Origin of the sequence: Streptomyces malaysiensis subsp. malaysiensis (genome assembly GCF_040653035.1) — a bacterium.
GTDB lineage: Bacteria > Actinomycetota > Actinomycetes > Streptomycetales > Streptomycetaceae > Streptomyces > Streptomyces malaysiensis.
The window spans coordinates 288,358-345,094 of the sequence record NZ_JBEZNG010000007.1; the positions used below are offsets into that span (position 1 = coordinate 288,358).

Here is a 56,737-nt window from a genome sequence, read left to right on the forward strand (position 1 = left end):
AGCAGCCCCGCCTCGGCCTCGGCGCAGGCGATACCGGTGCTGCCCGAACCGTCGGACAGATGCACGAGCGGGACGGTGTTCAGCCGCGCGTCGCGCCAGCCAGGCGGCCCGGACAGCGCCACATGGATCTGCATCGCGGCACGGCCGTAGCGGAATCGCCGCGCCTCGTCCCGCACTTCGGGGTCGACCGAACCCTCCGGGAGGAGGGTGCCGTACAGGGCGGTGGGAGTCACCGAGGCGAGGACCGCGCGACGGGCGCGGAAGACCCGGCCGCCGGCCGCCACTCCTACGGCACGCCCCCGCTCGACGAGGATGCGGTCGACCCGGGTGCCGGTCTCCACCCGTACGCCCGTCGCCGTCAGCAGCGACCTGAAGGCGTCGAGGAACCGGCCCGCTCCCCCGGCCACCACCGGAACCCCGGCTCCATGCAGGGTGGCGGCGAGCAGCGGCAGCAGGAACCCGCCCGACGCATGGTCCGGCGCCAGCCCCGCGTGCAGCAGCCACGGGGCGAAGAGATGGTCCACCTCGTCCCCGCGGAACCCCGCGCGGGTGTATCCACGACCGCTGGTGGCCACCGAGCGCACCCACCCCTCGACGCCCTGCCGCCCGCCGCCGCGCAGCAGGGCCACCGCGGGGCGGAAGAGGGCCGGCGAACGGAGCTCACCGCCCATCAGGCCGCCGATCGCCGCCATGTTGCCGCCCAGCCGGCCGAGCGCGGCCAGATACGCACCCCTGTCCGCTTCATGCGCGAAACCCGCGGCGGTGCGCTCCGGATCGCGGTGCGCCAGCGTGACCCGGCCGTCGTCGGCCACGCTGGCGGTGACCCACTCATCGGTGTTGCGGTACTCCAGCCCATGCCGGCGCAACAGCTCCCCCAGCCGGGCGAACGCCGGGCCCGAGACGAACAACGGATGCCATGAGGAGTAGGTGTCATGGAGATAGCCGGGCAGGGTGCGCTCCTCGGTCGCGATGAACCCGCCGATGTCCTGTTCGCGCTCCACCAAGACGACGGACCATCCGGCCAGACCCAGTTCGGCCGCGGCGACGAGGCCGTTGACACCGGACCCGACGACGACGGCATCCGCCTCGGCCATCCGGCACCCCTCCTACTCTCGCGAGATGAGCGATTTCGCCCATTTTCATCTGAGTGCAGATCATATGCGAAGGATGTGTTCCAGGGCAGTTGTTGACGGGATGGCCGGGGACCGCCTGTATCCTGCTGATCATGCCGCCCGTCCCGTCCTCGCAGCCGGGCCGCGTGCCATCCGTCGGCCAGAGCGGTCTCCTCACCGAGCGCATCGCGCGTCAGCTGGAGCACGACATCCGCTCGGGTGCGCTCGCGGTCGGGACCAAGCTGCCGTCCGAGCGCGAGCTGGCCGCTCAGTTCGGATCCAGCCGGAATGTGGTGCGGGAGGCGTTGCGGCGGCTGGAGGCACAGCGGCTGATCGAGGTCGCGCCCGGCCGCGGTTCGTTCGTGCGCGAGCAGACGTCGGGGCAGGTCCGCGGGTACGACGCGCTGTACCGGGCGGGACGTCCCACCGTGCGGCAGCTCATCGAGGCGCGGGTGCCGCTGGAGGTGGAGACGGTCCGGCTGGCGACGACGCGGGCGACGGAGGACGACCTCGCGGCGATGCGGGCGGCGAACGTCGCGCTGGAGTCCTCCTCGGACGTCGTCGCCAAGGCACGGGCCGACCTGGCCTTCCACGACGCCATCGCGACGGCGAGCGGCAACCCCGTGCTGCGCATCATGCTCTCGTCCATCAGCGGGATGATGTTCGAGATGATGCTGCGGTCGAACTCCGACCCCACCATCGGCGAACCCGGGGTGCCGCACCATCCGGAGATCCTGGAGGCCATCGAGGCGCGCGATGTCGAGCTGGCCCGCCGGCGGATGCGAGAACACCTGACGCTGGCCCTGCGCACCTACGGCAAGGACCTCGACGTACAGGTGGACGTCATGGCGCGGCACCACATCGAAGCCCTTCTCGCCGGTCCCGAGGGCCGAGCGCAGGGCTGAGCGCCCCGCCGGAGGTGCCCTGACCCGCCGTCGATCGTCCGCGGCGCCGTCGTGGCCGGTCGCGCCCGCGCGGCGGAGCCGCACATCGACCGCGGCCCCGCACCCCTTCGGGGCGCGACCTCAGCCGCGCACCGCCGCCAGGCACTCGTCGTACAGATCCATGATGTCGCCCTTGCCGTCGCCCGCGACCCATGTCATCGACGCGGCATCCAGGCATGCGAACGCCGTCGCGAGCACCGCGCGGGCCCTCGGATCCGCGCCGCCGCCGGCGGTGCCCATACGCGCCTCGACGAGCGGCAGCAGGTCCTCCTGGAACCGCAGCCGCTTCTCGAGCCAACCGGCGCGCAGCGAGGCGGTGTTGTGCAGAAGACGGAACCGCTCCAGGGCCTGTGCGCGACTGTCGTGCAGGGCCTGTACGGCGGCGATCCCCGCGCGCAGGGCCTCCCAGACATCGACGTCGGCGGGCTGTTCGCCGACCGTGTCCGTCAGGACTTGACCGAACCGGTCCTGATCGCCGCCGAGAAGGTCCTCCTTGGTGCCGAAGTAGCGGAAGAGGGTGCGCTGGGAGACACCGGCCTCCCGGGCGATCTGGGCGATGGTCGTCTCGTCGTAGCCCTGCTCGGTGAACAGACGCAGAGCCGTCGCGAGGATCTCCTGGGAGGCCAGCTGACGCGTCCGGTCCCACAGCGTGGCCGGTGCGCCCGCCGCCGTCTTGGCTTCCTGCTTCATAGCACCAGGTTAGCCCAGCACTGCCAGACCGGCACTCACAGCACGGTTGGCAGTCGCTGCCAGACTGTCGTACGCTGCCAAAAGGTGCTCGGCGCGGCACAGCCCGCCGCCCCACGGCCCGGAACCGCTCACCGATCACCCCCACCTCCCGGATCCACGCCAAGGAGCGCATCATGTCCGCACCCACAGCCTTGATCACCGGTGGAACCAGCGGCATCGGCAAGGCGACCGCCGAACTGCTCCACTCCCGCGGCCACCGCGTCATGGTCACCGGCGTCAGCGGCCTCTCGGACACCGGACTCCCCGAGGACGTCACGGTCGTCCGGGCCGACGCACGGTCCCTGCCGGACATCGACCGTGCGGTGGAGCAGGCACGCCGCCAGTTCGGCTCCCTCGACCTGCTCTTCCTCAACGCGGGCATCTCCCGCCCCGGCCCGATCGAGTCAACCGACGAAGCCGCCTTCGACGCCCTCTTCGACATCAACGTCAAGGGCACCTTCTTCACCCTGCAAAAGGCGCTCCCGCTCCTCGGCGAGGGCGCCTCCGTCGTGTTCACCGTGGGCGCCGGCGAAGGGATCGGAGCCGCCATGACGGCCGCCAAGGGCGCGCTGTTGCCGCTCATGCGGTCCCTCGCGCTCGAACTCGCCCCCCGCCGTATCCGTGTCAACGCCGTCAGCCCGGGAATGATCGACACCCCCGTCTACCGCAGGATGGGCGTCTCCCGGGACATGCTCGAATCCTGGGCTCGGGACGTCCCGCTCGGCCGCGTCGGCGCTCCCGCCGATATCGCCGAAGCCGTGGCCTTCCTCGCCTCGGACGCGGCCGGCTACATCACCGGCGACAACCTCGTCGTCTCCGGAGGCATCGGCGTCCACTCCCGCCCCTGACACGCGGTTCCGCGCTCGGCCCCGGCCGGGAGACATTCACCGGGTCCGGCCTGTGGCCTTCGTGAGGCGTCGCCGATACGCCCACACAGCGGTGGGGGCCCCGCGCATTCGGCCGATCACGGCCGTGTCGGGGCCGCAGTTCCCGCGCTCGGGACGGGATGTGTGCGCAGATGGGCCCTGGTGTCCGGCGATGACCGAGGTGGGCTGTGGTGAGTGCGTCGACGCTTCCTTCGGCCGAGGGAGCCGTGATCGGCACGGACGGGTTGGCCGCTCTGGTCGACGTTCTGCGGGCCCGCGGCTACACGGTGGTCGGCCCCACTGTGCGGGACGGCGCCATCGTCCTGACGGAGCTGGAATCCGCGGCTCAACTGCCGTACGGATGGGGTGTGGACCTCGATGCCGGGCAGTACCGGCTGCGGTCGCGTACGGATGGCGCGGCCTTCGCCAACGCGGCCGGTCCGCAATCGTGGAAGACGTTTCTGCACCCCGCCCGGGTCCGCCAGTGGACGGCCGAACGCACGGGCGGAGAGCTGGTCATCGAGGCGGACGACACCACGCCTCCCCGCTTCGCCTTCCTCGGTGTCCGCTCCTGCGATCTGCGGGCCATCGCGGTCCAGGACCGCGTGCTCACCGCGGGGCCGCACCGCGACCCGGTCTACGGGGGCAGGAGGTCCGGGGCGTTTCTGGTGGCGGTCGAGTGCACCGAACCCGGTGGGACCTGTTTCTGCGTCTCGATGGGCACGGGACCGGCGGCCGGACCCGGCTATGACCTGGTGCTGACCGAGCTGGTCGACGACGAGGGGCACCGGTTCTGGATCCGCGGTGGCAGCGCGGAGGGGGCCGAGATCCTGGCGGAGCTGTCCGGGGAACCGGCCTCCGAGGCCGTCTGCCAGGCCGCCACGGGCGCCGTCGCGGCCGCCGCCGAGCGGATGGGCCGCACGATGCCGGACACCGATCTGCGGCGGCTGATGGCCCGGACGCTTGAGGCGCCCCGCTGGGACGACGTCGCCTCCCGATGCCTGACCTGCGGCAACTGCACGATGGTGTGTCCCACCTGCTTCTGCACCACGACCGAGGATGTCACCGATCTGACCGGGGACCACGCCGAGCGCTGGCGGGTCTGGGACGTCTGCTTCGACCTGGACTTCTCCTATCTGCCGGGCGGCCCGGTCCGCGCCTCGCCGCGCAGCCGCTACCGGCAGTGGCTCACCCACAAACTGGGCACCTGGTACGACCAGTTCGGGTCGTCGGGGTGTGCGGGATGCGGCCGGTGCGTCGTCTGGTGTCCGGTCGCCATCGACATCACCGAGGAGGCCGCGGCCTTGTACGACTGGACCCGGCGTGCGGAGGAGGAGCCACGATGACCGGGTGGCCACTGCTGCTGGACACCCTTCCGCAGGTCCAGCGGGACCGGCTGTTCGCGCTCGCCGACGAGCGGGACTTCCACGCGGGCAGCACCCTGTTCGACGAGGGCGGCGTGGCCGACCGGTTCTGGCTGATCCGCTCCGGCGAGGTCGCCCTGGATGTGTACGTTCCCGGGCGCCGGGCCCAGGTGGTGGAGACCCTCGGGCCGCGGCAGCAGCTCGGCTGGTCGTGGATCTTCCCACCGTACCGCTGGCATCTGGGCGCTCGGGCGTTGGGAGCGGTGCGGACCTGGGAGTTTCCCGCGGCCGAGGTGCGTGAGCTGTGCATGGCCGACACGGAGCTCGGCTACGAGCTGATGCTGCGGTGTGCGGCGCTGATCGCCGACCGGCTCCAGGCCACCCGATTGCGGTTGCTGGACCTGTACACGCCGCATGGAAGCGTCCCGTCGTGACCACCGTGCCCCTGCCCTACCGGGTGGCCGCCGTCTCGGCGGAGACCGCGGACTGTGTGTCGCTCGAGGTGGCGCCGGTGGGGCGGGCACTGCCGGAGTTCTCTCCGGGTCGGTTCGCCATGGTGTACGCCTTCGGCGCCGGTGAGGTGCCGATCTCGGTCAGCGCGATCGGTGACGGCCACCGTCTGACGCACACCGTGCGCGCGGTCGGCGCGGTCACCGGCGCGCTGTGCCGGCTCAGGGCGGGGGACGCGGTCGGCCTGCGGGGCCCCTACGGCGTCGGCTGGGATCTCGGCGCGGCGGCCGGGTCCGACGTCCTGGTGGTCGCCGGCGGCATCGGGCTGGCCCCGCTGCGCCCGGTGGTGCGCCATGTGCTCGACCACCCAGGGCACTACGGCCGGCTCAACGTGCTGATCGGGGCCCGCACGCCCCAGGATCTGCTCTACGGGGAGGAGCTGGAGCGCTGGCGGCGCGCCTCGGCGCGGGTGGAGGTGACCGTCGACCGGCCCGGTCCCGGCCGGCGTGGCAGCGTGGGCGTGGTCACCACTCTGCTGGACCGGGTCGACTGGCGCCCGGATCGGACCGAGGCGCTGCTCTGCGGCCCCGAGGTGATGATCCGGCACACCGCCGGGGCGCTGCTCGACCGCGGCCTCCCCGCGCAGCGGGTCCAGGTGTCGCTGGAGCGGAACATGCGCTGCGGCACCGGCCACTGCGGTCACTGTCAGCTCGGGCCGCTGCTGCTGTGCCGGGACGGCCCGGTGGTCGGCTACGACCGCACCCGGCCCCTGCTCGCCGTGCGGGAGCTGTGAGATGGACTCCGACGACCGCCCCACCCTCGCCGTGTGGAAGTTCGCCTCGTGCGACGGCTGCCAGCTGACCCTGCTCGACTGCGAGGACGAACTGCTGCCGCTCACCGGCCGGCTGCGCATCGCGCACTTCCTGGAGATGTCCACCGCGGAGGACGCGCGGGAGCCGGCCACGCTCGCGGGGACCGGACCGTACGACCTCTCCCTGGTGGAGGGGTCCGTCACCACGGCCGAGGATGTGCGGCGCGTCCACCACATCCGGCGGATCTCCCGCCGCCTGGTCACCATCGGGGCCTGTGCCACCGCGGGCGGCGTCCAGGGCCTGCGCAACTTCGCGGACGTCGAGGAGTTCCGCGCCGCGGTGTACGCCAGCCCGGAGTACATCGCCACGCTGGCCACCTCCACCCCTATCTCGGCGCATGTGCCGGTCGACTTCGAGCTGCGCGGCTGCCCGATCGACCGCGGTCAGCTGCTGGAGGTGATCACCGCCTTTCTGGCCGGGCGGAAGCCGAACATCCCCGGCCACAGCGTCTGCTTCGAGTGCAAGCGGCGCGGCACGACCTGTATCACCGTCGCGCGGGGCGTCCCCTGTCTGGGGCCGGTCACCCACGCCGGATGCGGTGCCCTCTGTCCCGCCTACGGACGCGGCTGCTACGGCTGCTTCGGGCCGGTCGCCCACCCCAACCTGGAGTCCATGGTGCGCCAGCTGCGGCACGACGGCATGGCCGGGCGGGACATCGTGCGGGTCTTCCGCACCTTCAACGCGGCCTCGCCCGAATACGGTCCCGTCCCCGGGCTCGCCGCCCAGGAGTCCACCGAGCCCCCGGCGGAGGAAGAACGCCGATGAGCCACCGCGGATCCCGCGTCCTGCGGCTGGACGCACTCGCCCGGGTGGAGGGCGAGGCCGCCCTCCATCTGACCGTGCACGACCGGACGGTGGCCGAGGCGCAGTTGCGCATCTATGAGCCGCCACGCTTCTTCGAGGCGTTCCTCGTCGGTCGCGGCCATGGCGAGCCACCCGACATCACCTCGCGGATCTGCGGAATCTGCCCGGTCGCGTACCAGATGACCGCATGCCAGGCCATCGAGCGGGCCTGCGGGGTGACGGTCGACGGACCGCTCGCCGAACTGCGGCGGCTGCTCTACTGCGGCGAATGGATCGAGAGCCAGTCCCTGCACATCCATCTGCTGCACGCCCCCGACTTCTTCGGCCACCCCAGCGCCGTGGAACTCGCCCGCGAGCACCGTGGGGCCGTGGAACGCGGCCTGCGGATCAAACAAGCGGGCAACGCCATCATGGAGCAGCTCGGCGGCCGCGCCATCCACCCGATCAACGTCCGCCTCGGCGGCTTCTACCGCGTACCCGCCCCGGCCGAACTCGCCCCGCTGGCCGAGCGGCTTCGCCGGGCCCATGACGACGCGCTGGAGACCGTGCGCTGGGTGGCCGGCTTCGACTTCCCCGATGCCGACTACGACGGCCCGCTGCTGGCGATGCGCGACCCCGGCCGGTACGCCATCGACTCCGGAACCCCGGCCGTCATGGCCGCGGGGGCCGGCTCGGACGGCGCCCCCGTGCGGGGGTTTCCGGTGGCGGAGTTCGAGCGGCATGTGGTGGAACGGCAGGTCCCCCACTCGACCGCCCTGGTGTCCGAGCTGGACGGCCACCACTATCTGACCGGCTCACTGGCCAGGTACGCGGTCAGCGGACGGTGGCTCCACCCCTCGGCCCTCGACGCCGCGCGGGCGGCGGGGCTCGGCGATCCGGCCACCGGAGCGGTGTGCCGCAACCCGTTCCGGAGCATCGTCGTCCGTGCCGTCGAGGTGGCCCACGCCGTGGCCGAGGCGCTGCGGATCATCAACGCCTACGAGCCGCCCTCCCGGCCGTACGTCGCGGTGCCACCGCGCCCGGCGACCGGATGCGCGGCCACCGAGGCGCCGCGCGGGCTGCTCTACCACCGCTACGCCATGGCCGCCGACGGCACCCTCACCCTCGCCCGTATCGTGCCGCCCACCGCCCAGAACCAGGCCGCCATCGAGTACGACCTCCGCCGCCAAGTGCAGTCCCGTCTGGACGCACCCGGCGAGCCGGCCGGCGACGAGGAGCTGACCGCGCTGTGCGAGCGGGCCGTCCGCAACCATGACCCGTGCATCTCCTGTTCCGCGCACTTCCTGGATCTGACGGTGGAGCGCGGATGACGGGCCGGGTGGTGGTCATCGGCGTGGGCAATCCGTTCCGCCGGGACGACGGAGCCGGCCCGGCCATCCTCGAGGCGCTGCGCGCCGACCCGCCGAAGGACACGCTGCTGGCCGACAGCGACGGTGAGCCCGGGCGGATGCTCGGCCTGTGGCGCCCTCAGGACGCCGTGGTCGTGGTCGAGGTGGTGCACGCGCATCCCGGCCGGCCGGGGCGGCTGCACACCCTGACGGCGGAGCGGGCCGCGCGCTGCGCCGCACGCTCCGCCAGTACCCACGCCCTCGGGCTCGGTGAGACGTTCGCCCTGGCCGCGGCGCTCGACCGGATGCCCCGGGAGCTCACCGTGCACGCCGTCGAAGGGGCCGATTTCCGCCTCGGGTGCGGGCTCAGCCCACCCGTGGCCGACGCGCTCCCCCACTTGCTCCGCCAGGTGACCGGGGCCATCGCCGACGCTCACGACCTCCTCCGGCACACGGGTGGCCGGCCGACCGCCCATCAGGACACCGCATAGCCGGACGGCCGCCACGGCGTCGCGCCCGGCTTGAGCCGTTCGGGGCGTTGGAGGCCGCCGCCCGCGCGTGGTCTCCCACGGTGGCCGACCCGGTTCCTAGCATGGCCGATGCCCCGGCCAGGTGGCTTCCGCCGCACGGCCGGGCCCGGACTCTCCGCACAGGCTCATGACCACACCGGATGGAAGTGCCGCGTCCATGGATCAGCCGGTCCCCGCTCGCCGCTCCGCCACGGCGGGGCCGGCGTGACCGCTGTCGGCCAACAGCGGCCGGTCCGCCGTCTGGTGTCGGTCAGTGGTGTGGTGCAGGGAGTCGGCTTCCGGCCCTTCGTCCACGCCCTGGCCACCGAACTGGGCCTGTCCGGTCAGGTGGCCAACGGACCGGCCGGGGCGCGGATCGAGATCGAGGGCGGCCCCGAGGCGGTGGCCGCCTTCTGCCACCGGCTGACGGCGGACGCGCCCCCACTGGCGGACATCGTCTCGGCGGCCACCTCCGAACTGCGCCCGACCGGCGGCGCCGGTTTCGCGATCGTGCCCTCCGTGACGGGGCACGGCCGCACCCTGGTCCCGCCCGACGCCGCCACCTGCGACACCTGCCTGACCGAACTGGCCGATCCGGCCGACCGCCGCCATCGGCACCCGTTCATCACCTGCACCGACTGCGGTCCGCGCTTCACCATCACCACCGCCCTGCCGTACGACCGGGCCACGACCACCATGGCGGCGTTCCCGATGTGCCCGGATTGCTCGGCGGAGTACACGGACCCGTCCGACCGCCGGTTCCACGCCCAGCCCATCGCCTGCTGGGCCTGCGGGCCACGCCTGAGGCTCACCGGCGCCGTACGACGGGAGGGTGGCGCCGCGCTGGCCGAGGCCCGGCGGATGCTGGCGGCCGGGGCGATCCTGGCGGTCAAGGGTCTCGGCGGCTATCACCTGGTCTGCGACGCCACCGCGCCGAGGGCCGTGGGCGAACTGCGACGCCGCAAGGCCCGTGGCGACAAGCCGTTCGCCGTGATGACCCCCGACCCCGACTCCGCCGCCCGGCTCGGCCACCTCGGCCCGGCGGAGCGCCGTGTTCTGGTGGACCGGTCGCGCCCCATCGTGCTGCTGCGCCGCCGATCCCCGACCCCGCTCGCGCCGCGGGTGTGTCCGGGGAGCCCGGACATCGGGGTGATGCTGCCCTACACCCCACCGCACCGGCTTCTGTTCGGCCTTCCGGGCGACCCGCCCGGTCCGGACATCCTGGTGGTGACCAGCGGAAACCTCTCCGGCGAGCCGCTGGTGACCGACGACCGGGAGGCGATGGCCCGCCTGGACGGGCTGGCCGACGCCTGGCTCTGGCACGACCGGCCCATCGTGGTGGCCTGCGACGACTCGGTGGTGCGGGTCCGCGCGGACGGTTCGCCACTGCCGATCCGCCGCTCGCGCGGCTTCGCCCCGGCGCGCATCCGCCTTCCGGTGGCCGTCCATCCGGTCCTCGCGGTCGGCGGGGACCTGAAGAACACCCTGTGCCTGGCGGCGGGCGACAGCGCCTGGCTGTCCGCCCACATCGGGGACATGGACAGCCCGTCCGCCCAGCGCGCCTTCGACCGTGCCGAGAGCCATCTGCGGGCGCTCACCCGCGTCGAGCCGGTCCGCGTCGCCGCCGACCGCCACCCCGGCTACCGGTCCGCGCGATGGGCGCGGCGTACCGGACGGCCGCTCACCCTGGTCCAGCACCACCACGCCCATATCGCTTCCGCCATGGCGGAGCACGGGCTGGACGAGCCGGTGCTCGGTGTCGCCTTCGACGGCACCGGCTACGGCGACGACGGTGCCGTATGGGGCGGCGAGGTGCTGCTGGTCGACTACGCGGGCTACCGCCGCCTGACGCATCTGGCGTATGTGCCCCTGCCCGGCGGTGACGCGGCGGTGCGCCGTCCCTATCGGATGGCACTGGCCCATCTGCGTGCGGCGGGCCTCGTCCGGTCCCCCGACCTGCCGTGCGTCGCCGCCTGCCCGCCGGAGGAACTCCGCCTGCTGGAAGGCCAGTTGGCGCGGGGCATCGGGTGTGTGCCGACATCCAGTATGGGGCGGTTATTCGACGCCGTGTCCTCGCTGGTGGGCATCTGCCACCGGGCGGGGTACGAGGCTCAGGCCGCCGTGGAACTGGAGGCCGCGGCCGTGACCGCCGACGGGGTGCGGGACGGTTACGCCTTCGCGCTCGAGGAGCCCGCACCGCTGCTGGCGGCGATCGTGGCCGATCTCCGCGCGGGTGTGGCCGTTCCGCTGATCGCCGCCCGCTTCCATCTGGCCATCGCCGGTGCGGTCCGCACGGCCTGCCGGAAGGCACGGCGGAGCACGGGAGTGCGGACGGTCGTCCTGACCGGCGGGGTGTTCGCCAACGCGCTCCTGGACGGGATGTGCGCCGCCGGGCTGGCCGAGGACGGCTTCACCGTCCTCGGACACACGGTGGTCCCGCCCGGCGACGGCGGTCTGGCCCTGGGACAGGCGGTCGTCGCCGCCCGTATGGCCGACACCTGAGGAAGCGAGGAGGAGCGCATGTGCCTGGCGGTACCCGGCCGTGTGGTCGGCATCGAGGAGCGGGACGGTGCGCCGATGGCGCGGGTCGATTTCGGCGGGGTGGTCAAGGACGTCTGCCTCGCCTATCTGCCGGAGATCGAGGTCGGTGAGTACGCGATCGTCCACGTCGGCTTCGCCATCCAGCGGCTCGACGAGGAATCCGCCCTGGCCACGCTCCGGCTCTTCGAGCGGATCGGGGCGCTGGACGAGGAGTTCGGCGATGTGTGGGCGCGTGCGGCGGCCGAGGTGGAAAGGGCGCCCGAGGAGGAGAACCGGTGAAGTACATCGACGAATTCCAGGACCCCGGCCTCGCCCGGCGGCTCCTGGACGACATCGCCCGGACGGTCACCCGGCCATGGGCCATGATGGAGGTCTGCGGCGGTCAGACCCACTCGATCATCCGGCATGGCATCGACCAACTGCTGCCCGGGAACATCGAGTTGATCCATGGGCCGGGGTGTCCGGTCTGTGTCACCCCGCTGGAGATGATCGACAAGGCGCTGGAGATCGCCTCCCGGCCGGGCGTGGTCTTCTGCTCGTTCGGCGACATGCTCCGGGTGCCGGGAAGCGACCGTGATCTGTTCCGGGTCAAGAGCGACGGCGGTGATGTCCGAGTCGTCTACTCACCGCTGGACGCGTTGCGGATCGCCCAGCGGACCCCGGACCGACAGGTGGTGTTCTTCGGTGTCGGCTTCGAGACCACGGCGCCCGCCATCGCCATGGCGGCCCACCAGGCCAAACGGCTCGGCGTCCGGAACTTCAGCCTGCTGGTGTCCCATGTCCGGGTGCCACCGGCCATCGAGGCGATCATGCGATCGCCGAACTGCCGCGTCCAGGCGTTCCTCGCCGCGGGGCATGTGTGCAGTGTGATGGGCACCCTGGAGTACCCCGCCCTCGCCGACACCCATCACGTGCCCATCGTGGTCACCGGATTCGAGCCGCTGGACATCCTGGAAGGCATCCGGCGGGCGGTCCGCCAACTCGAGCGCGGGGAACACCGCGTCGAGAACGCCTACCCACGCGCCGTGCGCCCGCACGGCAACCCGGTCGCTCTGAAGGTGCTGAGGGAGGTCTTCACCACCACCGACCGCGCCTGGCGCGGCATCGGCACCATTCCGGACAGCGGCTGGCGGCTCTCGGACGCCTACCGGGACCACGACGCCGAGCACCGGTTCGAAGTCACCGGCCCGGCCACCGACGAGCCCGCGGTGTGCCGCGCCGGAGAGGTGCTCCAGGGGCTGATCAAACCCCATGAGTGCACGGCCTTCGGCACCGTCTGCACTCCGCGCACACCACTCGGCGCGACCATGGTCTCCAGTGAGGGCGCGTGCGCCGCCTACTACCTGTACCGGCGTCTCGCCACGCCCCGCGCGGAGGAGACGGCTTCCGTTGACTGACATCACCGCCGACACCGCCGGCTGGTCCTGCCCTGCGCCACTGCGCGACCACCCGGTGGTGGTGATGGCCCACGGTGGCGGAGGAGCGCTCTCCGCGGAGCTGACCCGGCACCTCTTCCTCCCGGCCTACGGTGGCGAGGCCCTGGAAGGACTCACCGACTCGGCCGCTGTCACGCTCGGCGGTGCCCGGCTGGCCTTCTCGACCGACTCCTACGTCGTCCGCCCGCTGTTCTTCCCCGGCGGGAGCATCGGGGATCTGGCCGTCAACGGCACCGTCAACGACCTGGCCATGAGCGGAGCCGTTCCCGCGTACCTGTCCTGCGCGTTCATCCTGGAGGAGGGCACGGAGCTGAGCACCGTCGGCCGGGTGGCCCAGGCGCTCGGCGCGGCCGCTCGCGCGGCGGACGTCACCGTGGTCACCGGCGACACCAAGGTGGTCGACTCCGGCCACGGCGACGGGGTGTATGTGAACACGGCGGGGATCGGCCTGATCCCCGAGGGGGTGGACATCCGTCCGCGGCGTGCCAGGCCCGGTGACGCGGTCATCGTCAGCGGGCCGATCGGACAGCATGGCATCGCCGTCCTCAGCGTCCGCGAAGGGCTGACGTTCGGCACCGAACTGGTCAGTGACACCGCGCCGCTGGCCGGACTGGTCCGGGCGATGCTCGCCGTCACGCCCGATATCCACGTTCTGCGCGACCCCACGAGGGGCGGCCTGGCCGCCGCGCTCAACGAGATCGCGACGGCCTCCGGCACCGGTGTCGCCCTGGACGAGGCGGCGGTGCCCGTCCCGGACGCGGTCGCCACCGCCTGTGCCCTGCTCGGCCTCGACCCGATGTACATGGCCAACGAGGGCCGCCTGGTGGCCTTCGTGCCCAGGCCCCACGCCGAGATGGTCCTGGAGGCGATGCGCGCGCATCCGCTGGGACATGAGGCGGCCGTGATCGGCGTGTGCGTGGCCGAACACCCCGGCATGGTCGTGGCCCGTACCGGACTCGGCGGAACCCGGATCGTGGATCCGCCGCTCGGCGAGCAACTGCCCCGGATCTGCTGAACGCCGCGGTCCCCGAGTGGCCGGGGGGCACCGGCGGGCCGGACACTGGGAGGGGAGAAGCCGCCGGAACGCCGCGCGGAGGGAGGTATCACCATGTCCGAGACTCCACACATCGTGGGTGATGTGATGACGCGGACGGTGGTCGCCGTCGGGCGTGACGCGCCGTTCAAGGAACTGGTGCAGACGCTGGGCCAGTGGCGGGTGAGCGCCATGCCGGTGCTGGAGGGCGAGGGGCGTGTCATCGGCGTCGTCTCGGAGGCGGATCTGCTGCCCAAGGAGGAATTCCGGGACACCGATCCGGACCGCCTCCAGCAGCTCCGGCGCCTCCCCGACCTCGCGAAGGCGGGGGCGCTGACGGCGGAGGAGCTGATGAGCTCCCCGGCGGTCACCGTGCACCCGGACGCCACGCTGTCCGAGGCGGCCCGGATCATGGCCGTCAGAGGGGTCAAACGGCTTCCCGTCGTCGACACCGAGGGCAAGCTGCTGGGAATCGTCAGCCGGGGCGATCTGCTGAAGGTCTTCCTCCGCTCGGACCAGGACATCGAGGAAGAGGTCCGGCGCACGGTGGTGTCCTATCTCTTCCCCGGTGACGGCGGCATCCACGTCCGGGTCGACGAGGGGATCGTCACCCTCAGCGGGCGGCTCCGCGACACCGCGCGCATCCCCGTGGCCGCGCGCCTCACCCGGGCCGTCGAGGGCGTCGTGGACGTGGAATGCCACTTCCGGGGCGTCGGCCCGGACGACGCGGAGCGCACGGCCTGAGACCGATGGCGCGCCATACCCCACCAGCCGAAACCGGACCGGGACGACTGCCGTCCGCCCCGTACGAGAGGGAACTGCGCCGTCTTCAGATCGAACTGGTGAAGCTCCAGGAGTGGGTGCGGGCCGAGGGACGGCGTCTGGTGGTGGTCTTCGAGGGGCGGGACGCGGCCGGGAAGGGCGGCGCGATCAAACGGGTCACCGCGCGCCTCAACCCGCGCGTCGTACGTACCGTCGCCCTGCCCGTGCCCACCGACCGCGAACGCGGCCAGTGGTACTTCCAGCGCTATGTCGAGCAGCTTCCCGCCGCGGGGGAGATCGTGCTCTTCGACCGCAGCTGGTACAACCGGGCCGGTGTCGAACGCGTCATGGGTTTCTGCACCGAGGAGGAGCACCGGCGCTTCCTGCGCCAGTGCCCGGTCTTCGAGCGGATGCTGGTCGAGGACGGGATCCTGCTGCGCAAGTACTGGTTCTCGGTGAGCGACGCCGAACAGGAACGGCGATTCCGCCACCGTCTGAGCGATCCCACCCGGCGCTGGAAGATCTCCGCCATGGACGTGGAGTCCGTCACCCGCTGGGAGGCGTACTCCCGCGCCAAGGACGAGATGTTCGCGTACACCGACACCCCCGAGGCCCCGTGGTACGTCGTCGAGAGCGACGACAAGCGCGCGGCCCGGATCAACATGATCGCCCATCTGCTGTCGACCGTTCCGTACGGCGATGTCCGGCTCCCGGAATTGCGGCTGCCGCCCCGCCCCGCGCCCACCGGCTACCAGCGGCCGCCCAAGCACCTCCAGACCTTCGTGCCCGACCACGCGGCCACGCTCCGGTCAGCGGGCCGTACACCGGCGCCCGACGCGGACACGCCCGAGGGAGAGGGACACGGATGACGGCGGCGGACCGTATCCGCGCACCGGGACACCGCGTCGGGAAATCCGCGGTCCGGTGGCTCACCGGGGCCCGCCCGTGCCGCGCTCACACCTGCTGGGGCACGATCACGACCGGGCATGCGGAGCGGTGGAGTGCGGCGTGGCTGACCCGGCCGAGTTGCAACCCGGTGTAGTCACGGCGCCGGAGAGCGCCGACGACCAGCAGATCGGCCTGTTCCGACACATCCAGCAGGACCCGGTGCGCCGGCCCTTCGATGACTTCGCGGTGGACCGCGATGTCGTCCTCCTTGCGCTCGACCTGGTCCAGCACCTCGCTGAGGACGCTCGCCGCCTGCTCCTCGTAGATCAGGCCGCTCGTCTCATGCTCCAGCGGCGACTGGCCCATACGGGGGCGCGCGGGGCGCCGCCAGGAGCGTACGGCGTGCAGTGCTGCGTCCCGCGCCCGTGCCTCGCGGAAGGCGAACCGGACGGCGGCCGACCCTTCGACCAGGTCGCCGACCGCGAGGACCACGCGCCGCAGGGCGCCCGCGCGGTTCTTCTCCCCGCCCCGGATAACGGCCACCGGGGAGACGGCACGCGCCGCCACCGCCAGGCTGACCGACCCCAGCACCGTCTCCGCGACCGCGCCTCTGCCACGGGACCCCGTGACCACGGCGAACGCCTCACGGCCCTGCTCCAACAGCGCCGTCACGGTGTCCTCGGCCACGACCTCGGCGGACACCTTCACCTCGGGGTCGCGCAGCGTCGCGCGTTCCGCGCAGGAGCCGACGATGTACTCGGCCGTCAGCTCCCCCGCGGGACGGTCGGTACCGAACGAGGGGAGACACTCCTCGTACCGTTCCCATCGGGAGGCGTGGACCAGGTGCAGGGGGAGCCCATGGCGTGCCGCCTCGTCCACGGCCCAGTCCACGGCCTGCAAGCTGGGCTCCGATCCATCGACACCCACGACCAGCGGGAGCGCCATCGTCCCCACCGCCTTTCCTCCGGTCGGCTCGTCCGCTTCGGGTACCCCGTGGCCACGCGCACACCGCCCCGGCTCGGACCCGCCGCCGGTCCCGCACCGGATGCGAGCCGGGGAGATCGGCCACACGATGAAGGCATGCCGGCCCCCCGCCCCACCGGGCACTTCGGCTCCTCGCGGGCCCCGGCCGCCCGGCGAGGACGGCCGGGGCGGCCCGTAGCGGAGGACGGCCCCCGGTGACCGCGGGGCTGTCGCGGGAGGAGGCGGCGCGGCGGCTGGAGGAGTACGGGGCCAATGTCGTCGCCCGGGAACGGCGTACTCCGGTGTGGCGCCGTGTGCTGCAACAGTTGCGCGATCCGCTGATCGTGGTGCTGCTCGTGGCCGCCGTGCTGACCCTGACCACCGGAGATCTCCCCGATGCCGCGGTGATCCTGCTCGTCATCGTGGTGAACACCGTGGCCGGTGTCGTCCAGGAGGTACGGGCGGAGCGGGCGGTGGCCGCCCTGACGGCCCTCAGCGCGCCCACGGCCCGGGTGGTGCGCGACGGCGAGGAGCGTTCCGTACCGGCCGCCCATGTGGTGCCGGGAGACCTGGTCCTGCTGGGCGAGGGGGACATCGTGCCCGCCGACGGTGAGGTCACGGGCGCGGCCCTGCTCCTGATCGACGAGTCGGCGCTGACGGGCGAGTCCGTCCCGGTGGAGAAGGCCGCCGACGCGGACCGGCCGCTGTCCACGGTGTCGGCGGGCACGGTGGTCGTCCGCGGCCGCGGTCGGGTCCGGATCACCGGCACCGGCCCGGACAGCGCGCTCGGCCGGATCGCCGCCCTGATGGGAACCGCGCCCGGACTGACCCCGCTCCAGCGGCGGCTGGCCCGGTTCGGCAGGGTGCTGGCGGCCGTCACCGTCGCGCTGTGCGCGGTGGTGCTCGCCCTGGGTCTGGTGCGCGGGCAGCCGGTCGAGCTGATGGTCGTGGCCGCGATCAGCCTGGCCGTCGCGGCCGTACCGGAGTCGCTGCCCGCCGTGGTCACCCTCGCCCTGGCCCTGGGGGCACGGCGGATGGCGGAGCGGCACGCCATCGTCCGGCGGCTGCCCGCGGTGGAGACCCTGGGCTCGGTCACGGTGCTCGCCACCGACAAGACCGGCACCCTGACCGAGGGCCGGATGGCCGCGGAGAGGCTGTGGACACCGCAGGGCGAGGCCACCGTCAGCGGTAGCGGTTACGGCCCCGAAGGCCGCGTCGCACGCGACGGCCACCCGGTGGCCGTGAGCGACGCGCCGGACCTGGCCGCGCTGCTCCGGGCCTCGATGCTGTGCAACGACGCCGCGCTGGAGCCCCCTTCGGACGGCGATGGACGGTGGCGTGCGATGGGTGACCCCACCGAGGCGGCCCTGCTCGCGGCGGGCGCCAGACTCGGCCTGGACCGGGCCGCGCTGGAACGCGGACTGCCACGGGTCGACGAGATCCCCTTCGACAGCGCACGCAAGCGCATGACGACGGTGCACCGCGCGCCCGGCGGCGGACTGCGGGTCGTGTGCAAGGGAGCCCCCGAGGTGATGCTCCGGCCGCCGGTCCTCACCGATCCCCCGGACACCCGGAGCCGGGCCGCCGATCAGGCCGAGACCCTGGCCCGCGACGGATACCGGGTCCTGGCCGTGGCCTCGGCCGACCACGACGAGACACAGCTGAGGAGCCCGGACACCTGGGAATCGGGGCTTTCGCTGCTCGGCCTGGTCGGCATCCTCGACCCGCCCCGCGACACCTCACGAACCACCATCACGGAGTGCCGACAGGCCGGTATCACCCCGGTCCTCATCACCGGCGACCACCCCCTCACCGCACGGGCGGTGGCCGCGCGCGCGGGCATCGTGGCCCGGGAGGACGAGGTCACCACGGGCGACCGGATCCGTAAGGGCACCGCGGGCCCGCTGACCGCCTTGCGCGTCTACGCCCGGACCACGCCCGATCAGAAGCTGGACATCGTCCAGGCGTGGCGCGCCTCGGGGCAGGTGGTGGCGATGACCGGCGACGGAGTCAACGACGGCCCCGCGCTGCGCCGCGCGGACATCGGCGTGGCCATGGGACAGCGCGGCACCGAGGTGGCCCGTCAGGCGGCCGACCTCGTGCTCGCCGACGACAACCTGGCCACCGTCGTCTCCGCCGTGGAGGAGGGCCGCCGTGTCTACGCCAACGTGCGCCGGTTCCTGCTCTACGCCCTCGCCGGGGGAACGGCGGAGATCCTGGTCATGCTCCTCGGCCCGTTCTTCGGCATGCCCCTGCCCCTGCTCCCCGCGCAGATCTTGTGGATCAACCTGCTCACCCATGGGCTGCCCGGGGTGGCGATGGGGGCCGAACCCGTGGAGCCGGGGGTGATGCGCCACTCGCCGCGCCCGCCCGCGGAGAGCGTCCTGGGCGCCGGGCTCTGGCCCCGGCTCCTGGCCATGGGGGTCTTCGTCGCCGCCGTCACGCTGGTCGCCGGAGTCTGGGCGCGGGAGACCGGCCGACCGTGGCAGTCCATGATGTTCCTGATCCTGGGCGCCACCCAGCTCGGCGTCGCGCTGGGCTCCCGGGCCCGCCCGGGCAGCCTCGCCAATCCGTTCCTGCTGCTCGCCGTGGGCACGGCGCTGCTCCTGCAAGCGGCGGGCGTCTATCTGCCGCCGCTGCGCGCGCTGTTGGGCACGGAGCCCTTGCCACCCGCCGACCTCGTGATCGCCGGTGTGCTCTCCGGCCTGGGGCATGTCGTGATGCACGTGCAGAGACGGCTCTTCCCTGCGCGTCCGCCGCCCACCCGCACGGTGCCCGGCCCGGCCCATGGCTGACCGGGTGGCGGCGCGGCCTCAGGGCCCCGCCCAGGCGGCCGCGGGAAAGCCCGGGGTGCGCCAGATCTCACCCGCCGCCGTGATCCCCAGCGCCTCGTGGCCCTCCAGCGCCTCGACCCAGTCACGGGCCCCGGCACCCATGGCGAACGCGGCCGTGGCGTAGGCGTCGGTCCGGGTGAGGTGACGGCCGGTCATGGTGAGCGAGAGCAGGCCGGTGGCGGGCCGGCCGGTGTGCGGGTCCAGCACATGCGCGCCGCGCTCGCCCGTCCCCGAGGTGGCGACGGCCAGCTCACCTCCGGTGACCACGGCGGCGAGCTTCCCCGGGCGGGCGGGGTGGGCGATGCCGATCCGCCAGGGTGTGCCGGGGGCGGCCTCCCCGCGCGCCTGGATGTCCCCGCCGCCGTTGACGCAGGTGTTGTGGGCGCCCGCCGCGTACAGCGTCCGCGAGACCCGCTCGACCGCCCAGCCCTTGACCATCCCGGAGGGGTCGAGCCGGCCGCCGGGGGTGCGGGTGAACCAGCCGCCGGTGGCGTGCGCCACCTCCTCGCACAGCGCGAACACCTCGGCCACCTCCGGTCCGTACCCCTCCGGGACCGGCTCGCCACGGCCCAGGCGGCTGATCACGCTGCCGGGGCGGTAGGTCGAGAAGACCTCGTCCACCTGGTGCAGCCAGGCCACGGACTCCTCCAGGGCCCGGCGGACGGGCGGGGTGACCGGGTCGCGGAGGTCGAAGGAGAACACCGTGCCCATGGTGTGCTCGACATGGCGCAGTCCGCGCGCGGGGGCGGGCGCTTCAGACACCGGCCCGGTCCAGTGCGCTCTGGAGCGACCGGGCATACCCCTCGCTGGTGTAGGTGGCGCCGGAGACCGCGTCGATATGGGCACTCTGAGCGCTCAGCGCCTCCTGGGTCAGCCGCGGTACGGCGTCGGCGGCGATCTGCCGGGAGCGGGGCCGGTCGTACGGTGTCCGGAGCGCCTTGACGGCGGTGATCCGGCCGTGCGAGAGCGTGACCGCCACCTGGACCGGTCCGTACGCGGTGTCGCTCACACCACCGGTGTAGCTGCCCGAGACGCCGCCCGAGCGCTGGCGCCCGGTCGGTGCGGGGGACGAGGCGCCCGACTTGCCGGTGCCGGGCGAGGCGGAGGACGACGCGCCCGGCGGCGCGGAGGACGGCGGCGATGCCGCCATGGCCGGGGCCGGGTCCTGATGCGGTTTGAGCGAGAGCAGCAGGACGATGCCCGCCACGGTCGAGACGGTGGCGACGGCGGCCTTGCGCACGGTGGGTCTCCTTCGGGTGCGGGTGGAATGGATCGGGCACTCGGATGCGGCGCGCACCGGACTCAGAGCGCGAATGACTCGTGGTGGATACGGCGGCGCGGCACCCCCGCGTCGCGCAGGGCGCGCAGCGCGGCCTGCGCCATGCCCGGCGGGCCGCACAGGTAGACATCGCGTTCGGCGAGGTCGGGCACCAGATCGCGCAGTGCCCCGGCGGTCAGCGGGGAGGACCAGGCCGTCGGCTCGTCGACGACGTAGTGGACGGCCGCCCCGCGCGCGGCGGCCACGCCGTCCAGCTCCGCGCGGAGCGCCAGGTCCTCGGGGCGCCGGGCCCGGTAGACGAGGATCACCTCACCGGGCAACGTCTCGAAGAGGGTCCGCAGCGGGGTGATCCCGACGCCGCCGCCCAGCAGGAGCGTCTTGCGCGCACGGCGGTGGCGTGCGGTGAAGGCCCCGTACGGACCCTCGGCGAGCACCCGGGTGCCGGGCCGGAGACGGGCGAGGGCCGCGCTGTGGCAGCCGGACGCCTTGACGGTGATCCGCAGATACGCGGGGTGCGGTGCGGCCGACAGGGAGTAGGGGTTGGCGGCCCACCACAGGCCGCGGGTCAGGAACCGCCAGCGGAAGAACTGCCCGGGTTCGGCACGCAGCTCCGCCAGCCTGCTGCCCGACAGATACACCGATACGACGCCCGGGGCCTCGGGCCGGACCTCGGTGACATACAGCCGGTGGCGCAGCGCCCGGTGTACCGGGACGGTGAACCGGTACCAGGCCAGCAGCGCCGCCACCCCGATGTAGAGGGTGTACCAGACCATCCGGGCGGGCGGGTTTCCGGTGAAGTCGGCCCCGTTGGAGAGCTGGTGCCCGAAGGCCAGGAAGACCGCGAGATAGGTCGCGAAGTGCAGCAGGTGCCAGGTCTCGTAGGGGATGCGACGGCGCACGGCGCGCGCGGACACGGCCGCGGTGACGAGGAACAGCAGGAAGCCGATCGTCCCCTTGAGCAGGTCCGGGTAGTGGAGGACCAGGGTGGTGGTCTGGTTCACCGGGCCGGTGTGCGACTCCAGCGCGTACCCCCAGATGATCAGCAGCACATGGGCGCAGACCAGCGAGATCGTGTAGCGGCCGCCGAGGGCGTGCCAGCGGGCCAGCCGGTCGGTGCCGATGGCGCGGTCCAGCAGCGGTACGCGCGCCATCAGCAGCAGGAGGATCGCGCATGCGTAACCGGCGAGCAGCCCGGTGATCCGCCCCGCTCCGGTCAGCCAGCCGGCGGCCCCGACGACCGAGGGGGTGTCGCGCCACCACAGGGCCAGGACGGCGGCGCCCCCGCCCCAGATGATCAGGCGCGCGAGCAGCGGGACGGGGCTGGGCCGGCGCGGTGCCGACCGGGACGGGCGGGTCATGGCCGGGGCCGGTGGCGTCGTGCTGGTCATGGCTGTCCTCTCGGCGGCGTGCCCGGTCAGCGTCACGGGCGAAGCTCTGAGGACCCTCTGAACCCGGGCGGACACCTTCGGATTCAGAGAAAACTCAGAGGAAAATCAGAGGAAAATCAGAGGAAGGGCGGCCCGCGGCACCGCGGGCCGGAGGGATGCTGGATCCATCATGGATACGCACTCCACCGGCCGTTTTCTGCTGCGGCCCGACGGCGCCCGGGTCCGCGTGCTCGTCGTCGACGACGAGCCCGATCTGACCGAGGTGCTGTCGGGGGCGCTGCGCTACGAGGGCTGGGAGGTCCGTACCACCGCCGACGGCGCGTCCGCGCTGGACGCCGCGCGGGCGTTCCGCCCGGACGCGGTGGTGCTCGACTGGATGCTGCCGGACACCGACGGGCTCACGGTGCTGCGCGCGGTCCGGGCGGAGCTGCCGGATGTGTGCGTGCTCTTCCTGACCGCGCGTGACGCGGTGGAGGACCGGATCGCGGGCATCACGGCCGGCGGTGACGACTATGTGACCAAGCCGTTCAGCCTGGAGGAGGTGCTGGCCCGGCTGCGCGGGCTGCTGCGCCGGGCCGGGATGGCGCGGGAGCCGGGCGACGACCGGCTGATGGTCGGGGATCTGGTGATGGACGAGCAGGCGCGCGAGGTGACCCGCGGGGGTGTGGCCGTGGAGCTGTCCCGCACCGAGTTCGAGCTGCTGCGGTTCCTGATGCGCAACCCCCGGCGGGTACTGTCCAAGGCGCAGATCCTGGACCGGGTGTGGAGCTATGACTTCGGCGGCCAGGCCCATGTGGTCGAGCTGTACATCAGCTATCTGCGGAAGAAGATCGACGCGGGGCGGGCGCCGCTGATCCACACGGTGCGCGGGGTCGGCTATGTGCTGAAGGCGGAGGCTTCGTGACACGGCCGCGCACAAGGCTCACCGGGTGGCTGTCCGGGTGGCTGCCCCGTACGCTGCGCGCCCGGCTGACCGCCGGTCTTGTGGTGCTGCTGGCGGTGGCGAGTCTGACGGTGGGGCTGACCACGGTGTTCGCGCTTGAGGGGTTTCTGGTGCGCCGGGTGGACCAGCAGCTCACGGCGGCCGGTGGCCGGTTCCCGGCCAGTCTGGAACACGGTGAGCGGCGCCCCGACGCCGACAACGCGCCCGACACCCGTGGCCAGTCGGACCGCACCTTCGGCGCCCGGCTGCTGCGCGGTACGACGACGGACGCCGCGGTGGTGCACGACCAGACGGACGCCGCCGTACCGCTGACCGGCACCGACCGGCGGGTCCTGGCGAAGGTGCCGGTGAACGGCGGCGGCCACGACGTGCGGCTGTCCGCGCTCGGCGGCTACCGCGTGGTCGCCGTCCGCGGGGACGACGGCGATGTCCTGATCACCGGGCTGCCGCTGCGCCCGGTGGAGGAGACGGTGCACCGGCTGGAGATCGTGGAGGCCATGGTGTTCGGCAGCGCGCTGCTGGTCACCGGGGTGGCCGGGGCGCTGTGGGTACGGCTGTCGCTGCGGCCGCTGCGGCGGGTGACCACGACCGCGGCCGGGGTGGCCGAGCTGCCGCTGGCCAGCGGTGAGGTGGCCATGCCGCCGCCGGTGCCGGACACCGATCCGCGCACCGAGGTGGGTCAGGTGGGCACCGCGCTCAACCGGATGCTCGGCCACGTCGGGGACGCGCTGGCCCGCCGTCAGGCGAGCGAGGAGCGGCTGCGGCACTTCGCCGCCGACGCCAGCCATGAGCTGCGCACGCCGGTGGCCTCCGTCCGGGGCCACGCCGAACTGGCGCTGCGCCATCCGGGGCCGGTGCCGGAGGAGGTGCGGCACGCGCTGGATCGGATCCAGGCCGAGTCGGAGCGGATGTCCACCCTGGTGGACGATCTGCTGCTGCTCGCCCGGCTCGACGCGGGACGGCCGCTGGCCCGCAGACCGGTCGATCTGACCCGGCTGGTGCTCGACGCGACCGGCGACGCGAGGGCGGCGGGGCCTGGCCATCGCTGGCGGCTGGAGCTGGCCGAGGAGCCGGTGACGGTGCTCGGCGACGAGCACCGCCTCCAGCAGGTGGTGGGCAATCTGCTGGCCAACGCCCGCACCCACACCCCGGCCGGAACGCGGATCACGGTCCGGCTGGCACCGGCCGGTGAGGACTGGGTGGAGTTCAGCGTGGCGGACGACGGGCCGGGGGTGCCCGAATCGCTCCAGGACGAGGTGTTCGAGCGGTTCGCCCGCGCCGACCCGGGACGGGCGCGGACCGCGGGCGGCACCGGACTGGGCCTGGCGATCGTCCGTGCCGTCACCGCGGCGCACGGCGGCACGGTCACACTGAGCAGCAGACCGGGGGCCACCGTCTTCCGGGCCCGGCTCCCCCGTCGCACCACAGCGCCCGATCCGGGCTGACTGTCCAGCGGCAGTGGGCGCCATGTCCCCGGCCATGCTGCCCGAAAGCCATCGTTCGCCAAAACCATTTGTCATCAAGGGAAATATCGGCCCGACTCCGGGAACTTTTACCTCGTCGCCCACGACCTTTCAGGTATGTGGCCTCTCTTGCCTCATCAGGTGTGACTCGGCGCCATCCCGCGGGCCCGCTGAGGAAGTCGTCGTGGAATGCGGGGTGGTTCCGTCGCGAGGGGCGGGAATTCCGCATGCCGTGGTGGCTATACCGTGGTCCGTCCCGGGGGCGTTTCGCATATCGAAGTGATCTGGCATGTGCGAATTCCCCGGCGATTTCCATTCCGCCCACAGTTGGAGCGACGATGACCTCCTCCACGGCCGGTCAGGTCCGGCCCGTACCTCTCCCCGCCGGCGAACGACCGCGGCCCGCATGGCCGGTCGCGGGCTTCGTCGTGCTGCTGGGCCTGCTGTTCACACTGGCGTACGCGGTGGGCGGGTTCGCGGGACCGGTGGCACCCGGGATGCGTCCCTCGGACGGCGGTGGAGGGGGCCGGAGCGGGCCCGCCGAACCCGGTGGCATGGGCGGCATGCACGGTATGGGCGGTATAGGTGATCCTGTCGAGGGTGCCGAGCGGGGCGGGAGCCGGTGATGGCGGATCGGCCGTCACCCACCGCTTCCCCCGTCCCCTCGGACGATCCGGTCTCCACCGTCCTGGTGGTGGGCGGCATGACGTGTGCCGCGTGCGTGGGCCGGGTCGAGAAGAAGCTCGGCCGCCTCGAAGGGGTGAGCGCCACGGTGAATCTCGCCACCGGCCGGGCCAAGGTCTCCCATCCGGCCTCGGTGTCCGTCGCCGGACTCGTGGCCGTGGTCGAATCGGCCGGCTACACGGCACGGCCCGCCGAACCCCCCGCCGGGCCGCCGGACCCCACGCGGCCGGATGAGCACCGGCGGCCGCCCGACGGGCCGCCCGGGAGCGGCGGCGCGGAAGAACGGCGGGAACGTGACCGGCTCCTGGTCACCACGCTGCTGGCCGCCCCGGTGCTGGTGCTGTCGATGGTGCCCGCATGGCAGTTCCGCAACTGGCAGTGGCTGTGCTTCGTACTGGCCGCGCCGGTCGCCGTCTGGGGAGCGTGGCCCTTTCACCACCGCGCGCTGCGCGGGTTGCGCCACGGCACGGCGACGATGGACACCCTGGTGTCCCTCGGTGTCGCGGCGTCCTTCGCCTGGTCCTCGTACGCGCTGTTCCTGGGCGGGGCGGGTGAGCCGGGGATGACCATGCCGCTGAGCCTGGTGCCCTCCGCGAGCGACGGCGTGGCCCATGTGTACCTGGAAGCGGCCGTCGGCGTACCGCTGTTCATCCTGGCGGGACGGTGGCTGGAGGGCAGGGCGCGCCGGGGTACCGGGTCGGCGCTGCGCTCCCTGGCGGAACTCGCGGCGAAGGACGTGGCGGTGCGGCGCGGCGGTGTGGAGCGCCGCATTCCGGCGGCTGATCTGGCGGTCGGCGATGTGTTCCTGGTCCGGCCCGGGGAACGGGTGGCCACCGACGGCACCGTCGTCGAGGGCAGCTCGGCCCTGGACCTCTCCCTGGTCACCGGGGAGAGCCACCCCATCGAGGCCGGGCCCGGTTCACCGGTGATCGGCGGCGCGGTGAACTCCGGTGGCCTGCTGGAGGTACGGGCGGACGCCGTGGGCGCCGACACCCAACTCGCCCGGATCACCCGGCTGGTGGAGGACGCCCAGACCGGCAAGGCGGCCGTCCAGCGGCTCGCCGACTCCGTCGCGGCCGTCTTCGTGCCCGCCGTGATGTCCGTCTCCGTGACGGTGCTCGGCTTCTGGCTCGGTGCCGGAGCCGACCGGCAGGCCGCGATCACCGCGGCGGTCGCCGTCCTGGTCGTCGCCTGCCCGTGTGCGCTGGGCCTGGCCACCCCCACCGCGCTGCTGGCCGCGACGGGGCGCGGGGCGCGGCTGGGCATCCTGGTCAGCGGGGTTCAGGCGCTGGAGCGTCTGAAACACATCGACACCGTGGTCCTGGACAAGACCGGAACCCTCACCAGCGGCCGGATGAGCGTCATCGCCGTCACCGTGCCCGCCGACGCCGACGCCGATGCCGACGCGGGCGAGGTGCTGCGCCTGGCGGCCGCGGTCGAGCAGGGGTCCGATCATCCGCTGGCGCACGCCATCGTCGCCCATGCCCACCGTCAGGGGGACGGACGCCCACTGCCACGGCCGGTCGGTTTCGCCGCCGCGCCCGGCTCCGGGGTGAGCGCCATGGTGGACGGCGCGGAGGTGGCCGTGGTGCGGCCGGGAGAACTGAGCGGGATCCCCGGTCGTCTGCGGGAGGCGGTCCACGCCGCCGAGACCGCCGGTCACACCGTGGTACTGGTCCGCGTCGGGGACGTCCCACGAGCGGTCATCTCCGTGGGCGACACCCTGCGCTCCGACGCCTACCGTGCGGTCGAGCATCTGCGCCGACTGGGGCTGCGCCCCGTTCTGGCCACCGGGGACCGGGAGGCCACCGCGCGGTCCATCGCCGGGCGGCTGGGCATCACGGAGGTCCACGCGGGGGCGCTGCCCGAGGACAAGGCCGCGCTCGTCGCCACGCTCCAGGGCCACGGCGGCCGGGTGGCGGTCGTCGGTGACGGCGTCAACGACGCGGCCGCGCTGGCCGCCGCCGATCTGGGCATCGCCATGGCCGGCGGGACCGACGCCGCGATCGGCGCCGCCGATGTCACCCTCGTCCGCGAGGACCTCCAGGCCCTTCCCGACGCCGTGCGGCTTGCCCGGCACACCCTGGCCACCATTCGCGCCAATCTGGTGTGGGCCTTCGGCTACAACCTCGTCACCCTGCCGCTCGCCGCGGTCGGCCGGCTCGACCCGATGATCGCGGCCGCGGCCATGTCGGCCAGTTCGCTGCTGGTCGTGGGCAACAGCCTGCGCCTGCGCACCTGGAAACCCTCCCGGCCACGCGCTTTCGGCCACGGCTCCGGACGGCCCCGCACCGCGACCGGATGGGAGACGGCATCGTGATGCCCCGACCCGCTGACGGGGTGCGGATCGCCGCACTCGGTTCGGACCGTACGCACTGGTGGGCGCTGCGCGCGGCGGCGGTTCCGGTGCTGGCCTGCCTGCTGACCCTCGGCACTCTCCTCGCGTGGACCGCCGCGGGCGGGGCGGGCGCCCCCGCCGCCCTGAGCGTTCGCGACGGACGTGTCTTCGTGCCCACGAACCCCGAGGCGACGGCGGCCTTCTTCACCATCGTCAACCGCGGCGACAGCGACGATCAGCTGACCGGCGTCACGGCACCGGGCGGACAGCGCGCCATGCTGAGCCGGAGCGTCCCGACCGGCAAGGGCGCGCGCCACATGAAGATGATCTCCGCCGTCACCGTACCGGCGGGCGGGACCCTCCGCATGACCGCGGACGCCGTGGACGTGATGCTCAGACCGCCGCCCCGGATAGCTCCGGGCGACCGGCTCACTCTCGTACTGCACTTCCGGGACAGCCCATCGATCACCACCCGGGCCCTGGCGGTACGCCCCGGCCGGTGACCGGGCGTACCGCCGACAGCGCCGGGCGCCGGTCCACGCGCCCGGCGTCAGGGCGCGGCGGCCGTCAGCCCGCGACATGGCCACCGCCCGCACCCGCGACTCCCCTCCCTGGCGCCCGGTTCGGCGAGCGTCCGGCAGCGCCGACGGAAAATCCGGCACGACGCAGAGCCGAGGGCCCGGGCGCGGCGGCACGCGATCGCATCGCCTGCCGCCGCACCCGGGGGTCCGCCGCCGGACGTCGGTCAGGCCATGGCTTCGGCCGTGGCCGGTGGACGGGGGGAGCCGGTACGGACCGCCACCGCCGGTTCCGCACCGGCTGGTTCCTCCTCCTCGGAGGTGATCTGCGCGATCAGGGTCTCCCGGGCCCTGGCCACGCGGGAGCGGATCGTGCCGACCGGGCATCGCGCCACGGTGGCGGCCTCCGGGTAGGTCAGCCCCAGCAACTGGGTGAGCACGAACGCCTCCCGCCGGGGCTCGGGCAGCGCCGCGAGCAGTTCGCCCAGTACGACGCTCTCCTCGAAGCCCGGTACACCGCGCGGCTGATTCCGTTCCGCGGCCCCCTGCCAGTCATCGGTCCCGGCCGGCCTGGGACGGGTGGACAGCCATCGGATCCGATCTGCCACCACTCGGCGCGCGATCACGAGCAGCCAGGTACGCGCCGACGACCTGCCCTCGAATCGGGGGAGGCTGCGCAGAGCGCGCAGATAGGTGTCCTGCACCAGATCGTCCACCGCTTGCGGATCACCGCTCAGGTGCGCCACATAGCGGCGGACGTCCGGACGGGTGGCGCGGACGAACTCCTCGACGGCGGTCGGGTCACCGTCGCGGGCCGCGAGCGCCCAGGACGTCACGGCGGCGTCGTCACGCATGCCCGCCCTCCCCGTGCCGGTCACCGCTCTTATCGGGGAGGATGGCGGCATGCTCTGCTCGCGGATCCGAACGGCCGTCTCCGCCCGCCTCGACGGTGAGGAACTGCCCCCGGGCGTCACCGTGGAACAGCTGACAGCCCATCTCGAGGGGTGTGCCGCCTGCCGGCTGTGGGAGACCCGGGCGCGGCGGCTCGACGAGGACGTCGCGCGACTGCGGGACGCGGGGACCGCCCCCGGTGGGGAAGCGCCGGGGCCACCACGGCGCGCGTTCTGACACTCGGACATGCGTGGCCCGGACGGGACGGCGGACGAACGGGCCGACCGCCGTCCCACTACGGAGTCGGGGCGCCCCGGGGCATCGGCGTGGCCGCGGACACCTCTCGGGGAAGAGCGCGGTTTCGGGTACGGATGCTCTCGGCATCCGGACAGGAGTCATCATCGGGAGTCCTTCGCGTGATCCGGTCACCGTGTCGTACGGCACCGGCACAATGAGTGACCAGGGCGCGGCGGCTCTCGGCGACGCGATGTCGCGTCCGGACGCGCCCTGGCGGGAAATGGACCGGCTGTCAGCGGACAGCCGGTCGCGGTGGAGGACCCCGCAGGGAGATGGCGTGGGCGAGCAGCGGTTCGCGGGCGGTGCGGCGCGGCTTCTCCCGTACCGCGCCGACGGACGGCGGAGCCTCGGGAATCACCACGCCGAAGACGACCGTCAGCGGTGCGAACCACCGGGCGGCCGCCGTGCGCGCCAGCCGGAAGGCGGCCCGTTCGCCGCCCCACAGCCACCATGCGCTCAGGACGGCGACCAGAAGGTGCGCGGCCACCATGCCGGTCGTGTTTCCGTGCATGGCGTCGTGCCCCATGGCATGGGGCATCCGGCCCATATGGCCGGCCATCCCGCCGCCAAGGTGCCCATGCTCGGCCATGGCCGGGGCCGCGTCGTGGAGATGACCGCTCAGCCCGGTGCTCCGGACCATTCGCGCGGCCTCGCTCCCGGAGAGCGAGGCCCGTTCCGGCCCGCACAGCAGGGCGGCGGCCCAGCGCTGGGCCGGTGACGGCCGGGACCCGCCGCCGTCCAGAGCCTGGCCGAACGAGAACGCGGTGTGCAGCGCCGCCTGTGTGCCCACGGTGAGCAGCCCCACCGCGACCGGACCGCGCTCCCGGCCGGCGAAACACCATGCCACGGCGGCCGTCGCCGCCAAGGCGCCCAGCAAGGCCGGCAAGGGCACCGGAACACCGGACATCACCACGTGCCCCAGCGCGGTGAGCAGCACGCAGACCACCGCGAACACCGCGGCACGCACCGTCTTGAGCATCTGCCCCGCACGCATGATGCCGCTCATCGTCTCAGCGGGGCAGAAGCGCGGGACACCCGGGGCCACGGAAGTCCGCGACCAGATCCACGGTGACGGGGCCTGCCCGCCGGGTCCGGGTGCCGCCCGCCGACCGGGGCGGCGCCGGTAGGTCTTGGGCACGTCACCGTGGGTGGGCGGACCTGACCTTAATCAGCTCGGACGGCTTTGTTCATCGGGGATTCGCCCCGTCATCGAACACTGCACCTGATCGGACACACCAGCCGCCGAGTCGAGGAGAGTTGCCTTGAAGGACATCGAAGACGGTGAGCGTTCGCGGGTTTCACGGCGTCAACTGGTCAAGTACGCAGGTGTCGGGGCAACCCTGGCGGCAGCGAGCCCGATGGTCGGCGGTGGCGCGGCATGGGCGCGGGATGACGATCGCGCCGAGGGCAACCGCGAGAGACGCGGGGATTCCCGCGGACGAGTATGGCGGGCCGGTGACCACCATGTGCACTCGGAGTACAGCGGCGAGTTCGACACCTCGACGAACCCGCCGAAGTTCATCAAGGGCGCCGACGCGGTGTACCCGATCGTCACCAACGCGATCATGGCGAAGAACTTCGGCCTGACGTGGGCGATGTGCACGGACCACGGCGGCCCGACGCACTCCAAGGTGAATCTGGAGCAGGCTTACCCCGATCTGCTGCGGTCCCGCCGGCTGGTGCCCGAGGTGCTTCAGTTCTGGGGCATGGAGTTCGACGCTCCGGCGATGGACCATCACACGCTGATGATCCCGCGCCACGACGACGAGGCGAAGATGCTCCACGACCTGGAGAGCAGGTTCGCCAAGCTCGACGCGTTCCCCAAGGACCCGGCCCGGGACACCGAGGCCAAGATGGTCGAGTTCCTCAAGTACGCCAAGGATCTGCGGCAGAAGCCCCTCGTCATCGCCCACCACGCCAGCCGCTCGGCGACCGGACTGGGCGTGTGGGGACAGGACACACCGCGCGAGTTCCGCAACGGCAACAACGCCGCCCCCAACGTCTACGTCGGCTTCGAGGGCGCGCCCGGCCACCAGGCGGGCCCGCTCAACGGCGGTGCCCGCGGCGGCTACGGCAGCCACCCGACGTACGGCGGCTACGACCAGATGACCGCCCGGGTCGGCGGCCTGTGGGACTCGCTGCTCGCCGAGGGGCGGCGTTGGTGGATCACCGCGACCTCGGACTCACATGTGCACTGGACGCGCGGCGGCTCCGACTTCTGGCCCGGTGAGTACAGCAAGACGTACGTACTGGCCCGGCAGGACTACGCCGACATCATGGACGGCCTGCGCAACGGCCGGATCTGGGTCACCACCGGCGACCTGATCACCAGCCTCGACCTCACCGCCGGCGGCCAGGGCAAGGAGGCCGCCGTGGGAGAGACCATCACGGTGAGCCGCCGGCAGCGCACCGACGTGGAGATCGAGATCAGGTTCCGGCCGCTGGACAGCGTGAACCACAATGGTGACCGCCCGGAGGTCCGGCGCGTCGACCTGATCGTCGGCGAGATCACCGGGCCGTCCGCCGACCTCGACGCGCACACCAACCCGACCACCAGGGTGGTTGGCCGTTTCGGCCCCCGGGACTGGCGCAAGCAGGGCGAGTACTACGTCATCAAGCACACGTTGCGCGATGTGCAGACCGATATGTACGCCCGCGTCCGAGGCACCAGCACCGACGAGGCCGAGCCGCTCGCCGACGGCAAGGAGTCCCCGTGGGAGGACCTGTGGTTCTACTCGAACCCGGTCTTCGTCCACGTCCGGTAGGGCCTGGCGGCAACTCGGGCCCAATCGCGACCGCTTGTGCGGTCCGATCCGCGTATGACGGAGCCGGATGACGCCACGCGGAGCGCGAAGCCTGGTGCCTCCGCCGATCGGATTCGGCGGAGGCACCACTTCAGCGGACGTGTCGGAGGCGGGTGTCAGACTCACGGCCATGCAGACCCGACCCGCCCGTGCCGCGTTCGACATCCGCCATGACGACCCCCGGCTGCGCTACCGGGGTGCGGTGTCCCTGGAGCGTGGCCCCGGGTGGACCGCGCCGTGGCGGCTGCCGCGTGCGGAGGCCGCGCTGTATCTGCCGGAGGGCGGGCTGGGGCGGGCCGCGATGCCGTCGGGGGTGCGCGTGGCGCTGCGTACCGACAGCGCCTCCCTCGTCTGCCGCTACCAGGCCGACCCCGCGCCCAGGCTGAACGGGCCCGGGGAGCGGGCGCGCCTCGATGTGCTGTGCGACGGGCGGCGGGCCGCCACCGTGGAGCTGGAAACCCACGGCGGGGACGCGGAGTTCCGGTGCGAGGGGCTGCCGGGTCGGATGGCGACGGTCGAGCTGTGGCTGCCGTTCTACCATCAGTTCCGGTTGCGCGGACTGTCCGTGGCGGCGGGCGCGGCCCTGGAGGATGACGGCCCGGGGTCGCAGCCACGCTGGGTCCACTGCGGCAGCTCCATCTCACAGGGTCGGGGCGCCGCGTCCCCCAGCCGGACCTGGACCGCCCTGGTGGCCCGGCGGGCCGGATGGGATCTCACCTCGCTGGCCCTGGGCGCGTCCAGCTGTCTGGAGCCCATGACCGCGCGGCTGATGCGGGATCTGCCGGCCGATCTCCTCACCCTCTGTGTCGGGGCCAACGTCCAGGCGCTCGGCAGCCACAACCGCGACGCGCTGGTCTCGGCGCTCGTCGGTTTCGTCCGCACCGTGCGCGAGGGCCATCCCACGACCCCGTTCGCCGTGATGTCCACGATCACCGCGCCCGAGCGGGAGGAGGTGCCGGGCCCTTCGGGGCTGACGATGCGCGAGTGCCGGGCGCATATCCGCCGCGCCGTGACGCTGCTGCGCGACCACGGCGACACACGGCTGCACCACCTCCACGGCCCCGAGGTGTTCGGCCCCGCCTGTACGCGGCTGATGCTGGAGCCCGAGGGCTCCGACCGTCTGCATCCCGCGGCCGCCGGCCATCCGGTCCTCGCCTCGCGCTTCACCACCCTTCTGCGCCGGGCCGGCTGTGTGCCGATACCGGCGGCGCTCTGTCCGCCGTCGGACGGCGCTCAGTCGCACAGGACCGCCGTCCGCGCCTTCAGCAGCCCCTCGCTCCGCGGTACGGGCGGCTCGCCCTCGAGCTCGGCCGCGAGGTCGTAGACGGTGGCGGCGAGGACGAGTTGACGCTCCCCGTCGGCGGTGGTGAGGGAGACGCTGGTGTAGCCGGGTCCGGCGCCGTCGGTCTCCCAGGCGGTCAGCGGGTCGGCCTTCCGCCGCGCGCCGGTGTCGCACGGCACCTCCATGCGCTGCACCCCGAGTCCGTACGCGGGGGCGTCGGGGAACTCCACCGGGGTGGTGAGCTCGCGCTGCTGGGCGGGGCGCAGCAGCGTGCCGCCGAAGAGCGCCCGCTCGAACCGGGCCAGATCGTCGACGGTCGAGATCATGGCTCCGGCGGTCCAGTCGTAGGAGGGGCTGAACCGCGTCATATCGCGGCCCTTCAGGTCGTAGCCGTGCAGATGGGGGCCGTGCACCTCGGGGTCGGTCACCGGGAAGGAGGTGTGTTTCAGCCCCAGCGGGGCGAGGATCCTGCGGTGGATCTCGGCGGGCGCCGAGCGGTGGGTCACCGCCTCGATCACCAGCCCGGCGAGCAGATAGTTGGTGTTGGAGTACGACCAGCCCTTCCCCGGGGCGAACTCGGGCCGGTGCCGGACCGAGCGGGCGATCACCTCGCGCGGGGTGATGATGTGGTCCCGGTCGCCGTCCTCCAGATAGGGGGCGAAGAAGGAGGCTTCGGTGGTGGGGTCGTGGATCCCCGAGGTGTGGTTGAGCAGCTGACGGATGGTGATGGCCTCACCGTCGTTGCCGTTCCCCTGGACGACGCCGGGCAGCCACTTCTCCACGCTGTCGTCGAGGGAGAGCCGTCCCTCGCCCTCCAGCTGGAGCAGGACCGCCGCGACGAACGCCTTGGTGTTGCTGGCGATCCGGAACCGCTGCTCCGGCCGGGCCCGTTCGCCGGTCGCCTTGTCCGCGACCCCGGCCGCCGTCCGCCATTCGTCGTCGCCGCGCCGTGCGTAGGCCACCGCGCCCGGGAAGCCGTCCCGCACCGTCTGGCCGACGGCCTCCTCGAAGCCGGACGGCGCCGACGGCCCGGCCGGCTCCCCCTGGGCCGTGGCGATGGTGACGGTGGCCGTCACCGCCACCGCGCCGATCCCCGCCCACAGCGCCACGGCCCTTCCCCGAATCCCCACGAACCTCGCTCCTCGCCTCGTTCCCCTGTGCCGTTCGTGGTTCATCGTGCCGCCGTGCGCGCCGGGCTCCCATCCCGCTGCCGCCCCTGCCTTACGGGGGTTGTCCCCACCCTGTGGGGGCCGCTCCGCCTGTCAGGGTGCCCCATAGGCCGGTCGTGGCGGCTCGGCCCCGGCGAGGAGTTTCCGCGCCGCCTCGCCCGCTTCGGCCGGGGTCCAGCGGGCGCCCCGGTCGGCGGTCGGGCCCGGCCGCCAGCCCTCCATGACGGTGATCCGCCCGGCCTCCGTCTCGAAGACCCGGCCGGTGACACCGGCGCAGGCGGCCGAGCCGAGCCAGACGACGAGCGGTGAGACATTGCCGGGCGCCATCGCGTCGAAGGCGTCCGGGTCGTCCGGCGCGGCCATGGCACCGGCGAACGTGGCCTCCGTCATCCGGGTGCGGGCCGCCGGGGCGATCGCGTTGACCTGGACTCCGTAGCGGCCGAACTCGGCGGCGGCCACCGAGGTCAGGCCGAGGATCCCGGCCTTGGCCGCGGAGTAGTTGCCCTGTCCGACGCTGCCCAGCAGCCCGGCCCCGGAACTGGTGTTGACCACCCGCGCGGTCGGGGTGCGACCCGCCTTCGCCTCGGCGCGCCAGTGGGCGGCGGCGTGCCGCAGCGGCAGGAAGTGGCCCTTGAGATGGACGCGGATCACCGCGTCCCAGTCGTCCTCGCCGAGGTTGACGAGCATGCGGTCGCGCAGGAATCCGGCGTTGTTGACGAGGGTGTCCAGCCGGCCGTAGGCGTCGAGGGCGGTGGCGATGAGGGAGGCGGCGCCACCGGTGGTGGCGATGTCCCCGCCGTGCGCCACCGCTTCCCCGCCCGCGGCCCGGATCTCCTCGACCACCTCCTGGGCCGGGCCCGCCGACGCCCCGGCGCCGTCCGGGGCCACGCCGAGGTCGTTGACGACGACCTTCGCGCCCTCGGCGGCGAAGGCGAGCGCATGCGCCCGCCCGAGGCCGCGGCCCGCTCCGGTGACGACGGTGACGCGCCCGTCGCACAGTCCGCTCATCTCAGTCCTCCCGTGGTTCTGCCCGGCCGGCGCCGGGGGCCGGCTGGTTGACGTTGGCGGCGTCGAGGAACGCGGGGCGCTCCCCGCCTCCGTGGATGGCGATGCTGGCGCCGCTGATGTACCCGGCCAGCCCGGAGGCGAGGAACACACAGGCGTCACCGGCCTCGACGGGCTCGGCCATCCGCCCGAGCGGCACGGTCCGGCCGACGGCGGCGATGCCCTCCTCGTCCCCGTAGTGCAGATGCGACAGTTCGGTGCGGACCATGCCGAGTACGAGGGTGTTGACCCGGATCGCGGGGGCCCACTCCACGGCCAGGGTGCGGGCGAGGTTCTCCAGCCCCGCCTTGGCGGCTCCGTAGGGTCCGGTGCCGGGGGACGGCCGGGTGCCGCTGACGCTCCCGATCATCACGATCGAGCCGCCGCCCTCCTGATGGCGCATCAGCTCGTAGGCGCTCAGGGAGACGGTCATGGGAGCGATCAGATTGAGTTCCACGATACGGGCGGCGCGGCGCTGCCCGGCCTCGGCGATCAGTCCGTAGGGGCTTCCTCCGGCGTTGTTGACCAGCAGGTCGAGCCGCCCGTGGGAGCGGCGCAGCCCGGCGAAGAACGCGGCGACCGCGTCCACGTCCCGGATGTCGAGCGATTCGAAGCGCGCCGTGCGCCCGTCCACCTCGATGGGTTTGTCGGGTGGGCGGCGCGCACAGATCACCACCTCGGCCCCGGCGGTGAGCAGGGCCCGAGTGATCCCCGCTCCTACACCCCGCGTGCCGCCGGTGACGACGGCCACGCGCCCGGCGAGATCGATGGTGACGGCCACGAGACACCTCCCGCTGTGCGATGAGCGCTGCTACCTTCTACCTAACAAATGTTTGGTGGAAAGGTAGCGGATCTGCTCATGGGTGTCTCCACCTCCGCCCCGGCGACCGGCGTCCGTCTGGTCGCCATGGACTTCCCACCCGTCAACGCCCTCCCCGTACGGGGCTGGTACGAACTGGCCGCGGCGCTGCGCACCGCGGGCGCCGACCCGTCGGTGCGCTGTGTGGTCCTGGCCGCCGAGGGCCGTGGCTTCAACGCGGGCGTGGACATCAAGGAGATCCAGGCGGCCGAGGGCCATACGGCGCTCATCGGCGCCAACCACGGATGTGCCGAGGCGTTCGCCGCCGTCTACGACTGCCCGGTCCCGGTCGTCGCCGCCGTGCACGGCTTCTGCCTGGGCGGCGGCATCGGTCTCGCCGGGAACGCCGACGCGATCGTGGCCAGCGAGGACGCCACGTTCGGCCTGCCCGAGCTGGACCGCGGCGCGCTGGGCGCGGCCACCCATCTGGCCCGGCTGGTGCCGCAGCATCTGATGCGCGCGCTGTACTACACCTCGCGCACCGCGACCGCCGAGGAGCTGCGCCGCCATGGCTCGGTGTGGCGGGTCGTGCCGCGCACGGAGCTGCGGGAGGCGGCGCTGGAGCTGGCCGGTGAGATCGCCGCCAAGGACGGTGCGCTGCTGCGCCTGGCCAAGGCGGCCATCAACGGCATCGACCCGGTCGATGTGCGCCGCAGCTACCGCTTCGAGCAGGGCTTCACCTTCGAGGCCAATCTGGCGGGCCTGTCGGACGGGCACCGCGACGCGTTCATCGCCGGAAGCAACGGGAAGGGGTGAGCGGCGTTGGCCGACAAGACGATGACGGCCGAGGAGGCCGTCGGCCGGATCCGCGGTGGTATGACGGTCGGCATCGGCGGCTGGGGCTCACGGCGCAAGCCCATGGCCCTGGTCCGCGCCCTGCTGCGGTCGGACGTCACCGATCTGACGGTGGTCTCCTTCGGCGGCCCCGACGTCGGGCTGCTGGCCGCCGCCGGGAAGATCCGCAAACTGGTGACGGCGTTCGCGACGCTCGACTCGATCCCGCTGGAGCCGCACTTCCGGGCCGCGCGCCAGCGGGGGGAGTTCGAACTGACCGAGCTGGACGAGGCGATGATGATGTGGGGGCTGACCGCCGCGGTGCACCGGCTGCCGTTCCTGCCCATCCGCGCCGGGCTCGGCTCGGACGTCATGACGGTCAACCCCGGGCTGCGGACGGTGACTTCGCCGTACGAGGACGGCGAGGAGCTGGTGGCGGTGCCCGCGCTGCGGCTGGATGTGGCGCTGGTGCACCTCAACCGGGCGGACGCACAGGGCAATGGCCAGTACCTCGGGCCCGATCCGTACTTCGACGACCTGTTCTGCGAGGCGGCGGCCGAGGCGTATCTCTCCTGTGAACGCGTGGTCCCCACGGCCGAGTTCGCCGGTGCGGGCGGTCCGCAGACGCTGCTGGTCAAACGGCATGCGGTGACCGGTGTGATCGAGGCCCCGCGGGGTGCGCACTTCACCTCCTGCGCCCCCGACTACGGACGGGACGAGGCGTTCCAGAGCGCGTACGCCAAGGCGGCCGCCGACCCCGGGGCATGGCGGGAGTTCACCGAGCGGTTTCTGTCCGGGGACGAGGAGCGGTACCGGGCCGCGGTGGCGGCGTTCGGAAGGGAGGGCGTATGACCGGCGGGGTGACCCGGGCCGAGTACTGCGTGGTGGCCTGTGCCGAGGCGTGGCGGGGCGACGGGGAGATCCTGGCCGCCCCGATGGGCGCGGTGCCCAGGGTCGGCGCCCGGCTGGCCAGGCTCACCTTCGCGCCCGAGCTGCTGCTGACGGACGGCGAGGCGCTGATCGTCGGTGACGATCCGGAGGTGGTGGAGGGGTGGCTGCCGTACCGGGCGCATCTGGCGCTGGTCACCGCCGGCCGGCGCCATGTGATGATGGGCGCGAGCCAGCTCGACCGCCACGGCAACCAGAACATCAGCTGTGTCGGTGACTGGAAGCGGCCCAGCCGGCAGCTGCTGGGGGTGCGGGGAGCGCCGGTCAACACCCTGAACAACCCCACGAGTTACTGGGTGCCCCGGCATTCGCGGCGGGTCTTCGTCGAACGTGTCGACATGGTGTGCGGGGTCGGCTACGACCGGGTGGCGGCCGCGGGGCCGGCCGCGGCCCGTTTCCATCAGCTGCGGTGTGTGGTGACCGATCTCGCGGTGATGGACTTCGCCACGCCGGGCCGCACCCTGCGGGTGCGCTCCCTGCACCCGGGGGTGACCGCCGAGGCGGTGCGGGAGGCCACCGGCTTCCCCCTCGACATCGCCGACGACGTTCCGCGCACCCGGGAGCCGACCCCCGCCGAGCTGCGGCTGATCCGGGAGGTCATCGACCCGGAGGGGGCCCGCGAACGGGAGGTGCCGTCCTGATGGACACCCCGCTGACCCGCCTCGTCGGGGTGCGCCATCCGATCGTCCAGACGGGCATGGGGTGGGTGGCCGGGCCCCGGCTGGTGTCCGCCGTCGCGAACGCCGGGGCGCTGGGCATCCTGGCCTCCGCGACCATGTCGCCCCAGCGGCTGCGCTCGGCCGTCCGCGAGGTCGCCGCCCGTACCGGCGCGCCCTTCGGCGTCAATCTGCGCGCCGACGCCGGGGACGCGGCGGAGCGGGTGCGGATCATCGTCGAGGAGGGGGTGCGGGTGGCCTCGTTCGCGCTGGCCCCCAGGCGCGAGCTGATCGACCGGCTGAAGGACGCGGGCGTGGTGGTCATCCCGTCCGTGGGCGCCCGGCGCCACGCCGAGAAGGTGGCGGGCTGGGGCGCGGACGCGGTGGTGGTGCAGGGCTCGGAGGGCGGCGGCCACACCGGGCAGGTGGCCACCACCGTGCTGCTCCCCCAGGTCGTGGACGCGGTGGACATCCCGGTCGTGGCCGCGGGCGGCTTCCACGACGGACGGGGGCTGGCGGCCGCGCTCGCCTACGGGGCGGCGGGGATCGCCATGGGCACCCGCTTCCTGCTCACCTCCGACAGCACCGTCCCGGACGCCGTCAAGGCCCGCTATCTGGCGGCGGCGGTCACCGATGTCACCGTCACCACGGCGGTGGACGGGCTTCCCCACCGGATGCTCCGCAGCGAGCTGGTCGACTCCCTCGAACGCTCCGGCCGCGCCGCCGCGCTGCTGCGCGCCGTGCGCCACGCCGCCGCGTTCCGGCGGCTGGCCGGGCTGAGCTGGCCGCGGATGGTGCGTGACGGACTGGCGATGCGGCACGGCAAGGACCTCGGCTGGAGCCAGGTGCTGCTGGCCGCCACCACCCCGATGCTGCTGAAGGCGTCGATGGTGGACGGCCGCACCGACACGGGGGTGATGGCCTCCGGTCAGGTGGCCGGTGTGATCGAGGATCTGCCCTCGTGCGCGGATCTGGTGGACCGGATCATGGCGGAGGCCACCGGGACCCTGGACCGGCTGACCAGCGGTCGTACAGTGGGGTGAAAGCGGCCAGACCATGACACGGGTAATGGGAGGTCGTCATGGCCGACCCCAAGGGTTTCCTCACCACACCCCGTCGCCTTCCGCCCCGCCGTCCGGTGGACGAGCGGGTGCGGGACTGGAACGAGGTCGCCGCGCCCGGCGGACTGCTGCCGATCATCAACGCCCAGGCGGGCCGCTGTATGGACTGCGGCATACCGTTCTGCCATGAGGGCTGCCCGCTGGGGAACCTCATCCCGGAGTGGAACGACCTGGTCTCCCGTGACGACTGGCTGCGCGCGAGCGAGCGGCTGCACGCCACCAACAACTTCCCCGAGTTCACCGGCCGGCTGTGCCCGGCCCCCTGCGAGAGCGCGTGTGTGCTGGCCATCAACCAGCCGGCGGTCACCATCAAGAACGTCGAGGTGGCCATCGCCGACCGGGCCTGGCAGAGCGGCTATGTGACCCCCAGGCCACCGGAGCGGCTGACCGGCCGGACCGTCGCCGTCATCGGCTCGGGGCCCGCGGGGCTGGCCGCGGCCCAGCAGCTCACCCGTGCGGGGCACACCGTGGCGGTGTACGAGCGCGACGACCGGGTGGGCGGACTGCTCCGCTACGGCATCCCCGAGTTCAAGATGGAGAAGCGCCATCTGGACCGGCGGCTGGAGCAGATGCGCGCGGAGGGCACCAAGTTCCGTACCGATGTGGACGTCGGCACCGATATGGACGCCGCCGAGCTCAGGGCGCGCTATGACGCGCTCGTGATAGCCGTGGGCGCGCGGGCCCGGCGCGAACTCCCCGTGGCGGGAAGGGAGTTGGCCGGTATCCACCAGGCGATGGAGTATCTCCCGATGGCCAACCGGGTGCGGGAGGGCGACTACGACCGGCCGCCGATCAGCGCCGAGGGCAAGCATGTGGTCATCGTCGGCGGCGGGGACACCGGCGCCGACTGTCTGGGCACCGTGCTGCGGCAGGGCGCCGCCTCCGTGACCCAGCTGGACATCCACCCCCGGCCAGGCGACGAGCGGGCCGATGGCGAGCCCTGGCCCGTCTACCCCAAGATCTACCGGATGTCCGCGGCCCATGAGGAGGCCCGGGAGCTGGCGGCCTCTCCGGAGGCGGATGTGGACGCGCGGGTCTTCTCCGCCACCACCGTCCGCTTCGAGGGAACCGCACCGGACGCGGAGCGGCCGCACGGCGGCATCCGGGCGCTGCGGCTGATCGGGTCCCGCGCCGACGGACGGTCCGGGCCGCACGTGGAGCGGGTGCTCCGGGCGGATCTGGTGCTGCTGGCCCTCGGCTTCCGCGGCCCGGAGCGGGACGGCGGGCTGTTCGACCAGCTGGGGCTGGAGCTCGACCGGCGCGGCAACCTCGCGCGCGACGCGTCCTTCGCCACCGGCGCGGACGGGGTGTTCGTGGCGGGCGACGCGGGCCGTGGCCAGTCGCTGATCGTCTGGGCGATCGCCGAGGGGCGCTCCGCCGCGGCCGCCGTGGACCGCTATCTGGCGGGCTCCACGACGCTCCCGGCGCCGGTCGTACCGGCCGACCGCCCGATGACGGCCTGACGGCCTGACGGACCGGGGGACCGGCGGCCCGGTGACCGGCACCGGCCGCTGAACACCGGAACACCCGGACACCGGTGTCCGGAGTCCGGGCCGCCTGCCGCGGGCGTACGGCGCGGGGATTAGTGTGCGTCCATGATCTCGCAATCGCCCCTCCTCACCGTCGCCGACGGTGTGCACATCTGGTCCCCCACCCCGAGCGCCGGGTGGGGCCTGGCCAACTGCGGTCTGATCGTCTCGCCCGACGGCCACGCCGCCTGGATCGACAGCCCCTACGACCGGCGGATGGCCGGTGACTTCCTGGAGCGCAGCCGCGCACTGCTGCCCGAGGGGGGCCGGATCGAGCGGGTGATCGTCACCCATGCCAACGGCGACCACCTGTGGGGCGCGGAGGTCGTACCGGACGCGGAGATCGTCGCCACCCGTGAGGCGCTCGGCCATATCGAGTACGAGCCCTCGCCGAAGCAGCTGCACGCCCTGGTGCACGGCAGCGATCCGGCGACCCCGCTCGGGTGGTACCTCCAGCGGCACTTCGGGCGGTTCGACTGGTCCGCCACCGAGGTGATCGAGCCGACGCTCACCTTCATGGGCGAGCTCGACCTGCGCGTGGGCCAGGTGCCGGTGCGGCTGTTCAGCCTGCCGTCCGCACACACCGCGGGCGATCTGATGGCGTATCTGCCGGTGCAGAAGGTGGCGTTCACCGGCGATGTCATCTTCGCCTCCGGCCCTCAGGACCCAGGTGACCACGTGGTGCACTGGGCGGGGCCGCTGGACAATGTGATCTCCGCGTGTGAGCGGGTGCTCGCGACCGGGGCCGAGGTGATCGTCCCCGGCCATGGGCCGGTCCTCGACCGGGAGGGGGTCCACGGCCATATCGCCTATCTGGAGCACCTCCGGGACCGCACCCGGGAGCTGCACACGGCGGGGGTACCGGCCCTGGAGGCGGCCCGCACCCTGATCGCCGAGAACACCTATCCGGCGCTGGGCCTGCCCGAGCGGCTGGTGGTCACGGTGGGCTCGGAGTACCGGCATCTGAACGGCTCGGACGAGGCGGCGGATCTGGTGGCCACCATGGCCGATCTCGCCCAGGTGGCATGGGAGCGGCGCGAGAGCGCACCGTCGACCGCGGTCTGATCGCCCCGGCGGCGGGCCCCCGGCCCCGGTGGGGCCCGGTCGTCACAGACCGGTCACCGGCAGGGGGCGCTGCTCGGGCGGAAGATCCTGCTCGGTCCAGATGATCTTGCCTTTGCTGGTGTAGCGGGTGCCCCACCGCTGGACCATCTGGGCGACGAGGAACAGCCCGCGGCCGCCCTCGTCGGTGATGGCCGCCCGGCGCAGATGCGGTGCGGTGGTGCTGCCGTCGGCGACCTCGCAGATCAGCGCCCGGTTGCGCAGCAGCCGCAGCCGCACCGGGCCGACGGCGTGCCGGACGGCGTTGCCGAGCAGCTCGCTGACCACCAGTTCGGTGGTGAAGGCGGCCTCCTCCAGGTTCCAGTCGGCCAGGGTGCGGGCGACGGCCGCCCGCATCCGGGACACCACCTCGGGGTCCGCCGGCAGCTCCCACGAGGCCACCCGGCGCGCGTCCAGCGCGGTGGTGCGGGCGATGAGCAGACAGACGTCGTCGGTGCGGCGCGGCGACAGCAGGGCGGCCATCACGGTGTCGCAGGCCCGCTCCGGGTCGGGGTCGGCGTCGGTGAGGGCGTCACGCAGCTGGGCGAGCCCGGTCTCGATATCCCGTTCCCGGTCCTGGACCAGCCCGTCGGTGTAGAGAACGAGGCGGCTGCCTTCGGGCAGTTCCATCTCGGTCGCCTCGTAGAGCCGTCCGCCGAGTCCCAGCGGCGGCCCGGCGGGGAGGTCGAGGAAGGTCACGGAGCCGTCGGGACGGACCAGGGCCGGGGGCGGTTGACCGGCCCGTGCCAGGGTGCAGTGCCGGGAGACCGGGTCGTAGACCGCGTACAGACAGCCGGCCCCGGCGGCCCCGGGGCCCAGGGCGGTCTCCTCCCGGTCCAGCTGGTCGACCACGTCGTCGAGCCGGGCGAGCAGCTCATCGGGGGGAAGGTCCACGACGGAGAAGTTGCGCACGGCGGTGCGCAGCCGGCCCATGGTCGCGGCGGCGTGCAGTCCGTGGCCGACGACATCGCCGACGACGAGGGCGACCCGGGCCCCCGACAGCGGGATGACGTCGAACCAGTCCCCCCGCACCCCGGCGGGGGCGGGCAGATAGCGCTGGGCGGCGACGACGGCCTGCTGTTCGGGGCGGCCGCGCGGCAGCAGGCTCTCCTGGAGGGCCAGGGTGGTGGCGTGCTCACGGGCGTAGCGGCGGGCGTTGTCGATGGCGACGGACGCCTGACCGGCCAGCTCCTCGGCGAAGGACCGGTCCTCCTCGTCGAACGGCGGGGTGTTCCCCGAGCGCCAGAACGCCACCTGGCCCAGCCGGACGCCGCGCCCGCTGAGCGGCACGGTCAGCAGTGAGTGGATGCCGTACTGCATCACCCAGCCCAGCCGCTCCGGGTCCTGTGGCACCCAGTCGGAGTAGGACGGCAGCTCGCTCACGGCGAACACACGCGCCCTGCCGATGCCGCCGCCGGCCCGCTCGGTGAGGGGGTGGGCGGAGACGCGCTCGCCGACCCGGCGCAGCGGAGGGTCGTCCCGGACGCCGCTGAAGCCGGCCCGGCGCAGCGGCGAGTCCCGCTCGCCCGGCTCCTCGCCGCGCAGCACGGCCTCGTGCAGATCGACGGTGGCGAAGTCGGCGAAGCGCGGCACGGCGACCCGGGCCAGTTCCTGGGCGGTCCCCTCCATGTCGAGGCTGCTGCTCACGCGGACGCCGGCCTCGTACAGCAGCTGGAGCCGGGCGTACGCCCGGTCGGCCTTGTCGGTCAGCGCGCGCAGCTCGGTGGTGTCCCGCAGGGTGGCGACGCTGCCCCAGGGCTGTCCACCCCGCTCCGCCGGGCGCTGGTTGACCGCCAGCAGCCGGTTCCCGACCTCGTACACCTCGTCGGTGGCGGTACGTCCGGAGGCGAGCAGTCGGGCGATGCCCGTGGGCAGGCCGACATCGGTGATCCGCCGTCCGTCCGCGTCGTGGGTGAGGCCCAGCAGGAGCAGCGCCTCGTCGTTGGCGAGCAGCAGCCGCTCCTCGTCGTCGAGGATCAGCACACCCTCCCGGACCGAGCGCAGTACGGCGTCGTGGTGTTCGTACATCCTGGTGATCTCGGCGGGGCCGAGCCGGTGGGTCTGGCGCCGCAGCCGCCAGGCCACGAGCGCCGCGCCGCCCGCGCCGAGGAGCAGGGCGAGCGCCGTGGAGCCGTAGATCACCGGCAGTTGGCGGCCGACCGTGCGGGCCACGGAGGGGATGGAGACCCCGGCGTTGACGACGCCGATCACCCGGCCCCGGGCGTCGGTGACCGGCACCGCGGCGCGGATCGAGGCGGCCGGGCGGGTGACGCCGGGGGTGGTGTCGGTGAAGGCCCGGCCCGCCGTGGCCGGGTACAGGCCGCGGTCGAAGCGCTTGCCGATCAGCTTCGGATTCGGATGGCTGCACCGGATGCCCTGGGCGGTGGTCACCACGATGTAGTCGACACCGGTCCGGTGCCGCATCTTCTCGGCGTAGGGCTGGAGGGTCCTGGCCGGGTCGCGGGACTCCAGCGCCTCCCGCACGCCGGGGGCGACGGCGACGGTCCGCGCCACGGTCAGGGCGCGGCCCCGGGCCTGGCCGTCCCGGCTGCCGCGCGCCTGGAGGGACAGCGTGGCCCCCGCGGCGAGCACCAGGAGCGTCACGATGATCAGCATCAGCGCGAACACCTGCCCGCCGACACTGCGCGAGCTCAGCGCCGAGCGCACTTTCACATGCTCTGTCTAACGCAGATCCCCGGGTCGCACACCTGGTGGCGGCCGGGGTGGGAGCGTCCGCGGTCACAGATTGATCATGTGTCCGGCGAGCCCGTGGACGGCCTCCTTCACCGCCTCGCCGAGAGTCGGATGGGCGTGGACGTTGCGGGCCACCTCGTGCACGGTGAGATCCCACTGCTGGGCGAGGGTGAGCTCGGGCAGCAGCTCGGTGACCTCGGGGCCGATGAGATGGCCGCCCAGCAGCTCACCGTGGCGGCCGTCGCTGATGAGCTTCACGAAGCCGACGGGGTCGCCGAGCCCCTGGGCCTTGCCGTTGGCGGTGAACGGGAACTTCGCCACCCGGACGTCGAAGCCGCGTTCCCGGGCCTGGGCCTCGGTCCAGCCGAAGCTGGCGATCTGTGGCTGGCAGAAGGTGGCGCGCGGGATCATCACATAGTCGAGCTCCATGGTCTCCGCCCCGGCGATGGTCTCCGCCGCGACGAGGCCCATGGACTCGGCGGCGTGTGCCAGCATCAGCTTGGCGGTGACATCGCCGATGGCGAAGATGTGCGGCACATTGGTGCGGCACCGGCCGTCGACGTCGATGGCGCCCCGTTCGGTCAGCCGGACGCCGGTGTGCTCCAGCCCGTATCCGTGCACCCTCGGCCGGAACCCGATGGCCTGGAGCACCCGGGCGGCCTGGAGGGTCTGCCGCTGGCCGCCCGTGGTCACCATGACCTTGACCGCGGGGCCGGCGTCGTTGATCGCCTCCACCCGGGTGGAGGTCAGGATGTTCATGCCGAGCCTGCGGAAGCGGCGGGTGAGCTCGGTGGAGACCTCCTCGTCCTCCAGGGGCACGATCCGGTCCAGGAACTCCACGAGCGTCACCTGCACCCCGTAGCTGTGCATGATGTACGCGAACTCCACGCCGATGGCTCCCGCGCCCGCGATCAGGACGCTGCCGGGCAGGGTGGGCGAGAGGATCTGCTCCTCGTAGGTCACCACCCGCTCGCTGAGGGAGGTGCCGGGCAGCAGATTGGTGATCGTGCCCGTGGCGATGACGCAGTGGTCGAAGGTGAGCGTCTCCGTGCCGCCGCCGGAGCGGGCGACCTGGAGTTCATGCGGTCCGGTGAAGCCGCCCCGCCCCTCGAACTGGGTGATCTTGTTCTTCTTCATCAGATAGTGGACGCCCTTGACCCGTCCGTCGGCCACCTTGCGGCTGCGCTCGAACGCGTCGCGATAGTCCACGGTGACATCGCCGTTCACCCGGATGCCGAAGTTCTTGGCCTCATGGATGAACAGATGCGCCAGCTCGGCGTTGCGCAGCAGGGCCTTGGACGGGATGCAGCCCACGTTCAGGCAGACGCCGCCCCAGTAGCGTTCCTCGACGATGGCCGTGGTCAGGCCCAACTGGGCGGCGCGGATCGCGGCGACATAGCCACCCGGCCCGGCTCCCAGGACCACCACGTCGAAATGTGCGCTCATGCGTCGCACCTTAGACATTAGAGTCGGGGTATGGCTTCAGACGAGGGGTCCGTACGGGTGGACAGCTGGATCTGGTCCGTGCGGCTGACCAAGACGCGCTCCATGGCGTCCTCGGCCTGCCGCGCGGGGCACGTCCGGGTCAACGGAGAGCGCGTCAAACCCGCCCAGGCGGTGCGGCCCGGTGACGAGGTGCGGCTGCGCCATGCGGGGCGCGACCGGATCGTGGTGGTCTCGCGCGTCGTGCGCAAACGGGTCGGCGCGGCGGTGGCCGCGGAGTGCTTCGTCGACAACAGCCCGCCTCCGCCGCCGCGCGAGCACACCGTGCCGATCGGGCTGCGCGACCGCGGCACGGGCCGCCCCACCAAGCGCGACCGGCGCGAGATGGAGCGGCTGCGCGGTACGCCGGGCGACCTCGGCTGAGTGCCGGTCAGTCCACCGTGATGTGTACGGGGCCGCCGTGTGCGGCGGCCCCGGCGAGCCAACCGGCGGGCAGGTGGAACGGCCGGTTGGGCACCGCGGTGCGGCGCAGGCGGCCGCGGTGCAGTGTGCGGCCGTCCTGGACGACGGTGAGCACCGGCCGGGTCAGGAACCGCGTGGTGCGCAGGGTGAACCTGCCGCGCGGCGGAGGCGGCCCGTCCGGGGCGATGCGGTTGGGCCACACCCACAGCAGCGGCGCCGCGACGCGTACGGGCAGCGCTCCCGGGGTCCATGGCACACCGGTGAGATGGCGCAGCACGGGAGCGGCGGCGAACCGGCCGTCGAGGGCCGCGATATCGGCGGTCTCGACGGGGTGCAGCAGATTGCCCACGGCGAAGACCCCGGGTTCCGCGGTGCGGAAGTCGGCGTCGGCCGCCGGGCCCCGGGTGCCGGGGTCGAGGGCGATCCCGGCGCTTCTGGCCAGCTCGTGGTCGGGGATCCAGTCGCCGGTGAACACCACGGTGTCGCAGGCGACGGCCGCGGTCCGCCCGTCCCGGTGCCGCAGCCGTACGCTCTCCAGCCGCCCTCGGCCGGTCAGTTCGGCCACGGTGGCGTCGGTGACCAGCGGAATGCCGTGGCGCAGCAGGGTGCCGAGGTGGTGCGCCGGATGGGTCTGGTGGCGGGGCTGGTCGGTGACCATGGCCACGACCTCGGCGCCGGCCCGGCGCAGGGTGTCCACCGCGGAGTGGCCGACCCGCTCCGCGCCGACGATGACGGCGCGGCGGCCGACGCTCTGGTGGTGCAGATAGACGGCCTGCTGGAGCTGTCCGGTGGTGAGGACGCCCGCCGGCCGGGTGCCGGGCACCAGCCGGGCGCTGCGCGGGCGTTCCCGGGCGCCGGTGGCCAGCACGACGGCCGTGGCGGTGATCCGCTCCAGGCCCGTGGGGCCGGTGATGTCCACGGTCCTCGGCGCCGCCCAGCCGGTGGCCGTGACCCCGGTGCGCAGCACCGCCCCGGCGCGGATGGCGGCGGCGATGTGGTGGCGGGCGTAGTCGGGTCCGGTCATCACCCGGCGCAGATCGCGCAGTCCGAATCCGGTGTGGTGGCAGTGGCGGGGAACGCCGCCCGCGTGCTGTTCGCGGTCGAGGACCTCGACCCGGTCCACCCCGGCGGCGGCCAGCCGCGCGGCGACCGCGAGCCCGGCCGGTCCGGCGCCGATGACCAGTACGTCGACGGTGCGGTGGGTACGGTCGGTGGTGGGGGTCATCGCCGGGCCTCCGTCCGGTCCTGGGCCGTCCGGTCCCGGGCCGCGGTGGCCGCCTCGAACTGGGCGCGTACCTCGGCGCCGCAGAAGAACCCCTGGCAGCGCCCGCCGAGGGCCCGGGTGCGGCGCCGGATGCCGTCGAGCGAGGCCGGTGGCACGGTGGCGGTCAGCGCGTCGCGGATCTCGCCCCGGGTGACGCGTTCGCAGTGGCAGACCACGGTGCCGTAGGCGGGGTCGGCGGCGATGAGATCGGCGCGCTGGTACGGGCGGGGGAACGCCTCGCCGATGGTGGGCATCCGCACCGGCTCGATCTCCCGCTCGGGTCCGGGGTCCAGTCCGCAGTCGGTGAGGAGCTCCACCACATGCGCGGCGATCGCCATCGAGGCGGTGAGCCCGGTGGAGCGGATGCCGCCCACGGCGACATACCGGCGGCCGGGGTCGGCGTGGATCTGGTAGTCGCCGTGTTCGGTGGCGGCGCGCAGCCCGGCGTAGACCGCGGTGACCTCCTCCGCCGGCAGCTCCGGCAAAATCCGCGCGCCCTTCTCCCGGAGCGATGCCAGTCCGTCGGCCGACGATCCGGTGACGGTCTTGTCGTCGAGGTCCTCGGCAGTGGGGCCGAGCATCACATTGCCGTACACGGTCGGCGCCACCAGCACACCCTTGCCGAGCGCGGTGGGCACCGGCAGCAGGATGCGGTCGACCAGGCCGCGGGCGAACTTGTCGAAGACGATGAGCTGGCCGCGGCGCGGGGTGACGGTGAACTCCTCGTGGCCCAGCCGCCGGTTGATCTCGTCCGAGTACAGCCCGGCGGCGTTGACCAGGTGACGGGTGCGCAGCACCCCGCGCGGGGTGGCGATCTCATGGTGGTCCCCGCCGGTGGTGATGGCCCCGGCCGGGCAGTTCAGATGCAGGTCGACGCCCGCGCGCACCGCCTGGGTGGCGTAGGCGAGGGTCGTGGTCCAGGGGCAGATGATGCTCTCCCCGGGGACTTCGAGCGCACCGAGGGCGCCGGGTCCCAGATGGGGTTCGCGGGCGTAGACGGCGTCCGCGTCGAGGACGCTCGTCTCGTCGTAGCCGTTGCGGGCGGCCTTCTCGGCGAGTACCGGCAGCGCGGCGAGCTGCTCCTCGTCCCAGGCGACGAGGAGCGCGCCGAGCGGTTCGAGCGGGATGCCGGTCTCGGCGGCGTAGGCGGTCAGCCGCTGGTAGCCCTCGCGCACCAGACGGGCCTCCAGGGTGCCCGGGGTGGCGTCGAAACCGGTGTGCAGGATCGCGGTGTTGGCCTTGGAGGTGCCGTTGCCGACGTCGTCGGACGCCTCGACGAGGGCGATCCGCAGCCGGTACCGGGCCAGCTCGCGGGCGATGGCGGTGCCGACCACCCCGGCGCCGACGATGGCCACGTCGTGGACCTCGTCGGGGAGGTCCCCCGTGGTCGTAACGGTCATTGCGGTCCCTTGCTCGGTGGTGGACACGGCTCCTGGTGCGCGGGTGACCCTCAGTCCTGGGCGGCGGCGGCCGGCGCCTGGTCCAGCAGCGCGGCCACGGCCGAACGGAAGCCGGCCAGTCGCTCGGCGGCCCGCTCGGCGCTGATCCGCGGCTCGTAGACGGCGGCGGGCCGCCACGCGGGGACGGCGTCCTCGGCCGTCAGGTCCGGGTCGAGTCCCATGCGCGCGGCCGCGCCCACGCCCAGCGCGGTGACGTCCGGCAGCGCCGAAACCTCCACGGGCCGCTGGAGCAGATCGGCCTGGGTCTGCATCAGCAGCGCCGAGCGGGTCAGCCCCCCGTCGACCCGCAGAACGGTCAGCGGCGCGCCCAGATCGGAGGCGGCCGCCTCCGCGATCTCCACCACCTGGGCGGCGATGCCCTCGCACAGGGCGCGCACCAGATGCCCCGCGGTGGTGTCGAGGCCGAGCCCGGTCAGCGAGCCCTTGAGGTCGCCGCGCCACCACGGCGCCGCGAGCCCGGCGAGCGCCGGTACGAAGGTGACTCCCCCGGTGTCGGGCACGGCGCGCCCGACCGGGTCGAGGTCCTGGGGCCCCTGGATCACCCCCAGGTCGCTGAGCCAGCGCACCGCGGAGGCGGCGGTGTACACCTGCCCGTCCAGGCAGTAGCTGGTGCGCCCGCCGAACCGCCAGGCCACGCAGGAGACCAGGCCATGGGAGCCGCGCCGGGGCCGGTCCCCGGTCTGGGCGAGGAGGAAGGCGCCGGTTCCGTACGTGCACTTGGCGGTCCCCGGCTCGGTCACCCGCTGCGCCAGCAGGGCGGCCTGCTGGTCGACGAGGAGGCCGGTGAGCGGCACCTCGCCGCCGAAGGCCGTGGTGGTGCCGAACGGCCCGGCGGCGTCGACGACGCTGGGCAGCCGCTCGGCGGTCAGCCCGTAGAGCTCCAGCGCCTTCGGGGACCAGGCGACCCGGTCCAGGTCGAGCAGGCCGGTGCGCCCCGCTGTGGCGGCGTCGGTGACGAAGGCGCCGGTGAGCCGGTGGACCAGCCAGGCGTCGCTGGTGGTGACCACGCCCTCGCCGGTCAGATGGCGCCGGATCCACGCCATCTTGGGCGCCGCGAAGTACGGGTCGAGCGGCAGTCCGGTGAGTTCGCGCAGCGTCTCGGCGTGCGGCGCGAGCTCCTCGCACACCGTCCGCGCCCGCCGGTCCTGCCAGACCAGCGCGTCGGTCAGCGGCTCTCCCGTGACGGGGTCCCAGGCCAGCACGGTCTCACCCTGGTTGGCCAGCCCGACCGCCACGACCGGCTCGCCCGCCACCGCGAGGGCCTGGCGCCCGGCCTCGATGACCGAGGTGAGCAACGCGGCCGGATCGACCTCGACCAGCCCGTCGGGCAGATAGCGGGGGCGCACGGCGACCTCGGCGGAGCCGATCACCCCGCGCTCGGGGCAGAGCACCAACGCCTTGGTGCCCGAGGTGCCTTGGTCGACGGCGAGGACCGGACCGGTCGCGGGGTCGGCCGGGGTGCGGTGGCGACGCTCAGCAGGCAGCATGTCCGGTTCTTCGCTCGGGACGGGTGTTCTTCGCCGGGACGGGTGTACTCCGCCCGGGAAGGGTGGATCGTTTCGGGCTCGGGGCGGTGCGCGGGGATCTTGCCGGAAAGCCTGATGCAGCCGCGGTACGGGCGTCAAGACGGCCCGTCCGGGCACCGCCCGCGGTCCCCCGTTCCCGAGTGGGCCCGGCGGGACTATAAGATCCCTGCAACCATCCCCCAGGCCCATCGTTCTCCCGCGTCCGGTACGTCAGCTCCGTACGAAAGTCATCCGATGCCCGAGGAAGAGTTCCGCCCCGTGTACCACCCCGCGGGCTATGACGGCGGACTGCGCATCGCGCTCCAGGATCTGCGCACCGGGCGCTGGATATCGATGCGCAATCTGCTCGCGGAGACTCCCACCTGGGCCCTGTGGACCCAGCGCACCCAGGTGCTGGCCACGGCCGCCGCCGGATCCAATGTGGTGGACGCGTGGCGGACCGAGGAGCCGCAAAGTGTCGCGGCGCTGGTGATGCACACCCGGGTCGGGGTGGAACGCGCGGTGCGCGCGCACCGCGAGGGACACCGCCGCACCCGGGAGCTGTGGCGGGAGGCGTGGCAGTCCTGCCAGCTGGCCGCGCACCACTCCCCGGCGGATCCGGTGCCCTGGGTGTGTCTGCTGGCCCTGGCCCAGCTGGACAAGGGGCAGCGGCAGGAGGAGCATCGGGTGCCCCCGCCCGGTCCGCTGCTGTTCCCCGGGCCCTGGGGGCTGCTGGCGGAGGCCGACCGGCGCGATCCGTACAACCGCGAGGCGTACCACCGGATGCTCCAGTTCGTGTACGCACGGCGGGCCGGGGGTTCGCTGGCCGAGGCGGTCAACTTCGTGCAGTGGGTGGTCTCGGGCGCGCCCGAGGGGTCCGCCGTACAGGTGCTGCCGCTGTACGTACATGTCGAGCGGTACCGCGAGGAACGGGGCTATGAGAAGGCGCTCGACCTTCACTGGGCCACCGAGGACGCCACCCGTGACGCCCGGAAGGCACTGCACGGCTGGTTCGACCACGCGGATGTCGCGACGAGTTCACTGCTGGATCTCAACCATCTGGCGCACGCCCTGTGGGGTGCGCTGCTGTTCACCGACGCGGCCCGCGTCTTCGAGGTGCTGGGGCCGTACTTCACCCCGCTCCCCTGGGCCTATCGCACCCGCGACTCCGCCGACCGCGCACTGGCTGAAGAAATGTTTCTTCGCGCCCGGGTCCGCTCGCTGGCCGGCGCCCGTGGGCCGAGACCCGGGGCCACCGGCTGACCCGGGGTCCTCCCCGGCGCTCCCGGTCACCACTCCCCCCATCCGCCCTCCTACCCAACCGATTTCCCCACCTGTGCCACACCCTCGCCCGCCCCAGCATTCGGGAGGTACATTCATGTCCACGGCATGGTCGAGTTCGGGTCCCATTCCCCAGCGGGACGAAGAACAGCGGCTGCGCGAGCTCGGCTATCAACCCGTGCTCGCCCGCCGCATGGGCGGCTTCGGCAATTTCGCCATCAGCTTCTCGGTCATCTCCATTCTCTCCGGATGCATGACGCTGTACGGCTTCGGGCTGGACACCGGAGGCCCCGCGGTCATGATGTGGGGCTGGGCCGGAGTGGGGCTCTTCGTGCTGTGCGTCGGACTCTCCCTGGCCGAGGTGACCAGCGCGTACCCCACCTCGGGGGCGCTGTACTACATGGCCGACCGGCTGGGCGGGCGGACCTGGGGCTGGTACACCGGCTGGCTCAATCTGCTGGGGCTGCTCGGGGCCATCGCCGGAATCGACTACGGTGCCGCCCTGTTCACCGGCGCGCTCTTCAACCTCCAGTGGGGATTCGATCCCACACCGGAATCGACCATGGTCATCTTCGTCTGCATCCTGCTGGTGCACGCGGCGCTGAATCTGTTCGGGGTACGGCTGGTCAGCGTGCTCAACTCGGTCAGCGTGTGGTGGCACTTGGCGGGCGTCGCCATCATCGTCGGCGCCCTGGCGATCGTGCCCTCCCACCACCAGTCGCCCGAATTCGTCTTCACCGAATTCGTCAATGACACCGGCTGGTCGAATCCGCTGTATGTGACCGCGATCGGGCTGCTGCTCGCCCAGTACACCTTCTCCGGCTACGACGCCTCCGCGCATCTGTCGGAGGAGACCTCCAACGCCTCCGTCTACGCCGCGCGCGGGATCGTCCGCGCCATCTGGGTGTCCTGGGTGGCCGGGTTCGTGCTGCTGGCCGGGCTCACCTTCGCCATCCAGGACTACGCCGGTACCCAGAAGAGCGCCACCGGGGTGCCGCCGGCGCAGATCCTGATCGACGCCCTGGGCACGGGCGGTGCCACCGCGATGCTGCTCATCGTCATCGTGGCGCAGCTGTTCTGCGGCAACGCCGAGGTGGCGGCGGCCAGCCGGATGGTGTTCGCCTTCAGCCGGGACGGCGCGCTGCCGGGCTCGCGGCTGTGGCAGCGGGTCAGCTCCCGCACCCAGACACCGGTGCTCGCGGTCTGGCTCTCGGTGGCGGTCGCGGGTCTGCTGGCCCTGCCGTCCCTGTACTCCGAGACGGCCTATGGCGCGGTGACCGCCATCAACGTCATCGGGATCACCCCCGCCTACGCCATCCCGGTCTTCCTGCGGCTGCGCGCCGGGGACCGGTTCCAGCCGGGCCCGTGGAACCTGGGCCGCTGGAGCAAGCCGGTGGGCTGGACAGCGGTGGTGTGGGTGGCCCTGGTGACGGTGCTGTTCTGCCTGCCGCAGTCCAGTCCGGTGACGGCCGACTCGATGAACTACGCCTCGATCGCGCTGGCCGTGGTGCTGCTGCTGGCCACGGTCTGGTGGTTCGTGGCCCGCCGCTCGTACAACACGCCCTCCGCGTACGGCACCGCGCGCGAGCAGGCGGAGATCGCCGAGGGCATCGTCTGAGAGGTCCTTCGCCGGAGCCGGGTGCGGAGCGACCCCTCCGCACCCGGCTCCACGCGTTCCGGACTCATCCGGAACGGCGCAGCGACTCGGCCGGGGGCCGTTCGCGGCCCGCCCCATAGGCGAGGAAGTACGCGGGCGCCCGCTTCAGCCAGGGCGCCCTGGTGAGCAGCACGGCCAGCCGCAGCGGCTCCCCTCCGGCGGCCGGTGAACGCCCCTCCAGCAGCGGCGCGATGACCCGTGCGTGGGCGATCCGCTGGAGTCGCTGCGTCGCGGCGGCGGTCGGCCACCGGCGGCGCTGGACGGCGCGTACGTCGGCGAGCCCCACGGTGCCCTCGCGCAGCGGCCGGACCAGATGGCGGGCGGCGGCGACCGCGTCCTGGACGGCGAGGTTGATGCCGATCCCGAACACGGGCGACATCGCGTGGGCCGCGTCCCCGATGCACAGCAGTCCGGGGCGGTGCCAGCGGCGGAGCCGGTCCATCCGTACGTCCAGCAGCTTCACATCGTCCCAGGACCGCGGGCGCGGCCCACGGCCGCTCTCCTCCGGCCCCAGCCTCGTCCCCAGCCGCGTCCCCAGCCCCAGCCGCAGCCCCATCCATGGGGTGGCCTCCGTGAACGAGGCGAGGAACCGGTCGAGACCCCCGGCGCGGCAGGTGGCGTCCGACCCCTTGGGGATCAGGGCGGCGCACTGCCAGTAGTCCCCCCGGTCGATCATGGCCGTGAGAAAGCGCTCGCCGGCATTGCCCACCAGCCCCTGGGGGTCGCTCTCCTGGCGGGGCAGCCGGAACCACCAGACGTCCATCGGACAGGGGAACTCCCGCAGCCCCAGCTCGGGCAGGGCGCGGGCGAGCGACCCCCGGCCGTCGCAGGCCACGGTGAGGGTGGCGCGCAGCTCGCCGGTGGAGCCGGTCGCGCGGTCGCGGTAGCGCACTCCGGTGACCCGTCCGCGCTCCATGAGGAAGGAGGTCACCTCGGTGTTCATCCGCAGCCGGAAGGTGGGCTCCCGCTGGGCCTCATCGGCCAGCAGATCGAGCAGATCCCACTGCGGCACCATCGCGACGTAGTTGTACTTCCCCGGCAGTGAGCCGATCTCGCCGACCGTGAACAGCTCGCCGTCCCGCCCGATGGGCAGCTGGACGGAGTGCACATGCCGCTGCGGCAGGGCCGCGAACCGGTCGGCGAGGCCCAGGTCGTCCAGCAGCCGCAAGGTGCTGGGGTGCACGGTGTCACCGCGGAAGTCGCGCAGGAAGTCGCCGTGCTTCTCCAGGACGGTGACCGCCACCCCGGCCCGGGCCAGCAGCAGGCCGAGGACCATTCCGGCGGGCCCGCCGCCCACCACACAGCAGGTGGTCCGCTCCATCTCCCGGCTCCCTTCGACATCCCCGAGGCCATGGGCACCCTCTCAGGAGGAATTACCCGGCGGCGCCGCGCCACACCGGTGCCGCGGGGGTGCCCGGCCGCCGGTTCACGATCGGCTTGAATCTTCCCGGCCCCGCGTCCGTATCCCCGCGTGATGGTGTGGGGCGCATAAGGAGGTCTGTATGGCAGCCGAACCCGATCCGGACCGGCCGGCCGGGCGTCAGGTGATCGAGCCGACCGCCATCTTCCCCGCGACGCCGGAGTATGACGACACCTCGGAGCGGCCGGTCGAGGGGTGGATGGAGGAGCTCGACCTCTTCCGGCCGCCGGGCAGCGAGCTCCCGCCCGAGGCGCCGCCCACGGCCGATGAGGACACCCAGGAGATCACGGGCGGCCCGGCCGCGGCCGACGCCTGGAACCCGCCGGACGCCGAACCGCGCCGCCCGGACACCCCGCCCGCCCCGGCCCGACGGCAACTCCCCCGGTCCGCCCTGCTGGTGCTGGCCGGGCTCGGCGCGGGGGTCGCCCTCTCACTGGTGGTGATGGTGGGCCGGGACTCGGCGTCGGGTGCGGCCGAGGGCGGCGCGCCGACCGCACCGACCGCGCCCGTGACCTCCGCCCCGCCGGGGACGCCGAGCGCGCCCGCTTCGCAGGCCCCGGGCGACGAATTGCCGCCGCCGGGGGATCCGGGCGATGTGCTGACTCTCGGGGACACCGGCCCGGAGGTCACCGACCTCCAGCAGCGTCTGCTGCGGATCCCGAACGTGTATCAGGGCGGGCAGGTCAACGGCCAGTACGACCAGGCGCTGGCCGAGGCCGTCTCCCGGTTCCAGGTGTGGTACGGGATCCGTGGCGACGCGAACGGGGTGTACGGAACCGCCACCCGGCGCGATCTGGAGTCGCGCACCTGACCGATCACGTCCCCACGTCCCCACGTCCGAAGGCGGACGGCGGGGCGGGGTCCGTCAGACGGCGCCGAAGACCTGGGTCCAGTACGTGCCCGCGCGGCTGCCGGTGGCGTGGCCGACGCCGATATGGGTGAAGTCGGGCTTGAGGATGTTGGCGCGGTGGCCCGGGCTGTCCATCCAGCCGCGCACCACCTCCGCCGGGGAGCGCTGGCCGCAGGCG

The 56,737-nt window shown here is 73.1% G+C and carries 51 protein-coding genes (2 of these 51 running past the window's edge); 33 read left to right on the forward strand and 18 right to left on the reverse strand.

Features of this window, described 5'->3' with window-relative positions; genetic code table 11:
* Positions 1-1,094 carry the 5' portion of a phytoene desaturase family protein gene (locus AB0E24_RS17255; protein ID WP_359377871.1) on the reverse strand. Its footprint begins 529 nt before the window's first position, so only the first 1,094 of its 1,623 coding nucleotides appear in the window; it begins with the start codon at positions 1,092-1,094; the stop codon falls past the left edge of the window.
* Between the two features lie 131 nt (positions 1,095-1,225).
* Here AB0E24_RS17255 and AB0E24_RS17260 point away from each other — a divergent pair, with 131 nt between their 5' ends.
* Entirely contained in the window at positions 1,226-2,017 is a 792-nt protein-coding gene (locus AB0E24_RS17260; protein ID WP_093701714.1) for a FadR/GntR family transcriptional regulator, read from the forward strand.
* Positions 2,018-2,137: 120 nt separating this feature from the next.
* On the opposite strand, the gene AB0E24_RS17265 is transcribed toward AB0E24_RS17260, so the two are convergent.
* On the reverse strand, positions 2,138-2,746 hold the full coding sequence (locus AB0E24_RS17265; protein WP_359377873.1) for a TetR/AcrR family transcriptional regulator: 609 nt from the start codon (positions 2,744-2,746) through the stop codon (positions 2,138-2,140).
* 173 nt (positions 2,747-2,919) lie between these two features.
* On the opposite strand from AB0E24_RS17265, the gene AB0E24_RS17270 reads away from it, so the two are divergent.
* The 13 genes from AB0E24_RS17270 (at position 2,920) to ppk2 (ending at position 15,619) form a co-directional block, all read left to right on the forward strand.
* A complete protein-coding gene (locus AB0E24_RS17270) occupies positions 2,920-3,633 on the forward strand; it encodes an SDR family NAD(P)-dependent oxidoreductase (protein WP_174883397.1) in 714 nt (237 codons plus the stop codon).
* Positions 3,634-3,839: 206 nt separating this feature from the next.
* Entirely contained in the window at positions 3,840-4,997 is a 1,158-nt protein-coding gene (locus AB0E24_RS17275) for a 4Fe-4S dicluster domain-containing protein (protein WP_359377876.1), read from the forward strand.
* Positions 4,994-5,449: a cyclic nucleotide-binding domain-containing protein gene (locus AB0E24_RS17280; protein WP_359377878.1), complete on the forward strand. Its 456-nt coding sequence runs from the start codon at positions 4,994-4,996 to the stop codon at positions 5,447-5,449. The genes AB0E24_RS17275 and AB0E24_RS17280 overlap by 4 nt, the downstream gene beginning before the upstream one ends.
* Positions 5,446-6,258 carry an FAD/NAD(P)-binding protein gene (locus tag AB0E24_RS17285; protein WP_093700651.1) on the forward strand — a complete coding sequence of 271 codons (813 nt, stop codon included), beginning with the start codon at positions 5,446-5,448 and terminating at the stop codon, positions 6,256-6,258. The genes AB0E24_RS17280 and AB0E24_RS17285 overlap by 4 nt, the downstream gene beginning before the upstream one ends.
* 1 nt (position 6,259) lies before the next feature.
* Positions 6,260-7,102, forward strand: coding sequence for an NADH-quinone oxidoreductase subunit B family protein (locus AB0E24_RS17290; RefSeq protein ID WP_069860693.1), 843 nt, complete (start codon positions 6,260-6,262; stop codon positions 7,100-7,102).
* Positions 7,099-8,451, forward strand: coding sequence for a Ni/Fe hydrogenase subunit alpha (locus AB0E24_RS17295; protein WP_359377882.1), 1,353 nt, complete (start codon positions 7,099-7,101; stop codon positions 8,449-8,451). Before AB0E24_RS17290 ends, AB0E24_RS17295 begins: the two co-directional genes overlap by 4 nt.
* A complete protein-coding gene (locus AB0E24_RS17300) occupies positions 8,448-8,960 on the forward strand; it encodes a hydrogenase maturation protease (protein WP_359377885.1) in 513 nt (170 codons plus the stop codon). Before AB0E24_RS17295 ends, AB0E24_RS17300 begins: the two co-directional genes overlap by 4 nt.
* A 108-nt stretch (positions 8,961-9,068) precedes the next feature.
* Complete coding sequence (gene hypF, locus AB0E24_RS17305) at positions 9,069-11,480, forward strand: carbamoyltransferase HypF (protein WP_359377887.1); 2,412 nt, start codon at positions 9,069-9,071, stop codon at positions 11,478-11,480.
* A gap of 18 nt (positions 11,481-11,498) precedes the next feature.
* A complete protein-coding gene (locus AB0E24_RS17310; RefSeq protein WP_102936415.1) occupies positions 11,499-11,798 on the forward strand; it encodes a HypC/HybG/HupF family hydrogenase formation chaperone in 300 nt (99 codons plus the stop codon).
* Complete coding sequence (gene hypD / locus AB0E24_RS17315) at positions 11,795-12,916, forward strand: hydrogenase formation protein HypD (protein WP_359377891.1); 1,122 nt, start codon at positions 11,795-11,797, stop codon at positions 12,914-12,916. Before AB0E24_RS17310 ends, hypD begins: the two co-directional genes overlap by 4 nt.
* 64 nt (positions 12,917-12,980) lie before the next feature.
* Positions 12,981-13,970 carry a hydrogenase expression/formation protein HypE gene (gene hypE, locus AB0E24_RS17320; RefSeq protein WP_435865292.1) on the forward strand — a complete coding sequence of 330 codons (990 nt, stop codon included), beginning with the start codon at positions 12,981-12,983 and terminating at the stop codon, positions 13,968-13,970.
* Between the two features lie 93 nt (positions 13,971-14,063).
* Positions 14,064-14,732 carry a CBS domain-containing protein gene (locus AB0E24_RS17325; RefSeq protein WP_093700658.1) on the forward strand — a complete coding sequence of 223 codons (669 nt, stop codon included), beginning with the start codon at positions 14,064-14,066 and terminating at the stop codon, positions 14,730-14,732.
* 5 nt (positions 14,733-14,737) lie between these two features.
* Positions 14,738-15,619: a polyphosphate kinase 2 gene (ppk2, locus tag AB0E24_RS17330; RefSeq protein ID WP_359377896.1), complete on the forward strand. Its 882-nt coding sequence runs from the start codon at positions 14,738-14,740 to the stop codon at positions 15,617-15,619.
* 85 nt (positions 15,620-15,704) lie between these two features.
* Here ppk2 and AB0E24_RS17335 read toward each other — a convergent pair whose 3' ends face one another.
* Positions 15,705-16,583: a universal stress protein gene (locus tag AB0E24_RS17335; RefSeq protein WP_069860684.1), complete on the reverse strand. Its 879-nt coding sequence runs from the start codon at positions 16,581-16,583 to the stop codon at positions 15,705-15,707.
* Positions 16,584-16,816: 233 nt separating this feature from the next.
* Between AB0E24_RS17335 and AB0E24_RS17340 the strand changes: the two genes are divergently transcribed.
* Positions 16,817-19,396, forward strand: a complete 2,580-nt coding sequence (locus AB0E24_RS17340; RefSeq protein ID WP_359377898.1) for a cation-translocating P-type ATPase — start codon at positions 16,817-16,819, stop codon at positions 19,394-19,396.
* A gap of 18 nt (positions 19,397-19,414) precedes the next feature.
* Here the strand turns inward: AB0E24_RS17340 and AB0E24_RS17345 are convergent, their stop codons facing one another.
* The 3 genes from AB0E24_RS17345 to AB0E24_RS17355 form a co-directional block, all read right to left on the reverse strand.
* Positions 19,415-20,146 carry an FAD:protein FMN transferase gene (locus AB0E24_RS17345; protein WP_359378062.1) on the reverse strand — a complete coding sequence of 244 codons (732 nt, stop codon included), beginning with the start codon at positions 20,144-20,146 and terminating at the stop codon, positions 19,415-19,417.
* A gap of 43 nt (positions 20,147-20,189) precedes the next feature.
* Positions 20,190-20,675 (reverse strand): FMN-binding protein, encoded by a 486-nt coding sequence (locus AB0E24_RS17350; protein ID WP_359377901.1) that lies wholly within the window; start codon positions 20,673-20,675, stop codon positions 20,190-20,192.
* Between the two features lie 62 nt (positions 20,676-20,737).
* On the reverse strand, positions 20,738-22,102 hold the full coding sequence (locus AB0E24_RS17355; protein ID WP_359377904.1) for a ferredoxin reductase family protein: 1,365 nt from the start codon (positions 22,100-22,102) through the stop codon (positions 20,738-20,740).
* 169 nt (positions 22,103-22,271) lie between these two features.
* Between AB0E24_RS17355 and AB0E24_RS17360 the strand changes: the two genes are divergently transcribed.
* The 5 genes from AB0E24_RS17360 (at position 22,272) to AB0E24_RS17380 (ending at position 28,033) form a co-directional block, all read left to right on the forward strand.
* Positions 22,272-23,006 (forward strand): response regulator transcription factor, encoded by a 735-nt coding sequence (locus tag AB0E24_RS17360; RefSeq protein WP_302832331.1) that lies wholly within the window; start codon positions 22,272-22,274, stop codon positions 23,004-23,006.
* Positions 23,003-24,490: a sensor histidine kinase gene (locus AB0E24_RS17365; protein ID WP_359377908.1), complete on the forward strand. Its 1,488-nt coding sequence runs from the start codon at positions 23,003-23,005 to the stop codon at positions 24,488-24,490. Before AB0E24_RS17360 ends, AB0E24_RS17365 begins: the two co-directional genes overlap by 4 nt.
* A 356-nt stretch (positions 24,491-24,846) precedes the next feature.
* Positions 24,847-25,134 carry a hypothetical protein gene (locus AB0E24_RS17370; RefSeq protein ID WP_069860678.1) on the forward strand — a complete coding sequence of 96 codons (288 nt, stop codon included), beginning with the start codon at positions 24,847-24,849 and terminating at the stop codon, positions 25,132-25,134.
* A complete protein-coding gene (locus AB0E24_RS17375; RefSeq protein WP_359377911.1) occupies positions 25,134-27,512 on the forward strand; it encodes a heavy metal translocating P-type ATPase in 2,379 nt (792 codons plus the stop codon). The genes AB0E24_RS17370 and AB0E24_RS17375 overlap by 1 nt, the downstream gene beginning before the upstream one ends.
* The gene (locus AB0E24_RS17380; protein WP_234701108.1) at positions 27,512-28,033 is read left to right on the forward strand and encodes a copper chaperone PCu(A)C; all 522 of its coding nucleotides are present in this window, start codon (positions 27,512-27,514) and stop codon (positions 28,031-28,033) included. The genes AB0E24_RS17375 and AB0E24_RS17380 overlap by 1 nt, the downstream gene beginning before the upstream one ends.
* 242 nt (positions 28,034-28,275) lie before the next feature.
* Here the strand turns inward: AB0E24_RS17380 and AB0E24_RS17385 are convergent, their stop codons facing one another.
* Positions 28,276-28,902 (reverse strand): sigma-70 family RNA polymerase sigma factor, encoded by a 627-nt coding sequence (locus tag AB0E24_RS17385; RefSeq protein ID WP_359377915.1) that lies wholly within the window; start codon positions 28,900-28,902, stop codon positions 28,276-28,278.
* A gap of 49 nt (positions 28,903-28,951) precedes the next feature.
* Here AB0E24_RS17385 and AB0E24_RS17390 point away from each other — a divergent pair, with 49 nt between their 5' ends.
* Positions 28,952-29,176, forward strand: coding sequence for a zf-HC2 domain-containing protein (locus AB0E24_RS17390; RefSeq protein WP_069860829.1), 225 nt, complete (start codon positions 28,952-28,954; stop codon positions 29,174-29,176).
* A gap of 292 nt (positions 29,177-29,468) precedes the next feature.
* Here AB0E24_RS17390 and AB0E24_RS17395 read toward each other — a convergent pair whose 3' ends face one another.
* A complete protein-coding gene (locus tag AB0E24_RS17395) occupies positions 29,469-30,242 on the reverse strand; it encodes a PE-PGRS family protein (protein WP_359377918.1) in 774 nt (257 codons plus the stop codon).
* 256 nt (positions 30,243-30,498) lie between these two features.
* Between AB0E24_RS17395 and AB0E24_RS17400 the strand changes: the two genes are divergently transcribed.
* Positions 30,499-32,001, forward strand: coding sequence for a CehA/McbA family metallohydrolase domain-containing protein (locus AB0E24_RS17400; RefSeq protein WP_359377921.1), 1,503 nt, complete (start codon positions 30,499-30,501; stop codon positions 31,999-32,001).
* Between the two features lie 169 nt (positions 32,002-32,170).
* Positions 32,171-33,364, forward strand: a complete 1,194-nt coding sequence (locus tag AB0E24_RS17405) for an SGNH/GDSL hydrolase family protein (RefSeq protein WP_079152799.1) — start codon at positions 32,171-32,173, stop codon at positions 33,362-33,364.
* Here the strand turns inward: AB0E24_RS17405 and AB0E24_RS17410 are convergent.
* The 3 genes from AB0E24_RS17410 to AB0E24_RS17420 all read right to left on the reverse strand — a co-directional run bounded on the left by AB0E24_RS17410 (position 33,274) and on the right by AB0E24_RS17420 (position 36,316).
* The gene (locus AB0E24_RS17410; protein ID WP_232564898.1) at positions 33,274-34,452 is read right to left on the reverse strand and encodes a serine hydrolase domain-containing protein; all 1,179 of its coding nucleotides are present in this window, start codon (positions 34,450-34,452) and stop codon (positions 33,274-33,276) included. The two genes, AB0E24_RS17405 and AB0E24_RS17410, sit on opposite strands and share 91 nt — an antisense overlap.
* Positions 34,453-34,584: 132 nt before the next feature.
* Positions 34,585-35,499, reverse strand: coding sequence for an SDR family oxidoreductase (locus tag AB0E24_RS17415; protein WP_359377925.1), 915 nt, complete (start codon positions 35,497-35,499; stop codon positions 34,585-34,587).
* A 1-nt stretch (position 35,500) separates the two neighbouring features.
* Positions 35,501-36,316, reverse strand: a complete 816-nt coding sequence (locus tag AB0E24_RS17420; RefSeq protein ID WP_069860672.1) for an SDR family oxidoreductase — start codon at positions 36,314-36,316, stop codon at positions 35,501-35,503.
* Between the two features lie 78 nt (positions 36,317-36,394).
* On the opposite strand from AB0E24_RS17420, the gene AB0E24_RS17425 reads away from it, so the two are divergent.
* The 6 genes from AB0E24_RS17425 (at position 36,395) to AB0E24_RS17450 (ending at position 42,487) form a co-directional block, all read left to right on the forward strand.
* Entirely contained in the window at positions 36,395-37,150 is a 756-nt protein-coding gene (locus AB0E24_RS17425) for an enoyl-CoA hydratase family protein (RefSeq protein WP_079260141.1), read from the forward strand.
* A gap of 6 nt (positions 37,151-37,156) precedes the next feature.
* A complete protein-coding gene (locus tag AB0E24_RS17430) occupies positions 37,157-38,020 on the forward strand; it encodes a CoA transferase subunit A (RefSeq protein WP_343076953.1) in 864 nt (287 codons plus the stop codon).
* Positions 38,017-38,757 (forward strand): CoA-transferase subunit beta, encoded by a 741-nt coding sequence (locus tag AB0E24_RS17435; RefSeq protein ID WP_206334061.1) that lies wholly within the window; start codon positions 38,017-38,019, stop codon positions 38,755-38,757. Before AB0E24_RS17430 ends, AB0E24_RS17435 begins: the two co-directional genes overlap by 4 nt.
* Positions 38,757-39,815 (forward strand): NAD(P)H-dependent flavin oxidoreductase, encoded by a 1,059-nt coding sequence (locus AB0E24_RS17440; protein WP_093701695.1) that lies wholly within the window; start codon positions 38,757-38,759, stop codon positions 39,813-39,815. The genes AB0E24_RS17435 and AB0E24_RS17440 overlap by 1 nt, the downstream gene beginning before the upstream one ends.
* A 38-nt stretch (positions 39,816-39,853) precedes the next feature.
* Positions 39,854-41,356: a glutamate synthase subunit beta gene (locus AB0E24_RS17445; RefSeq protein ID WP_359377931.1), complete on the forward strand. Its 1,503-nt coding sequence runs from the start codon at positions 39,854-39,856 to the stop codon at positions 41,354-41,356.
* Positions 41,357-41,488: 132 nt separating this feature from the next.
* Positions 41,489-42,487 (forward strand): MBL fold metallo-hydrolase, encoded by a 999-nt coding sequence (locus AB0E24_RS17450; protein ID WP_359377934.1) that lies wholly within the window; start codon positions 41,489-41,491, stop codon positions 42,485-42,487.
* Positions 42,488-42,529: 42 nt separating this feature from the next.
* On the opposite strand, the gene AB0E24_RS17455 is transcribed toward AB0E24_RS17450, so the two are convergent.
* On the reverse strand, positions 42,530-45,190 hold the full coding sequence (locus tag AB0E24_RS17455) for a SpoIIE family protein phosphatase (protein WP_435865293.1): 2,661 nt from the start codon (positions 45,188-45,190) through the stop codon (positions 42,530-42,532).
* A gap of 72 nt (positions 45,191-45,262) precedes the next feature.
* Complete coding sequence (lpdA, locus tag AB0E24_RS17460; RefSeq protein ID WP_079260136.1) at positions 45,263-46,663, reverse strand: dihydrolipoyl dehydrogenase; 1,401 nt, start codon at positions 46,661-46,663, stop codon at positions 45,263-45,265.
* A gap of 30 nt (positions 46,664-46,693) precedes the next feature.
* Between lpdA and hslR the strand changes: the two genes are divergently transcribed.
* Positions 46,694-47,083, forward strand: a complete 390-nt coding sequence (hslR, locus tag AB0E24_RS17465) for an Hsp15 family ribosome-associated heat shock protein (RefSeq protein ID WP_069860665.1) — start codon at positions 46,694-46,696, stop codon at positions 47,081-47,083.
* A 7-nt stretch (positions 47,084-47,090) separates the two neighbouring features.
* Here hslR and AB0E24_RS17470 read toward each other — a convergent pair whose 3' ends face one another.
* The 3 genes from AB0E24_RS17470 to AB0E24_RS17480 are packed head-to-tail and all read right to left on the reverse strand — an operon-like array spanning position 47,091 to position 51,333.
* Complete coding sequence (locus tag AB0E24_RS17470; protein WP_359377940.1) at positions 47,091-48,347, reverse strand: NAD(P)/FAD-dependent oxidoreductase; 1,257 nt, start codon at positions 48,345-48,347, stop codon at positions 47,091-47,093.
* Complete coding sequence (locus tag AB0E24_RS17475; RefSeq protein WP_359377943.1) at positions 48,344-49,786, reverse strand: NAD(P)/FAD-dependent oxidoreductase; 1,443 nt, start codon at positions 49,784-49,786, stop codon at positions 48,344-48,346. Before AB0E24_RS17475 ends, AB0E24_RS17470 begins: the two co-directional genes overlap by 4 nt.
* Positions 49,787-49,836: 50 nt before the next feature.
* Entirely contained in the window at positions 49,837-51,333 is a 1,497-nt protein-coding gene (locus AB0E24_RS17480) for an FGGY family carbohydrate kinase (protein WP_359377945.1), read from the reverse strand.
* 273 nt (positions 51,334-51,606) lie between these two features.
* Between AB0E24_RS17480 and AB0E24_RS17485 the strand changes: the two genes are divergently transcribed.
* Both AB0E24_RS17485 and AB0E24_RS17490 read left to right on the forward strand, forming a co-directional pair.
* Positions 51,607-52,614 carry a hypothetical protein gene (locus AB0E24_RS17485; protein ID WP_069860661.1) on the forward strand — a complete coding sequence of 336 codons (1,008 nt, stop codon included), beginning with the start codon at positions 51,607-51,609 and terminating at the stop codon, positions 52,612-52,614.
* A 115-nt stretch (positions 52,615-52,729) separates the two neighbouring features.
* Entirely contained in the window at positions 52,730-54,250 is a 1,521-nt protein-coding gene (locus tag AB0E24_RS17490; RefSeq protein ID WP_351373359.1) for an amino acid permease, read from the forward strand.
* 64 nt (positions 54,251-54,314) lie between these two features.
* On the opposite strand, the gene AB0E24_RS17495 is transcribed toward AB0E24_RS17490, so the two are convergent.
* Complete coding sequence (locus AB0E24_RS17495; RefSeq protein WP_359377949.1) at positions 54,315-55,610, reverse strand: FAD-dependent oxidoreductase; 1,296 nt, start codon at positions 55,608-55,610, stop codon at positions 54,315-54,317.
* A gap of 181 nt (positions 55,611-55,791) precedes the next feature.
* Here AB0E24_RS17495 and AB0E24_RS17500 point away from each other — a divergent pair, with 181 nt between their 5' ends.
* On the forward strand, positions 55,792-56,520 hold the full coding sequence (locus tag AB0E24_RS17500; RefSeq protein ID WP_069860658.1) for a peptidoglycan-binding domain-containing protein: 729 nt from the start codon (positions 55,792-55,794) through the stop codon (positions 56,518-56,520).
* 54 nt (positions 56,521-56,574) lie between these two features.
* Here the strand turns inward: AB0E24_RS17500 and AB0E24_RS17505 are convergent, their stop codons facing one another.
* Positions 56,575-56,737, reverse strand: the end of a protein-coding gene (locus tag AB0E24_RS17505) for a CAP domain-containing protein (RefSeq protein ID WP_359377953.1). 1,145 nt of this gene lie beyond the right edge of the window; the window shows 163 of its 1,308 coding nt (coding positions 1,146-1,308); its start codon lies beyond the right edge, outside the window; its stop codon occupies positions 56,575-56,577.

Coding starts and splice junctions, on each gene's coding strand:
- AB0E24_RS17260 (WP_093701714.1), top strand. CDS start 1,226: ATGCCGCCCGTCCCGTCCTCGCAGCCGGGCCGCGTGCCATCCGTCGGC.
- AB0E24_RS17265 (WP_359377873.1), bottom strand. CDS start 2,746: ATGAAGCAGGAAGCCAAGACGGCGGCGGGCGCACCGGCCACGCTGTGG.
- AB0E24_RS17270 (WP_174883397.1), top strand. CDS start 2,920: ATGTCCGCACCCACAGCCTTGATCACCGGTGGAACCAGCGGCATCGGC.
- AB0E24_RS17280 (WP_359377878.1), top strand. CDS start 4,994: ATGACCGGGTGGCCACTGCTGCTGGACACCCTTCCGCAGGTCCAGCGG.
- AB0E24_RS17290 (WP_069860693.1), top strand. CDS start 6,260: ATGGACTCCGACGACCGCCCCACCCTCGCCGTGTGGAAGTTCGCCTCG.
- AB0E24_RS17295 (WP_359377882.1), top strand. CDS start 7,099: ATGAGCCACCGCGGATCCCGCGTCCTGCGGCTGGACGCACTCGCCCGG.
- AB0E24_RS17300 (WP_359377885.1), top strand. CDS start 8,448: ATGACGGGCCGGGTGGTGGTCATCGGCGTGGGCAATCCGTTCCGCCGG.
- hypF (WP_359377887.1), top strand. CDS start 9,069: ATGCCCCGGCCAGGTGGCTTCCGCCGCACGGCCGGGCCCGGACTCTCC.
- AB0E24_RS17310 (WP_102936415.1), top strand. CDS start 11,499: ATGTGCCTGGCGGTACCCGGCCGTGTGGTCGGCATCGAGGAGCGGGAC.
- hypE (WP_435865292.1), top strand. CDS start 12,981: ATGGCCCACGGTGGCGGAGGAGCGCTCTCCGCGGAGCTGACCCGGCAC.
- AB0E24_RS17325 (WP_093700658.1), top strand. CDS start 14,064: ATGTCCGAGACTCCACACATCGTGGGTGATGTGATGACGCGGACGGTG.
- ppk2 (WP_359377896.1), top strand. CDS start 14,738: ATGGCGCGCCATACCCCACCAGCCGAAACCGGACCGGGACGACTGCCG.
- AB0E24_RS17335 (WP_069860684.1), bottom strand. CDS start 16,583: ATGGCGCTCCCGCTGGTCGTGGGTGTCGATGGATCGGAGCCCAGCTTG.
- AB0E24_RS17345 (WP_359378062.1), bottom strand. CDS start 20,146: ATGGGCACGGTGTTCTCCTTCGACCTCCGCGACCCGGTCACCCCGCCC.
- AB0E24_RS17355 (WP_359377904.1), bottom strand. CDS start 22,102: ATGACCAGCACGACGCCACCGGCCCCGGCCATGACCCGCCCGTCCCGG.
- AB0E24_RS17360 (WP_302832331.1), top strand. CDS start 22,272: ATGGATACGCACTCCACCGGCCGTTTTCTGCTGCGGCCCGACGGCGCC.
- AB0E24_RS17370 (WP_069860678.1), top strand. CDS start 24,847: ATGACCTCCTCCACGGCCGGTCAGGTCCGGCCCGTACCTCTCCCCGCC.
- AB0E24_RS17375 (WP_359377911.1), top strand. CDS start 25,134: ATGGCGGATCGGCCGTCACCCACCGCTTCCCCCGTCCCCTCGGACGAT.
- AB0E24_RS17380 (WP_234701108.1), top strand. CDS start 27,512: ATGCCCCGACCCGCTGACGGGGTGCGGATCGCCGCACTCGGTTCGGAC.
- AB0E24_RS17385 (WP_359377915.1), bottom strand. CDS start 28,902: ATGCGTGACGACGCCGCCGTGACGTCCTGGGCGCTCGCGGCCCGCGAC.
- AB0E24_RS17390 (WP_069860829.1), top strand. CDS start 28,952: ATGCTCTGCTCGCGGATCCGAACGGCCGTCTCCGCCCGCCTCGACGGT.
- AB0E24_RS17395 (WP_359377918.1), bottom strand. CDS start 30,242: ATGAGCGGCATCATGCGTGCGGGGCAGATGCTCAAGACGGTGCGTGCC.
- AB0E24_RS17405 (WP_079152799.1), top strand. CDS start 32,171: ATGCAGACCCGACCCGCCCGTGCCGCGTTCGACATCCGCCATGACGAC.
- AB0E24_RS17415 (WP_359377925.1), bottom strand. CDS start 35,499: ATGAGCGGACTGTGCGACGGGCGCGTCACCGTCGTCACCGGAGCGGGC.
- AB0E24_RS17425 (WP_079260141.1), top strand. CDS start 36,395: ATGGGTGTCTCCACCTCCGCCCCGGCGACCGGCGTCCGTCTGGTCGCC.
- AB0E24_RS17435 (WP_206334061.1), top strand. CDS start 38,017: ATGACCGGCGGGGTGACCCGGGCCGAGTACTGCGTGGTGGCCTGTGCC.
- AB0E24_RS17440 (WP_093701695.1), top strand. CDS start 38,757: ATGGACACCCCGCTGACCCGCCTCGTCGGGGTGCGCCATCCGATCGTC.
- AB0E24_RS17445 (WP_359377931.1), top strand. CDS start 39,854: ATGGCCGACCCCAAGGGTTTCCTCACCACACCCCGTCGCCTTCCGCCC.
- AB0E24_RS17450 (WP_359377934.1), top strand. CDS start 41,489: ATGATCTCGCAATCGCCCCTCCTCACCGTCGCCGACGGTGTGCACATC.
- lpdA (WP_079260136.1), bottom strand. CDS start 46,663: ATGAGCGCACATTTCGACGTGGTGGTCCTGGGAGCCGGGCCGGGTGGC.
- hslR (WP_069860665.1), top strand. CDS start 46,694: ATGGCTTCAGACGAGGGGTCCGTACGGGTGGACAGCTGGATCTGGTCC.
- AB0E24_RS17470 (WP_359377940.1), bottom strand. CDS start 48,347: ATGACCCCCACCACCGACCGTACCCACCGCACCGTCGACGTACTGGTC.
- AB0E24_RS17475 (WP_359377943.1), bottom strand. CDS start 49,786: ATGACCGTTACGACCACGGGGGACCTCCCCGACGAGGTCCACGACGTG.
- AB0E24_RS17480 (WP_359377945.1), bottom strand. CDS start 51,333: ATGCTGCCTGCTGAGCGTCGCCACCGCACCCCGGCCGACCCCGCGACC.
- AB0E24_RS17485 (WP_069860661.1), top strand. CDS start 51,607: ATGCCCGAGGAAGAGTTCCGCCCCGTGTACCACCCCGCGGGCTATGAC.
- AB0E24_RS17490 (WP_351373359.1), top strand. CDS start 52,730: ATGTCCACGGCATGGTCGAGTTCGGGTCCCATTCCCCAGCGGGACGAA.
- AB0E24_RS17495 (WP_359377949.1), bottom strand. CDS start 55,610: ATGGAGCGGACCACCTGCTGTGTGGTGGGCGGCGGGCCCGCCGGAATG.
- AB0E24_RS17500 (WP_069860658.1), top strand. CDS start 55,792: ATGGCAGCCGAACCCGATCCGGACCGGCCGGCCGGGCGTCAGGTGATC.